39 protein-coding genes (1 of these 39 running past the window's edge) are annotated in these 51,556 nt (G+C 63.0%); 15 read left to right on the plus strand and 24 right to left on the minus strand.

The features are described from left to right. Positions 1-55 carry the final stretch of a citrate synthase gene (gene gltA / locus ACK59H_RS07160; protein WP_060478585.1) on the plus strand. 1,235 nt of this gene lie to the left of the window's left edge, so the window shows 55 of its 1,290 coding nt (coding positions 1,236-1,290); its start codon lies beyond the left edge, outside the window; its stop codon occupies positions 53-55. Between the two features lie 171 nt (positions 56-226). On the opposite strand, the gene ACK59H_RS07165 is transcribed toward gltA, so the two are convergent. The 9 genes from ACK59H_RS07165 to ACK59H_RS07205 form a co-directional block, all read right to left on the minus strand. Continuing rightward, on the minus strand, positions 227-832 hold the full coding sequence (locus ACK59H_RS07165; protein ID WP_060478586.1) for an START domain-containing protein: 606 nt from the start codon (positions 830-832) through the stop codon (positions 227-229). 33 nt (positions 833-865) lie between these two features. Then, positions 866-1,120 (minus strand): YkgJ family cysteine cluster protein, encoded by a 255-nt coding sequence (locus ACK59H_RS07170; protein ID WP_060478587.1) that lies wholly within the window; start codon positions 1,118-1,120, stop codon positions 866-868. Positions 1,121-1,244: 124 nt separating this feature from the next. Next, entirely contained in the window at positions 1,245-1,694 is a 450-nt protein-coding gene (locus ACK59H_RS07175; protein WP_060478588.1) for a hypothetical protein, read from the minus strand. Between the two features lie 67 nt (positions 1,695-1,761). Next, the gene (locus ACK59H_RS07180) at positions 1,762-3,204 is read right to left on the minus strand and encodes a PLP-dependent aminotransferase family protein (RefSeq protein WP_060478589.1); all 1,443 of its coding nucleotides are present in this window, start codon (positions 3,202-3,204) and stop codon (positions 1,762-1,764) included. A gap of 192 nt (positions 3,205-3,396) precedes the next feature. Then, the gene (locus ACK59H_RS07185) at positions 3,397-4,209 is read right to left on the minus strand and encodes an OmpA family protein (protein WP_060478590.1); all 813 of its coding nucleotides are present in this window, start codon (positions 4,207-4,209) and stop codon (positions 3,397-3,399) included. Then, positions 4,206-4,559, minus strand: coding sequence for a DUF4398 domain-containing protein (locus ACK59H_RS07190; RefSeq protein WP_060478591.1), 354 nt, complete (start codon positions 4,557-4,559; stop codon positions 4,206-4,208). Before ACK59H_RS07190 ends, ACK59H_RS07185 begins: the two co-directional genes overlap by 4 nt. A gap of 9 nt (positions 4,560-4,568) precedes the next feature. Further along, positions 4,569-5,390, minus strand: a complete 822-nt coding sequence (locus ACK59H_RS07195) for an ABC transporter substrate-binding protein (protein WP_060478592.1) — start codon at positions 5,388-5,390, stop codon at positions 4,569-4,571. 79 nt (positions 5,391-5,469) lie between these two features. After that, the gene (locus ACK59H_RS07200) at positions 5,470-6,399 is read right to left on the minus strand and encodes an electron transfer flavoprotein subunit alpha/FixB family protein (protein ID WP_060478593.1); all 930 of its coding nucleotides are present in this window, start codon (positions 6,397-6,399) and stop codon (positions 5,470-5,472) included. Beyond that, the gene (locus tag ACK59H_RS07205; protein ID WP_409264341.1) at positions 6,400-7,149 is read right to left on the minus strand and encodes an electron transfer flavoprotein subunit beta/FixA family protein; all 750 of its coding nucleotides are present in this window, start codon (positions 7,147-7,149) and stop codon (positions 6,400-6,402) included. 527 nt (positions 7,150-7,676) lie between these two features. Between ACK59H_RS07205 and ACK59H_RS07210 the strand changes: the two genes are divergently transcribed. Beyond that, positions 7,677-9,359, plus strand: a complete 1,683-nt coding sequence (locus ACK59H_RS07210; protein WP_081016653.1) for an electron transfer flavoprotein-ubiquinone oxidoreductase — start codon at positions 7,677-7,679, stop codon at positions 9,357-9,359. Between the two features lie 72 nt (positions 9,360-9,431). On the opposite strand, the gene ACK59H_RS07215 is transcribed toward ACK59H_RS07210, so the two are convergent. The 3 genes from ACK59H_RS07215 to ACK59H_RS07225 all read right to left on the minus strand — a co-directional run bounded on the left by ACK59H_RS07215 (position 9,432) and on the right by ACK59H_RS07225 (position 11,953). Beyond that, entirely contained in the window at positions 9,432-10,757 is a 1,326-nt protein-coding gene (locus tag ACK59H_RS07215) for an MFS transporter (RefSeq protein WP_409264342.1), read from the minus strand. A 69-nt stretch (positions 10,758-10,826) separates the two neighbouring features. Continuing rightward, positions 10,827-11,306 carry a response regulator gene (locus ACK59H_RS07220; protein ID WP_060478596.1) on the minus strand — a complete coding sequence of 160 codons (480 nt, stop codon included), beginning with the start codon at positions 11,304-11,306 and terminating at the stop codon, positions 10,827-10,829. A 170-nt stretch (positions 11,307-11,476) separates the two neighbouring features. Continuing rightward, positions 11,477-11,953: a sigma-70 family RNA polymerase sigma factor gene (locus tag ACK59H_RS07225; RefSeq protein ID WP_060478597.1), complete on the minus strand. Its 477-nt coding sequence runs from the start codon at positions 11,951-11,953 to the stop codon at positions 11,477-11,479. A gap of 204 nt (positions 11,954-12,157) precedes the next feature. Here ACK59H_RS07225 and ACK59H_RS07230 point away from each other — a divergent pair, with 204 nt between their 5' ends. Genes ACK59H_RS07230 through ACK59H_RS07240 form a run of 3 tightly spaced genes read left to right on the plus strand, consistent with a single transcriptional unit; the run spans position 12,158 to position 16,699 of the window. Then, entirely contained in the window at positions 12,158-13,315 is a 1,158-nt protein-coding gene (locus ACK59H_RS07230) for an efflux RND transporter periplasmic adaptor subunit (protein WP_060478598.1), read from the plus strand. Continuing rightward, complete coding sequence (locus tag ACK59H_RS07235) at positions 13,316-15,280, plus strand: MacB family efflux pump subunit (RefSeq protein WP_060478599.1); 1,965 nt, start codon at positions 13,316-13,318, stop codon at positions 15,278-15,280. Positions 15,281-15,283: 3 nt separating this feature from the next. Beyond that, on the plus strand, positions 15,284-16,699 hold the full coding sequence (locus ACK59H_RS07240; RefSeq protein ID WP_060478600.1) for an efflux transporter outer membrane subunit: 1,416 nt from the start codon (positions 15,284-15,286) through the stop codon (positions 16,697-16,699). Positions 16,700-16,746: 47 nt separating this feature from the next. On the opposite strand, the gene ACK59H_RS07245 is transcribed toward ACK59H_RS07240, so the two are convergent. From ACK59H_RS07245 to ACK59H_RS07280, 8 genes are all read right to left on the minus strand, one after another. After that, a complete protein-coding gene (locus ACK59H_RS07245) occupies positions 16,747-18,138 on the minus strand; it encodes an aspartate aminotransferase family protein (RefSeq protein ID WP_060478601.1) in 1,392 nt (463 codons plus the stop codon). Positions 18,139-18,330: 192 nt separating this feature from the next. Then, on the minus strand, positions 18,331-19,653 hold the full coding sequence (locus ACK59H_RS07250) for an ATP-binding protein (RefSeq protein ID WP_060478602.1): 1,323 nt from the start codon (positions 19,651-19,653) through the stop codon (positions 18,331-18,333). Continuing rightward, on the minus strand, positions 19,650-20,333 hold the full coding sequence (locus tag ACK59H_RS07255; RefSeq protein ID WP_060478603.1) for a response regulator transcription factor: 684 nt from the start codon (positions 20,331-20,333) through the stop codon (positions 19,650-19,652). Before ACK59H_RS07255 ends, ACK59H_RS07250 begins: the two co-directional genes overlap by 4 nt. A gap of 430 nt (positions 20,334-20,763) precedes the next feature. Next, positions 20,764-21,330: a nucleotidyltransferase family protein gene (locus tag ACK59H_RS07260; RefSeq protein WP_060480598.1), complete on the minus strand. Its 567-nt coding sequence runs from the start codon at positions 21,328-21,330 to the stop codon at positions 20,764-20,766. Next, positions 21,327-22,298 (minus strand): XdhC family protein, encoded by a 972-nt coding sequence (locus ACK59H_RS07265; protein WP_060480597.1) that lies wholly within the window; start codon positions 22,296-22,298, stop codon positions 21,327-21,329. The genes ACK59H_RS07260 and ACK59H_RS07265 overlap by 4 nt, the downstream gene beginning before the upstream one ends. Positions 22,299-22,300: 2 nt before the next feature. After that, a complete protein-coding gene (locus tag ACK59H_RS07270; protein ID WP_409264343.1) occupies positions 22,301-23,512 on the minus strand; it encodes a cytochrome c in 1,212 nt (403 codons plus the stop codon). Positions 23,513-23,514: 2 nt separating this feature from the next. Further along, entirely contained in the window at positions 23,515-24,051 is a 537-nt protein-coding gene (locus tag ACK59H_RS07275; RefSeq protein WP_060480595.1) for a (2Fe-2S)-binding protein, read from the minus strand. Then, positions 24,044-26,875: a xanthine dehydrogenase family protein molybdopterin-binding subunit gene (locus tag ACK59H_RS07280; protein ID WP_060480594.1), complete on the minus strand. Its 2,832-nt coding sequence runs from the start codon at positions 26,873-26,875 to the stop codon at positions 24,044-24,046. The genes ACK59H_RS07275 and ACK59H_RS07280 overlap by 8 nt, the downstream gene beginning before the upstream one ends. A 280-nt stretch (positions 26,876-27,155) precedes the next feature. On the opposite strand from ACK59H_RS07280, the gene dsbD reads away from it, so the two are divergent. Genes dsbD through dsbG form a run of 3 tightly spaced genes read left to right on the plus strand, consistent with a single transcriptional unit; the run spans position 27,156 to position 30,464 of the window. Beyond that, positions 27,156-28,868, plus strand: coding sequence for a protein-disulfide reductase DsbD (dsbD, locus tag ACK59H_RS07285; RefSeq protein ID WP_060480599.1), 1,713 nt, complete (start codon positions 27,156-27,158; stop codon positions 28,866-28,868). After that, positions 28,868-29,704 carry a TlpA disulfide reductase family protein gene (locus tag ACK59H_RS07290; protein WP_060480593.1) on the plus strand — a complete coding sequence of 279 codons (837 nt, stop codon included), beginning with the start codon at positions 28,868-28,870 and terminating at the stop codon, positions 29,702-29,704. Before dsbD ends, ACK59H_RS07290 begins: the two co-directional genes overlap by 1 nt. Position 29,705: 1 nt before the next feature. Next, positions 29,706-30,464, plus strand: a complete 759-nt coding sequence (gene dsbG / locus ACK59H_RS07295; protein ID WP_060480592.1) for a thiol:disulfide interchange protein DsbG — start codon at positions 29,706-29,708, stop codon at positions 30,462-30,464. Between the two features lie 291 nt (positions 30,465-30,755). Here the strand turns inward: dsbG and ACK59H_RS07300 are convergent, their stop codons facing one another. Further along, entirely contained in the window at positions 30,756-43,697 is a 12,942-nt protein-coding gene (locus ACK59H_RS07300) for a non-ribosomal peptide synthetase (RefSeq protein ID WP_409264344.1), read from the minus strand. A gap of 289 nt (positions 43,698-43,986) precedes the next feature. Between ACK59H_RS07300 and ACK59H_RS07305 the strand changes: the two genes are divergently transcribed. Continuing rightward, positions 43,987-44,517 (plus strand): RNA polymerase factor sigma-70, encoded by a 531-nt coding sequence (locus ACK59H_RS07305; protein ID WP_060479569.1) that lies wholly within the window; start codon positions 43,987-43,989, stop codon positions 44,515-44,517. Between the two features lie 113 nt (positions 44,518-44,630). On the opposite strand, the gene ACK59H_RS07310 is transcribed toward ACK59H_RS07305, so the two are convergent. Next, positions 44,631-45,644 carry a GNAT family N-acetyltransferase gene (locus tag ACK59H_RS07310; protein ID WP_060479571.1) on the minus strand — a complete coding sequence of 338 codons (1,014 nt, stop codon included), beginning with the start codon at positions 45,642-45,644 and terminating at the stop codon, positions 44,631-44,633. 65 nt (positions 45,645-45,709) lie between these two features. Continuing rightward, complete coding sequence (locus ACK59H_RS07315; RefSeq protein ID WP_060479568.1) at positions 45,710-46,510, minus strand: ABC transporter substrate-binding protein; 801 nt, start codon at positions 46,508-46,510, stop codon at positions 45,710-45,712. A gap of 163 nt (positions 46,511-46,673) precedes the next feature. Here ACK59H_RS07315 and ACK59H_RS07320 point away from each other — a divergent pair, with 163 nt between their 5' ends. After that, the gene (locus ACK59H_RS07320; RefSeq protein WP_060479567.1) at positions 46,674-47,225 is read left to right on the plus strand and encodes an exonuclease domain-containing protein; all 552 of its coding nucleotides are present in this window, start codon (positions 46,674-46,676) and stop codon (positions 47,223-47,225) included. 76 nt (positions 47,226-47,301) lie between these two features. After that, on the plus strand, positions 47,302-47,586 hold the full coding sequence (locus tag ACK59H_RS07325) for a pyrimidine/purine nucleoside phosphorylase (protein WP_060479566.1): 285 nt from the start codon (positions 47,302-47,304) through the stop codon (positions 47,584-47,586). 90 nt (positions 47,587-47,676) lie between these two features. On the opposite strand, the gene ACK59H_RS07330 is transcribed toward ACK59H_RS07325, so the two are convergent. After that, the gene (locus tag ACK59H_RS07330; protein ID WP_060479565.1) at positions 47,677-48,375 is read right to left on the minus strand and encodes an alpha/beta family hydrolase; all 699 of its coding nucleotides are present in this window, start codon (positions 48,373-48,375) and stop codon (positions 47,677-47,679) included. Positions 48,376-48,426: 51 nt separating this feature from the next. Between ACK59H_RS07330 and ccoN the strand changes: the two genes are divergently transcribed. The 4 genes from ccoN to ccoP all read left to right on the plus strand — a co-directional run. Next, positions 48,427-49,851, plus strand: a complete 1,425-nt coding sequence (gene ccoN / locus ACK59H_RS07335) for a cytochrome-c oxidase, cbb3-type subunit I (RefSeq protein ID WP_060479564.1) — start codon at positions 48,427-48,429, stop codon at positions 49,849-49,851. A 13-nt stretch (positions 49,852-49,864) separates the two neighbouring features. Continuing rightward, positions 49,865-50,473 (plus strand): cytochrome-c oxidase, cbb3-type subunit II, encoded by a 609-nt coding sequence (ccoO, locus tag ACK59H_RS07340; protein ID WP_060479563.1) that lies wholly within the window; start codon positions 49,865-49,867, stop codon positions 50,471-50,473. Positions 50,474-50,477: 4 nt separating this feature from the next. Next, positions 50,478-50,684 carry a cbb3-type cytochrome c oxidase subunit 3 gene (locus ACK59H_RS07345; RefSeq protein WP_060479562.1) on the plus strand — a complete coding sequence of 69 codons (207 nt, stop codon included), beginning with the start codon at positions 50,478-50,480 and terminating at the stop codon, positions 50,682-50,684. Beyond that, on the plus strand, positions 50,681-51,556 hold an 876-nt coding region (gene ccoP, locus ACK59H_RS07350), incomplete at its 3' end, for a cytochrome-c oxidase, cbb3-type subunit III (RefSeq protein ID WP_409264345.1). The genes ACK59H_RS07345 and ccoP, both read left to right, overlap by 4 nt.

A 51,556-nucleotide genomic window follows, 5' to 3' on the forward strand; every position in this document is an offset into this window, starting at 1 on the left:
GCTGTACACCGGCGAACTGCAACGCGACATCGTCGAGCTGCAAGACCGCAAGTAAGCCTGCTGGCCGAACGCAAAAAGGCTGCCACTGTTGGCAGCCTTTTTTATTGTCTTTTTGCTGCGCCCGGCCATCGCGAGTGGGCCGCCCCACCACAGACCTCGGCATTCGCATCGATCCGTGCGGGAGCGGGCTCACCCGCGAAGCGGCTCAGACAGGCTGCACAAAACCTCAGTTCTTCTCAGCCCGCTCACGCAGCCCTTTCAGCGTATTGAACGGCGCATCGACAACAAACTTGTTGGCTACCATCGCAGGCACGCTGCCGCCTGGCTCGGTATGCACCTGATAGATTACCTCGGTGCTGTCACCCTTGGGCACCAACTTCCAGAAACCCTCGACTTTCGCAACCCGCACAAAACCTTTTTCTTCCGGGATGTAAGTTGGCTCTTCGACCAACTCGCGGGTGATGCTGCCGTCAGCCCCTTTTTTGGTGGTCACTCGCAGTACCGAATCCCGCGGCGTCACAGGCCATGGCGTATTGAATTGGGTGTAGGTCCAAACCTCGCCGCCCTCCTGTTTCAGGAGCTTTTGCAACTTGCACTCGTGAATCCACTTGCAGGCACCGACCACATCCTCCTGCAACGCCTGGACCTTGGCCAGTGGCGCCTTGATCAGCGTCACCCCTTGATAAGCCTTGTACTTGGAGCCCGGCACCTCACTGAGTGAAACCTTGATGCCCTCCTCGTTCTTGGCCACCTGCCAGTTTTCAGCCCAGGCCGCCGGAGCCAGCAAGACACTCATGCCACACAGCAGTGCAATACGCTTGAACGATCTCATCATGTTTATCCTTGTTGTCGAAGACCCAGCCTCTCACGTCGCCGTTATCTGTTCCCACCAGCCAAGAATCCTGATCGCCTCATCGCGATCGTTGCCACACACCTCGATATCGGCCTTGAACCCTCCACACACCGCCGGCCGCTCGGGCTTGCCGAACAGGTCGCAGAGATTTTCCAAGGTCAGGTGCAGGCAGCGCTCACCGGCAGGCTTGCCATGGGGCATGCGCGGCATCGCTGAAGAAATGGATGGAGCGATGCAGCAGGCACCGCAGCCCTCGCGACAATTCATGGCTAAATCAGGACTCCCTGGAACAGAACGGGACGAACGCCCCTGGATAGTAACGGCTCAAACATGCGTTTGAAATTGCCAGGCCGATGAAATCTGCAGTGACTCGGCAGTCAGTTGCGGCCGCTCAATTACGAAACTCGAAATCCAGTGCCGCCCCTTCGACATCGCGGCGGCTTTCGTTACGCAACTGCAACTGCATTTCGTTGCTGATCAGCCGACCGTTGAGCTGGAACGGGCTATCGTCTTCGGGCTTGTCCGCGAACATGGCCGGCAGCAGAGGTTTACGGCGCGTCGTGGAAACACCCACTTGCGGCTCGAGTTTGTCGACCATCTCGGCTGGTAGGCTCAGGTCCAACTTGGGCTTTGGTAGAGGCTGAGCTACCGCCTTATTAACCGGCTTGGCCCGGGCTTTGGCCTTACGAGGCGCTGACTTGGCTTTGGCCACTGGCTTGGCTGGCGTCTTGGCTTGCGCGCTTTGTGCCTGGACGGCAGGCTGCGCCGCGTGAGCTGCGGAGCCTGGCAGCCAGAACGGAACAAGACAGATGACCAGCACAGCACTTGGCAACAAATTCATGGACTTCGGCAGGCAGGCGAGAATGGAAAGTGTCTATGCTCTCCGTTCCGCCCTTCGCTGGCAAGCCTTACAAAAGTAAGGCCTGTGATTCTCTGCACAATTGCTGGGCCAACAAACCGAGCGTCATAACCGCCCTCTCGGCTTCCTTGTTCCAGGGAATGCCGCAGTTGAGCCGTATGCAGTGGTTGAATTGCTCGGTGTTACTGAAGATCAGACCGGGCGCGATACTGATACCCTGCTCCAGCGCACGCACATGCAATTCTTGCGTATTCACTCGCCCTGGCAGGCTGACCCAGAGGATGAAGCCCCCAGTGGGCCTGGTCATCTGCGTACCCTCGGGAAAATGCTGCTGGACCGCCAACTGGTACGCACTGAGGTTCTTGCGATACTCCTGACGGATGTAGCGCAAGTGCCGGTCATAACCCCCATTCTCCAAGTACGCCGCCACCCCCATCTGCGTCACGCTACACGCTGAGTGAGTGGTGAATGTCTGAAGGCGCTGAATTTCATCCTGATAACGCCCCGCCACCATCCAGCCGACCCGCACACCTGGCGAAAGGGTCTTGGAAAAGCTCGAGCAATAAATGACTCGATCCAGCCGGTCGAAGGCCTTGAGCGCCTTGGTCTTGCCCTGCTCGAACATCAATTCGCCGTAGATATCGTCCTCGACGATCTGGATATCGAAGTCCGATGCCAGGCGCAGCAGCTGTTTCTGGCGCTCCTCCGGCACGGTGCCGCCGAGCGGGTTGCTCAGGCGCGCCGTCAGTACCAGCGCCTTGATGGACCACTGATTGGCAGCCAACTGCAGGGCTTCGAGACTGATGCCGGTAGAGGGGTCGCTGGGAATTTCGATAACCTTCAACCCCAGCAGGTCAGCCAACTGCAACAGCCCATAGTAGGTGGGCGACTCAGCGGCGATCAGATCACCAGGGCGGGTCAGCACGCGCAACGACATCTGCAAGGCATCGACACAACCGTGGGTGACGATGACCTCCCGCGGGTCGACCAGTACACCTGCATCGCGCATGCGGATCGCAATCTGCCGGCGCAGGGGTTCGAAGCCTGGGCTGAACATGTAGCTGAAGGCTCGCGGACTGTGGAAGCGGGTGACCTTGGCGATCTGCTGGTGCAGAGCGCGCACCGGCAGATAGTCGACATGAGGTACTGCAGCGCCGAACGGAAACACCCCGTCGCGGCGCGCTTCTGTCAGAACCTGTTGAATAATGCTGGCGCGGGTGACCAGCCCGGGGCGTTCGACGCGGGCTATATCGGGTGTCTGTGCGGTCAGCGCAGGCGTTTGGTGCACGTAATAGCCCGACTGTGGCCGGGCGCGAATCAGCCCCTGATCCTCGAGATTGGCGTAAGCCTGCAACACCGTGGCATGGCTGACGTTGAGCTGGGCACTCATCTTGCGCACGGACGGGACACGCTCGCCTGGCTGGTAGACACCGCGACGGATGTCATCGGCCAGTTGCTGGGCGATACGCTGGTACAACAGCAGGTTGGTCATGGGGTTGTCTCGGCTCGCAGACGGGCTCGTTGTTCTTGTACGACAAACTGACGGTAAAGCATACCGTAACAGTTGCAAAGTGTACTGGGACAGATGGCTGGTTCGTCAACGCTACAGTTGTGTGACAGCCATCATCCGAACTGCCCAGTCAGGACCTTGACCAGGAGGCCCCAAGCCACCTGGTCAGCCCACTCAGCGCGCGGGCGCCAGGCGGCCCTTGTCGTCAGAGAAAACGATTTCGACCCGGCGATTCTGCGCCCTGCCCCGCTCCGAGGCGTTGGCTTCGATCGGGTATTGGTCGCCGTAACCTTCGACCTGCAGGCGCCTCTCATCGATGCCCAGATCCACCAGCATGTCGGCCACTGACTGCGCACGATCACGTGACAATTTAAGGTTGTCTTCAGGGGTGCCTGTGCTGTCGGTGTAACCTTCGATCCGCACCACGCGGCGCGGATTGAGTTGAAGGAACTGGACCAGCTTGAGCACGGTGCGGCTGGCCGAATTCCTGAGGTCCGCGCTACCGGTGTCGAACAGCACGTCGCTCAGCGTCATCACCAGGCCACGATCTGCCTGTTCTGATGCCAGCGCGGCAATCTGGCTCTCAACCCACTTGCCCTGCTGCTGAACACTGGCGAGTTTCGCTTCACGCAGCGCAAGCTGCAGACGCTGGCGTTCCAGGTCGAGCTTGGCACGGCGCTCCTGGTTCAGTGCCAGCTTAGCGTGCTCGGTGGCGATCTCGCTGTAGCGCTGGCTCAGGTAGGCGTAATGGCGCACGTCACTGCCCGTGCCGATGTAACTGGACAGGCGCTCGGCACGCGACAGCGACTCACCGGCTCGGATCACGTCACGCGGCGCACTGCGCAACACGTCAGCATCGTCCTTGACCTTCTGGAAAGCCGCAGTGGCTTCATCCAGCGCTGCCGAGCTGCGCTGGCTGGCACAGCCTTGCAAGCCGGCCGCCAGTACCAGGAGTACCAGGGTGGCCTTCTTATGCACAGACATCATGGCTGCACCTCCAGCTGCTTGTGCAGGCGTTTGACCCGCGACTGCAGCAGCTGCAGCTGCTCTTCACTCTTCTGGTTCAGCACCTGCGCCTCGGCCAATCGCGCATCCAACTCAGCCTGTTCGGCACGCATGCGCGCGTCGCGAAAGTCCTGGGTGAGCATATTGGTCTTGGCCCGGGCGAATTTGTCTTCGGCCAGCTTCATCGCTTCCACCTGATCAGTGGCACCGACCGCTTTGGCCTGCTCCAGCGCCTGCTCGGAAATACGCATCTGTTCGTTGGGCGCCGGATCATTGGCGCAGCCAGCCAGGCCGAGCATGGCCACGGCTAGGATCAAGGATTGGGTTCTCACGCACTCTTCCTAATGTTTAGGGGCATCCGCCTGCACTTGCATCTGTGCCTTCCAGCGCTCGACATTACGTTGCAGCACGGCTTCGGACGCACCGGAGATCGGCAATTCTGTCAGCTTTTTTGCCAATTGCCCACGCAACCACGAGTCGTTGCAGGCCGAGTTGTGCGACACAGCCAGATATAAACCCGGGCGGTCCACTGGCAAACCGCGGGCGATCAGGTTGTTGCTCATGCCCAAACTCTGGGTCATGGCCATGCCCGAGTAACGCCCGGCCAAGACATAATCGACCTGGCCCAGTACCAGTTTCTGGAAGGCCTGAGTGAGGTTCTGCGCCGGCACCAGCTTGAGCTGGGCCTTGGCGAAGGCGGTGAAGGCTGGGGTCAGTCGTGCACGCTCCGACAGGCTCCCCTGATAGCTGGCAAGGTCAGCCGGGCCCTCGAACGCCAGCGTCGCGTCGTGGCGGGTCCAGACCAGGTATTCGTTTTGCTGCAGCGGCGGGTGGATATAGTCCAACGCGGTCAGCTGCTCCACTTGCATGGGTGTATCGAGCAGCAGGTCCATGCGCCCACTGCGCACTTCTTCCAGCGCCTGATCGCGCCGCCCTGCATTGAGCACTTCGACCTTGACTCCCAACTCCCCTAAAACCTGACGCAGCAGGTCGACATTGGCCCCCACCAGGTGCTTGGGATCGTCAGGGTCCTGCCAGGAATAGGGTGGCGCATCTGGGCTGCCGGTCGCCACGAGGCGCTCGCACTTGCCCGCCGCCATCACCACTGGCGACAACAGCGCCGCCATGCATGCCAGCACTTTGCTCGCGTTGCGCAACACCATCCCTCACTCCTTGTCCAGCAACAAAAAAAACCCGGCCCTCTGTCGAGGGCCGGGCTTCTTTATAAGTGAAGCAGGCGGATCAGACCAGCTTTTCCAGCTCCGGAACCGCTTCGAACAGGTCGGCGACCAGCCCGTAGTCCGCTACTTGGAAGATCGGCGCCTCTTCATCCTTGTTGATCGCAACGATCACTTTGGAATCTTTCATACCAGCCAGATGCTGGATCGCACCAGAGATACCAACGGCAATGTACAGCTGCGGTGCAACGATCTTGCCGGTCTGGCCGACCTGCATGTCGTTTGGCACGAAGCCTGCGTCGACTGCAGCGCGCGATGCCCCCACAGCAGCGCCGAGCTTGTCGGCCAGGCTGTACAGGTGCTTGAAGTTGTCGCCGTTGCCCATGCCACGGCCGCCGGAAACGACGATCTTGGCAGCGGTCAGCTCTGGGCGGTCGGACTTGGCCAGCTCTTCGCCAACGAAGGCCGAGATACCGGCGTTGTGCGCAGCAGCCACCGCTTCGACGGCAGCTGAGCCACCTTCGGCGGCCACGGCGTCGAAGCCGGTGGTACGCACGGTGATGACCTTGATGGCCGCGCTCGATTGCACGGTGGCAATGGCGTTACCGGCGTAGATCGGGCGCTTGAAGGTGTCGGCGGACTCGACCGAGATGATCTCGGAGATCTGGTCCACGTCCAGCAGCGCGGCAACGCGCGGCAGGATGTTCTTGCCATTGGTGGTGGCCGGAGCCAGCACGTGGCTGTAGCCGCTTGCCAGCTCGACGATCAGCGGCGCAACGTTCTCTGGCAGTACGTGGGCGTAGGCAGCGTTGTCGGCAACCAGCACCTTGGCGACACCAGCGATCTTGGCAGCAGACTCGGCAACGCCGCCGACGTTCTGGCCAGCGACCAGCACGTGCACATCGCCACCGATTTTGGCGGCAGCGGCGACAGTGTTCAGGGTGGCCGGGGCTACGGCACCATTTTCGTATTCAGCGACAACCAGGATAGTCATTTAGATTACCTTCGCTTCGTTCTTCAGCTTCTCGACCAGTTCGGCCACCGATTTGACCTTGATGCCAGCGCTGCGAGCAGCCGGGGCTTCAACTTTCAGGGTCTTGGTGGTGGAGGCCAGGGAAACGCCCAGCGCGTCTGGCGTGACGGTTTCCAGCGGCTTCTTCTTGGCCTTCATGATGTTGGGCAGCGACGCGTAGCGTGGCTCGTTCAGGCGCAGGTCAGTGGTGACGATGGCAGGCAGGTTCAGCGCAACGGTCTGCAAGCCGCCGTCGATTTCACGGGTGACGTTCAACTTGTCGCCAGCCGCTTCAACCTTGGAGGCGAATGTGCCCTGGGCGAAACCAGTGAGCGCGGCGAGCATCTGGCCGGTCTGGTTGTTGTCGCTGTCGATGGCCTGTTTGCCGAGGATGACCAGCTGTGGCTGCTCTTTGTCGACAACGGCTTTGAGCGCCTTGGCCACGGCCAGAGAGTTAAGTTCCTCAGCGGCTTCGACCAAAATGGCACGATCGGCACCCAGGGCCAGGGCGGTACGCAGTTGCTCCTGCGCGGTAGCCGGGCCGACGGAGACGACAACGATTTCGGTCGCCACGCCCTTTTCCTTCAGGCGTACGGCTTCTTCCACGGCGATTTCGCAGAAGGGGTTCATGGACATCTTGACGTTAGCAAGGTCGACGCCGGAGTTGTCCGCTTTGACGCGAACCTTGACGTTGTAGTCGACCACTCGTTTGACAGCTACAAGAACCTTCATGGATTCCTCGTTACTCTCCGGTGAATAGATAGTCGCCTGGGGCAGAGCCCGGCGATGCGCGTGGGTACAAGGGCACCTCTAAAAACGTACCGGGGCAAAGCTCATGGTGACCGAGCAGTCTTGTCGCGACCGTTGCGGCAAATACCCACGGGTCATTTCGTGTCGTGGCGTGTAGACTTCACTACAAGTTGCTTTGCGACCCGAAAACCCTGCTCCACACCTGGTCTTTAGAGGTGTACCTGCGCCCGGCTGCAAGCCTACGGCGAACGTAAAACCGCTCGTATCTTGACCGTAACACCCAATCCGGTCAATACGGCAAATCGGTCACCTTCCAGCCGCGTTCCTGTGATTTTACTGGGCTGCGGCAAATTCAAACAAACGTTTGTATTGGACCCACCAAGTGGTGTAGATATAATGCGCGCCAAGACAAAACGGTGTAGTCCGTCCAATGCGTAGCTACAGTTTCGCGCCCTTGAAGCGCCGCGGCACGCAAGCACCCATAAGACAAAGCAACAGCACGAGCCTTGATGAGTAGGAGAGAACCTGTGGAACGCGAATACATGGAATTCGACGTGGTCATCGTCGGGGCAGGCCCCGCGGGCCTGTCAGCCGCCTGCCGCCTGAAGCAGAAGGCCGCCGAAGCCGGTAGCGAGATCAGCGTCTGCGTGGTGGAAAAAGGCTCCGAAGTCGGTGCTCACATCCTCTCCGGGGCGGTCTTCGAGCCGCGCGCCCTGAACGAGCTATTCCCTGACTGGAAAGCGCTCGGTGCGCCGCTCAATACCGAGGTCAAGCGCGATGACATCTACGTGCTCAAGGATGGCGACAGCGCAACCAAAGTGCCAGATCTGTTCGTGCCAAAGACCATGCACAACCAGGGCAACTACATCATCTCTCTGGGCAATCTGTGCCGCTGGCTGGCCCAGCAGGCCGAAAACCTGGGCGTGGAAGTCTACCCAGGCTTCGCCGCACAGGAAGCCCTGTTCGATGAAAACGGCGTGGTGCGCGGCATCGTCACCGGTGACATGGGCGTGGACCGTGAGGGCAACCCAAAGGACGGCATGTACACCCCCGGCATGGAGCTGCGTGGCAAGTACACCCTGTTCGCCGAAGGCTGCCGTGGCCACATCGGCAAGCAACTGATCAAGCGTTTCAATCTCGATAGCGAGTCCGATGTGCAGCACTATGGCATTGGTCTGAAGGAAATCTGGGAGATCGACCCGGCCAAGCACGAGCAGGGCCTGGTGGTGCACACCGCCGGCTGGCCGCTGGACGTGGTGAGCGCCGACAACACAGGCGGCTCGTTCCTCTACCACCTGGAAAACAACCAGGTGGTTGTCGGCCTGATCGTCGACCTGTCCTACGCCAATCCTTACCTGTCGCCGTTCGACGAATTCCAGCGCCTTAAGCACCACCCGGTAATCAAGCAGTATCTCGAAGGCGGCAAGCGCATCAGCTATGGCGCCCGCGCCATCTGCAAGGGAGGCCTGAACTCGCTGCCGAAAATGGTATTCGAAGGTGGCGCACTGATTGGATGCGACCTGGGCACCCTGAACTTCTCCAAAATCAAGGGCAGCCACACCGCAATGAAATCCGGCATGCTCGCCGCCGACGCCGTGGCCGACGCACTGATCGCGGGCAGCGAGGGTGGCGACATCCTGAACACATACGTCGAGGCGTTCAAGGCCAGCTGGCTGCACGAAGAACTGTTCGCCAGCCGCAATTTTGGCCCGGCCCTGCACAAGTTCGGCCCATTGCTCGGTGGTGCATTCAACTATGTCGACCAGAACTGGTTTGGCGGCAAGCTGCCCTTCACCCTGCACGACACCAAGCCCGACTATGCCTGCCTCAAGCTCGCCGCCGAGTCGAAGAAGATCGACTACCCAAAACCGGACGGCAAGCTCAGCTTCGACAAGCTCAGCTCGGTATTCCTCTCCAGCACCAACCATGAAGAGGAACAACCCTGCCACCTCAAGCTGACTGACCCGAACGTGCCGATCGCCAGCAACCTGCCGCTGTACGACGAGCCGGCTCAGCGTTACTGCCCAGCGGGTGTGTACGAAGTAGTCACCCAGGAAGATGGCAGCAAGCGCTTCCAGATCAACGCGCAGAACTGCGTACATTGCAAAACCTGCGACATCAAGGACCCTGCCCAGAACATCACCTGGGTTACCCCTGAAGGCGCTGGCGGGCCGAACTACCCCAACATGTAAGGCTGCCGCCCTCGCGTAACGAAAAGCCCCCGGGTCATCAGAGCCGGGGGCTTTTTTTGCATCAGATGGCTGCTATTTATCAGCGCATGCAACCGGTGCAGCCTCCACAGCGAATGCCAGAGGCTCACGACGCCCGAAATACAGGGCCGTCAGCAGCCCCACCGTGCCCATGATCAAACAAAAGCCTACACACACCCAAGGGCTCCAGGGCATTAGCGCAATCAACGCCAGTGGCGTGGTACTGGCCCACAGTGCATAAGCCACGTTGTATGTGAACGAAATTCCCGAAACCCGGATCTGCGCCGGGAACAGCCCGACCATCACCGAGGGCACCACCCCCACTACGCCACATGCCAGCCCAGCCAAGGCATAGGCCAGCCACGTCACGCCCCACTGCCCTACCAGGCTTGCGTACAACGCACCGATACCCAGCGGCAGCAGCAGGCTGTAGATCATCAGGGCGCGCCAGGCACCGAGTCGGTCGACCAGCAACCCGGCCAGCACGCAGCCAATGTTGAGGAAGACGATGCCCACGCTGCTCAGGGCGAAGGTATGCCCTGCCGTCATGCCAAAACGCTGTTGCATCACTGTCGGCGTGATCACCACCAGCACCACCACGGCAGAGGTCAAAACACAGGTGAGCAGCGCTGCCGGAATCAACGCCGAGCGATGCTCGCTCAACACCTGCCTCAAGGGGAACTGCACCGGCTGCTCCTGACGCTCGCGCAATGCCAGAAATACCGGCGTTTCGCTAAGCCAGCGGCGCAGCCACACGCCGATCACACCGAATACCCCACCCAGCAGGAACGGGTAGCGCCAGGCGTAGTCGAGAATTTCCTGTGGGCTGAACACCTGTGCGAGCAATGTCGCGGTCAATGCTCCCAACAAGTAGCCGAAGGTCAGCCCCGCTTGTAGAAAACCAAGCGCATAACCACGACGCCCGTCGGGCGCATGTTCGGCGACGAAGGTCCAGGCGCTGGGCACTTCACCGCCCACCGCCGCGCCTTGCAGAATGCGCAGCGCCAACAGAATCAGGGGGGCCGCATAGCCGATGTCGGCATAGGTCGGCATCACCCCGATCAGCAGGCACGGCAAGGCCATCATGAGGATGCTCAGGCTGAACACCCGCTTGCGCCCCAGGTGGTCGGCAAAATGGGCCATCAGGATGCCGCCCAAAGGGCGTGCCAGGTAACCGGTCACAAAAATGCCGAAGCTTTGCAGAAGGCGCAGCCACTCCGGCATTTGCGGCGGGAAAAATAGCTGGCTGAGGGTCAGGGCGAAAAACACGAAGATGATGAAATCGTAGATTTCCAAGGCACCGCCCAGTGCCGCCAGGCCCAAGGTCCGGTGATCGCCGCGGCTGAACCGGGGCGGGCGAGCGGTATCGATGGCAGTCATGGCAGGTGTCCGCAGATCGGCAAAAGGCTGGAGGATAGCAAATCGCTCGCTACGGCCCCAGCGACTTGGCTAACGGCTGAAAACGGTGTGGCCGAAATTTCTAGGCCTGCGCTCAGGGACAGCGCCGGGGGCAAGGCTCGATGGCAGGGCGATCTTGCCCACCAGTACGGGGCTGTCGATGATCGCCATGAAAGACTGCAACGCTTCATTATCCGGCACTTGAGGCAGGCTGACGCTGACGGCCTGGCGCTCGGTCTGTGGCACGACGGGTACTTTCAAGTGGTGCGAGTGGTACAGCAAGGCATGCTGGATCTGCGCACTGACGCGGCAGAAGCGTGCCAGATCGACGCCCGCATGGCTGGCCAGCTCGATGTTGCCCAGCAACAGATTGAACGGTAGCAAGGCGCACTGCACCAAGCGCTGCAACTCCTCGAACGATTCAACCGGGGCGATACGGTAATAACCCAGGCCATTGAGCAGCTTCTCCAGCTGCAAGCGCTGCTGGGGATGCTCGTCGGCAATCAGAATGCGCAGGGTCTTGTTCGTCATTGTCGGACCTGGGCCGTCAGGTGATTATGGGACAGCTCCCTGACCAAACTGCGCCAAAAACAGGCAACCACCAGGCCAGCGCCCAGTGGGGTCAAACTAGATAGTTGTCGGGAAACCGGGGGAAATCAAGTGGCCATCACACAGAATTTTCACTTTCCAGCACACCGCGCTCAGGACTCCCACTGGCGCATACGTACCCGGCAGTGTCTCATGGCGTTGACGATGTGCTTTTCCACCAGGCTGCGGGAAATACCCAGATGCTCTGCAATTTGTTGATGCGACAGGCCATCGAGCTTGCGCAATAAAAAGCAATCCCGGCACACCTTGTTCAATTCATCCAGGGCCTTCTTCATCAGGGTCAGGCGCTGATCGAGCTGCATATCCTGCGGCGGCTCTGCGGCAAACAAATGCCCGTCGGCCTCGAGGGCGTCCAGGGACTCGGCCTGGCGTACCTGATGGCGCCTGTGTCGGTCGATCACCAGGTTGAGGGCGGTGCGATATAGAAACGCCCGCGGGTGGGTGATGTGCCCGCCCCCGCTGCGCTCCAGTACACGCAAATAGGCATCGTGGGCAACGTCCTCCGCAGCCTGTCGGTTGCCAAGGCGCGCGCTAAGAAAGCTCACCAGTTCGCGATAATAATGTTCCACAACAGCACCTGAAATCGTCCTTGCAACCCACGAGCGGGACTGAGTGATACTGGAGCGTGATAGTACAAATTATAACTATTCTCAGCAACACGCCTTCCCCTGCCGTGATCAACCTAAATATGCAGCGCCAACCTTCGTTTATCTGAAACTTCGGTGCGCACCGCAATTGGCTACGCGCGACCTCTCCCCTGGCTGGAAGCCCGCATGAGCCGCTCAACCTCCCCCCGTCGCCAGTTCACATTCGCAGCCATGGGCCTGCTTGGCCTGGGCTGCCTGCTCGCCTGGCAGGCGCTGCCAAGCGGCGCGCAGCGCCAGGGCACCGTACCGGTCACACGGGCCGATATCGAAAGCAGCGTCACCGCCCTGGGCACCTTGCAGCCGCGCCGCTACGTGGATGTCGGTGCCCAGGCCTCGGGGCAGATCCGCACCTTGCACGTGGAGGCAGGAGACTCGGTACGCAAGGGGCAGCTGCTGGTCGAAATCGACCCCTCCACCCAGCAGGCGCGGCTGGATGCAGGGCGCTTTTCGATCGACAACCTCAAGGCCCAGCTCGCCGAACAGCGCGCACAGTTCGAGCTGGCCAACCAGCAACTCAAGCGCCAGCGCGATCTGGCCGCCGCCGGCGCGACCCGTGATGAGGACGTGCAGGCCGCAGCAGCCCAGCTCAAGGTCACCCAGGCGCGCATCGACATGTTCCTGGCGCAGATCCGCCAAGCCCAGGCGAGCCTGCGCAGCGACGAGGCAGAATTGGGCTATACCCGCATCTACGCGCCAATGGACGGCACGGTTGTGGCCGTCGACGCCCGCGAAGGCCAGACCCTCAATGCGCAACAACAGACCCCACTGATCCTGCGCATCGCCAAATTGTCACCGATGACCGTATGGGCTCAAGTTTCCGAAGCCGATATCGGCAAGGTCAAACCGGGCATGACTGCCTACTTCACCACACTGTCCGGTGGCAAACGCCGCTGGAACAGCACGGTTCGACAAATCCTGCCGGTGCCGCCAAAACCCCTGGAGCAGAACCGCCAGGGCAGTGGCAGCCCGGTCAATGCCGCCAGCCAGGTGGTGCAATACACCGTACTGCTGGATGTCGACAACCCCGACGGCGCGCTGATGGCCGACATGACTACGCAAGTATTTTTCGTCTCCGGTCACGCCAGCCAGGTGTTGACCGTACCCCTGGCGGCACTGCACGGCGATGGCGAGCGTTACCTGGCTCAGGTCGTCGACCCCCACGGCAACGTGGTGCAGCGTCAGGTACGCACTGGCCTGAGCGACCGCCTGCGCATTGAGGTGCTAGAGGGGCTGAATGAGGGTGAACAGCTACTGATGGGCGCCACCGGCGCCAGCGGAGGCTGAATGAGCTCCCCTCTGATAGAGCTGGTCGATATCCGTAAATCCTACGGTGGCAAGGACTCGCCTAGCGTCGATGTTCTACGGGGCATCAGCCTGAGTATTCACCCTGGGGAGTTCGTTGCCATCGTGGGCGCATCCGGCTCGGGCAAATCGACCTTGATGAACATTCTCGGCTGCCTGGACCGACCGACATCGGGTCATTATCGCTTCGCCGGCAAGGACGTGGCCGAACTGAGCAACGACGAACTGGCTTGGCTGCGCCGGGAGGCGTTCGGCTTCGTGTTCCAAGGCTATCACCTGATTGCGTCTGGTTCGGCCCAGGAAAACGTCGAAATGCCGGCCATTTACGCGGGTACGCCCGCCCCTGAGCGCCATGCTCGCGCCAGAGCCCTGCTCGCTCGCCTAGGCCTGGCCAACCGCAGCGGCAACCGCCCGCATCAGCTTTCGGGCGGGCAGCAACAACGGGTATCGATTGCCCGAGCCTTGATGAACGGCGGCCACATCATCCTTGCCGACGAACCCACCGGTGCCCTTGACAGCCATAGCGGCGCCGAGGTCATGGCGCTGCTCGACGAACTGGCCAGCCAAGGCCACGTGATCATCCTGATCACCCACGATCACAAAGTCGCAGCGCGGGCTCAACGAGTGATCGAGATACGCGACGGCCAGATGATCAGCGATAGCGCAGCCAGGCAGCCAGCCATCGCTACCCCACAAGTGCTGCAGGCCGATGACCTGCGCCAGCGCCTGGCCCGAGGAGCCACTTTGCCCGGAGCCTGGAAGGGCGAGTTGCTCGAAGCTCTGCAGGCGGCCTGGCGGGTGATGTGGGTCAACCGCTTTCGCACCGCTCTGACCTTGCTCGGCATCATCATTGGAGTCGCTTCGGTGGTGGTCATGCTGGCCGTCGGTGAAGGCAGCAAACGTCAGGTCATGGCGCAGATGGCCGCTTTCGGCTCGAACATCCTTTACCTCAACGGCAAGCCCGCCGCACTGGGCGAGCCTGCCGGGGCCATTACCCTGGATGACGTTGCAGCCATCGGCCAACTGCCGCAAGTCAGGCAGATCATGCCAGTGTTAGGCGAGAAGGTGATGGTGCGCCACGGCAACCGCAGCCAGCGTTTCTACGTGGGAGGCAACAACAACCAATTCCCGCTGATCTTCAACTGGCCGGCCGTCGAGGGGGCGTTTTTCACCGAGGCTGATGAAGCCAGTGGAGCGGCAGTGGCGGTAATCGGCCAAAAGGTCCGGGACAAGATGCTCGACCCCGACCGGGACCCGCTCGGTCAATACATCCTGATCGGCAATGTACCCTTCCAGGTCATCGGTGTTCTGGCCGGCAAAGGCGCAAGCTCCGGGGACCAAGACGCCGACGGTCGGATCGTGGTGCCCTACGCGGCAGCGGCTATCCGCTTGTTTGGCCAGCGCGACCCCGATTACATCACCGTCGCCGCCACCGATGCCGCCCGGGTGGATGAAACCGAAGCAGCGGTCGACCGCCTGCTGCGCCAGCGACATCAGGGCCGCCACGACTTCGAACTGACCAACTCGGCGGCACTGATCCAGGCCCAGGCGCGCACCCAGAACAGCCTGGCGCTGATGCTCGGGGCCATTGCCGCCATCTCACTGCTGGTCGGCGGCATAGGTGTGATGAACATCATGCTCATGACCGTGCGCGAGCGCACCCGGGAAATCGGCATCCGGATGGCAACCGGTGCACGGCAGTACGACATCCTGCGCCAGTTCCTCAGCGAGGCGGTGATGCTGTCGATGGTCGGCGGCGTGGCCGGCATTGGCCTGGCGCTGCTGATTGGCGGCGCATTGATGCTGGGCAAGGTTGCCGTAGCCTTCACCCTGCCAGCCATGTTCGGTGCATTTTCCTGTGCCGTGCTCACCGGCATCCTGTTCGGCTTCATGCCGGCACGCAACGCCGCCCGACTCGACCCGGTCAAAGCCCTCACCAGCGAATAAACCATGACCCTGCCAAGCCGCATCAGCCTACTGTCCCTGTGCCTGGGCCTCGCCGCCTGTAGCCTGCCGCCCGCACCCTCCAGCGGCATCGTTGCGCCCGCTGCCTGGCAAGGCCCCAATGCTCGGGCCTCTGCACCTCTGCCCAGCGCCCAATGGTGGCACGCATTCGACAGCGCCGAGCTCAATCGCCTGGTCGAGCGCGCGCGCAACAACGCCCACGACCTTGCAGCCGCTACCGCACGCGTGCGCCAGGCCCAGGCACGGGCAATGATCGCCGGTGCACCGCTACTGCCGCAGCTGCAGCTGGAATTGGACGCCAGCCGTCAGCGCCTGCTGCACGGCGAGGGCTATGACCAGCTCGATGTCAGCCGCTACCAGCCCACCAGCACAGCATTCGACATGCAGTTGGTCGCCAGTTACGAGCTCGATTTCTGGGGTGGGCTGCGCGCTGCCCGCCAAAGCGCGCTGTACAGCCTCGATGCCAGCCGCTTCGATCGCCAGACGGTGGAGTTGACCTTGATCAGCAGTGTCGCCAGCACCTACCTGCAGGGCCTGGCCTTGCAGGAACAACTGCGCATTGCCCGCCTCAACCTGGAAAATGCCCGTGATGTGCTGGGCTTGGTACAGACACGCCAGGGTGCCGGCGCCGCGACGCGCATGGAGCTTGCCCAGCAGCGCAGCCTGGTGGCTGCCCAGGCGCGGCAAGTGCCCAAGCTCGAGCAGCAGTGGCAGGACAACCGCGTGACCCTCGCCACGCTACTGGGCGAACCGGTGCAGGCCCTGCCCACTACCAGCCAAGCGCTTGGCGCGGTGAACTGGCCGCAGCTCGGTAGCGGCGTCCCCAGTTCACTGCTCACCCGCCGGCCAGACATTGCGGCCGCCGAAGCGCGCCTGGCCGCTGCCAACGCCAACGTGCAGGTCGCCAGGGCTGCCTTGCTGCCCAAAGTGACCTTGGGCGCCAACCTGGGAACCGGCGCGCGTACCCTCGCCGATGTTTTCGGCAGTTCCTACTACACCCTGACCTCCGGCCTGGTGGCGCCCATTTTCAACAATGGCCGACTACGGGCGGCACGGCAGTTGGCCGAAGCCGAACAGGACGAGCTGCTGGCAAACTACCGAAGCAGCATCCTGGCGGGTTTCGCCGATGTCGAGAAAGCCTTGAATGCTATTGAGGGAATAGAGCGCCAGCGCCACTGGCAGGATCAGGAGCTGGAGCAGGCGCGTCTGGCCTTTGAGCTGGCGCAACGGCGCTACGCGGCGGGTGCCGAAACCCTGCTGAGCGTACTCGATACACAGCGCGCGCTTTACCTGGCTCAAGACCAGCAGGCAACCTTGCGCCTGGCTCGGCTGCAAGGCAGCGTGGCGTTGTACAAGGCGTTGGGTGGCGGATGGCAGCTGGAGGCCGGGGGTAAGGGTTGACACGGCAAGGCTAGGTAAAAGCAAGGGCCGAAGCGGCCCTTGTTGGGTCACACGGCCGCGGCCAGGGCCTGGGCAAAGCGCTGCACCACCTCGTCCACCTGCTGAGCGCTGATGATCAGCGGTGGCAAAAAGCGCACAACGGCGCCATGTCGCCCGCCCAATTCGAGGATCAAGCCACGCTTGAGGCATTCTCGCTGAAGCTTGGGCGCCAACAGCCGATTGGCAGGCCGATGGCCCTGGGCATCAGGCTGACCCAACGGCTCGACCAGCTCTACACCCACCATCAAGCCTCGGCCGCGAACATCGCCTAGCTGTGGGTAGCGGCTTTGCAGGCCCTGCAACTGTTCACGCAAGCGCTGGCCCATGGCTTGGGCATGTTCGGCCAGGCGATGCTCGACCAGGTAATCGATCACTGCAGAACCCGCGGCCATGGCCATCTGGTTGCCGCGGAAAGTGCCGGCGTGGGCACCCGGCTTCCAGGTGTCAAGCCAGTCACGGTACACCACCACTGCCAGCGGCAGGCTGCCACCAATGGCCTTGGACAGGGTGACCACATCCGGCACGATGCCGGCGTGCTCGAAAGCGAACATCCGCCCAGTCCGGGCAAAACCGCTTTGGATCTCGTCGACGATCAGCGCCACGCCCGCCTGCTCAGTGATACGTCGCACGCCTTGGAGCCACTCGATATCGGCAGGGATCACTCCGCCCTCCCCCTGCACCACTTCGAGAATGACCGCGGCCGGTAGCGGCACGCCGCTTTCCGGGTCCGACAGCAGGTTTTCCAAGTAATGCAGGTTAGCTTTGACCCCGGCTTCACCCCCCAGCCCAAAGGGGCAGCGGAAATCGTAGGGGTATGGCATGAACTGCACGCCATTGCCCAGCAGCGCGCCTAGCGGTTGCTTGGGGCCGTGGCTGCCCATCAGGCTGAGTGCGCCTTGACTCATGCCGTGGTAAGCGCCCTGGAACGCCAGCACGGTGCTGCGCCCGGTGGCACTGCGCACCAGTTTCAGTGCCGCTTCCACCGCGTCGGTGCCGGTCGGCCCGCAGAACTGCACCTTGGCCTCGCGGCGCAAGGCCTCAGGCAGTATGCCGAAAAGGTCCTGAACGAAGCGGTCCTTGACCGGCGTGGTCAGGTCCAGGGTGTGCAATGGCAACTCGTCTGCCAGCACTCGCTGAATCGCTTCGACCACTACTGGATGGTTGTGGCCTAGGGCCAAGGTGCCAGCCCCCGCCAGGCAATCGATGAATTGACGGCCTTCAACGTCCTCGACGTAAATGCCGCGCGCGCGCTTGAGCGCCAGCGGGATGCGCCGTGGATAACTACGGGCATTGGACTCCTGCTGCTGCTGGCGTTGCAGCAGCGGCGAGTCGCTGAATTCATACAGAGGGTTAGGTGCGCCTGCCGGCAGGACCTGGGCAAGGCTGGTAGCGGTGGACATGGGTGAATCCTCGCAAGCAAGCGAAAGGGCAGTTATCGCTAGAAAAACGCTTGAGTGCGGGGAGGATTTAGCGGTTGTTGCGGGATTTTCGCAGGGTCGAACCGGCGCTTTGCCAGCGAACCGGCTTGCAATCGGGAGCGTCGCTCGCCGCACAAGCCGGTTTGCCAACAACCGGGGCGATAATGGGTGGGTTCAACCCGCTGTCCGCGCCGGCACCTGCAGCAGAACCCGCAGCCCATCGCCACGGCTATCGAACTTCAGGTCCCCGGCGCAGCGCTGCACGATCGCCTGGACAATCGCCAGCCCCAGGCCACAACCGCCACTCTGGCCGTTTCGCCAGAAACGCTCGGTAAGATGTGCAAGGTCGGCGTCGGCAATCCCAGGGCCGTGGTCACGCACCATGAACCCCACCTGCCCGTCGGCCATCTGCACTTCCAGCTCCACCTCGGTTTCGCCACCGTGGCGCAACGCGTTGTCCAGCAAGTTGCGCAGGGCTGCAACGGCCAGCGGCGCGGGCATTCCCAGGTAGATCCGCGTGGCCTCTTCCGGTAGGCGTAGAGCGATCCGCCGGTTGTCGCCACCGCCGGCATCCTGCATGGCCTGGCGGGCGACCTGTTCGGCGCTGCACAGCACGCCATCTTCGAACGACAAGCTGCCCTCCACCCGTGCCAGCATCAAGAGCTGCTCCAGGGTGCGGTGCATGCGGTCAGCGCCCTGTTCGGCGTGCTCCAAAGCCTGCTCGCGCACCGCACCATCGGTCATCCGTGCCACTTGCAGGTGGGTCTTGATCGCTGTCAGTGGGCTGCGCAGCTCGTGTGCAGCATCGTCGGTCAGGCGGCGTTCCCGTTCGATGGTCTGGGCAATACGCAGGAACAGCTGGTTCTGGGTCTCGAGCAAGGGTTGCAACTCGCTGGGCAAACCGCCCACCTGCAGCGGCTCGACACTGTCGGCGCGCCGACGGCGCAGGGCATCGCGCATGCGATTGAGCGGCTCCAGGCCTTTGCCCAGGCCAATCCACAGCAGCCCGAGGCTACCGAGCAAGGCCATCAGTACTGGCGCGGAGGCCGCCAACAGAATCGACTGGTTGAGCGCTTCGCGCTCCATGTGTCGGTCTGCGGTGGTAATGCGTACGTCACCATGGTTGTAGGTGAAGGTACGCCAGGAAGCGCCGTCGATGGTCTGATCGCGAAAACCGCTGTGCTGGTCGTCCATGGCGCCGTCATGCTTGTGGTTGCTGGCGAGGATTTCACCGCGCAACGAACTGACTTGGCAGGCCATGCCGTCGGGTACGCTCAACTGGTCGGCGGAAAAGTGTGCATCTTCACCCTTGCCGGCCAGCGGTTGCGGTAACTGCTCGATCAGCCCGGCGACCATGCGCGCCGAGGCCACCAGGCGCTGGTCGAGGGAGAACATCATCTGCTGACGCAGGTCACGCAGCATCCAGGCGGCCGCCAGCGCCCAAATGATGATGAAGGCGCTACCGAGGATCAGGCTCAGGCGTACCCGCAGGCTCATGACGCCGCCTCGTGTGGTGCCTGCGCCGGCCCCAGGCGATAGCCCAGCCCGCGTACGGTTTCGACGATACGGTTGCCGAGCTTGCGCCGCAGGTGGTGGATGTGCACGTTCAGCGCGTTGCTCTCGACCTCGTCGCTGAAGCCGTACACGCAGTCCTTGAGCTGTTCGCTGGACAGCACCCTGCCGGGATTTTGCAGCAGGGCCTGCAGCAGCGCCTGCTCGCGCCGGGACAGGTCCACCGGCTGCCCGGCCAGGGTCGCTTCGCAGCTGCTGGGGTCGTAACGCAACGGGCCATGCTCGATCACATTGACCGCCCGCCCCGCCACCCGGCGCAACAGGGTATGCAGGCGTGCAGCCAGCTCACGCAGGTCGAAGGGCTTGAGCAGGTAGTCGTCGGCACCGGCCTGCAGGCCATCGACCCGGTCGGTGACCGCATCTCGGGCGGTAAGCACCAGCACGGGCAGGTCTACACCTTGCTGGCGCAGGCGGCGAAGCAATTTGAGGCCATCCTCGTCCGGCAGGCCGAGGTCGAGGATCATCACATCGAACTGCGCCGCCTGCAGCAAAGCCCGAGCGCTGGCGGCATTGGCCACGCGATCGACGGTCAGGCCCTGGGCAGTGAGGCCGGCGCAAATGCCGCTGGCGATCAGGTCGTCGTCCTCACAGAGCAGTACGTGCATGGTGGAGCTCCCGCAGTGGTGTGGCTGGCATTGCACTATGGAGGGATTAAGTGGGGATTATGGACGTTTTTGTGTTCGCCGAAAGCCTTGCAGCGCCTGTGAGATCGAGCGCCGCCCGCGCGGCGCATCGCGAGCTGCGCTCGCTCCTACGTTCGTTTCGGGCCAGTTGATCCTGTGGGATTTGCGCGCGGACGCTTTGGGGCCTGACGCGATATTGCGTTGCACCAACCAGGCGGTCGCGCGCGCCTGCCACAGGCGTTACTGGCCCGAAACAAACGTAGGAGCGAGCGCAGCTCGCGATGCGCCGCGCGGGCGGCGCTCGATCTCACAGGCGCCCAATCCCTACAGCCGTACCCTTCGCAGCACCACCCCAATCCCTAAAAACCCCGCCACCAGCACCGCACCGATGAGTAAAGCCGTGACAGAAAATTCACTGGCGCAGTGCCTCAGGCGTATCGATATCCCGCAGCACGCCGGCATCCTCGACGTCCAGCCTGACGCAACTGTGTGGATTAGCCCTGACGACCGAACGCGCCCCCTCATCCCCCGACAGCCGCACCAGCGCTGGCCAGAAATCGCGACCGAACAACACCGGGTGCCCCTGCTGCCCGCCATGACAAGGCAGAACTATCGTTGACTCACCGGCCTTACTTGCAAGCAGGCCAAGGGTCGCTGGCTCCACCCAGGGCATGTCCCCCAGCAGAATCGCCACCGCCTGCGCCTGACTGTCGACCAACGAAGCAGCGCCTGCCGCCAGACTGTGGCCCATGCCAAGCGTGTAATCTGCGCTGGAGATGACCCGGCATGCCGATGGCAACCCCAACGCCTCGCCCCGCTCACCGTCACGCAGCACCACCCTTACGTCATCGAACACCGCGCAGGCAAGTTCGACGCTGTGCACCAGCACGCTTCGCCCATCTGCCATCAATGCCCGGCGCTTGTCATCACCAAAACGCACGCTGCTGCCAGCCGCCAGCACCAGCGCCACCACGCTCACAGCGCATCTCGCGCGATGCCATTGCGCAGGCGCAGAATATCGGCAAGCACCGCCAGGGCGATCTCGGCCGGCGTCTTGCTGCCCAGATTGAGGCCGATGGGCGCGTGGATCCGCGACATTTGCTCGTCACTCAAGCCGCCAATGCGGTGCAGGCGTTCACGACGCTTCTCGGAAGTCGCCATGGAGCCCATCACGCCGATATAGAACGCTTCAGTACGCACCGCTTCAAGCATGGCGAGGTCGTCTATTTTCGGGTCGTGAGTCAATGCAACCACGGCCGTGTCGGCATGGCAACCGCCATTGACGATGAACTCCGAGGGCAGCTCCCGGCGCACCTCGATGCCCTCCAGCAGCACGCCCTCAAGCACTTCTTCACGGGGCTCGCAAAGGATGACCTCAAAGCCCAGGCTTTTGCCGAACTCGGCGCAAAAGTGCGCGACACTGGAGTAGCCTGCCAACAGCAAGCGCTGAGCCGCACCGACACGCAAACGCACTTGGTCGCTCTGGCGCTCCACCCGCGGCCCCTGATCGCGGTCATCGAACAGCTGACGCTGGCCTTGCGGCAGGCGCACCTCGCGCAGCAGCCGGCGCTGGCCGCGCAATGCGCCTTGCAGCTCACGCAGGTGAGCCTGCACGTCACAATCGGCGGCCAGGTTTTCCACCAACACCTCGAGTACACCGCCACAAGGCAAGCGAATGCTCGATCGCCGGTCGCTGCCATCGCCATAGCGCACGATGGCTACCGGCTCGGGAAATTCACCCTGCCCCACACGCTCCAGGAAATCTTCTTCCACGCAGCCGCCAGACAGCGACCCCAGCCACTGGCCGTTCTGGTTGACCGCCAGCAGTGAGCCCGGCGCCCGAGGCGCCGAGCCGTAAGTGGCCAGCACCGTGCACAACCAAACCCGCTGACCGCTTAAGGACCACTGCAAGGCCTGACTGATGACTTGAAGATCCAGATGCTGCACGTTTACTCCGTTTTTAGCTCCGCGAGCTGTTGCAGGCTCAGGTCGCCGGGCAATCCACCCCAGGCCTGGCGCAGGTAGTTGACCATATCCGTCACTTGCTGGTCGTCGAGTTTGTCGGCAAAGCCCGGCATCGGCTGCATGCGCTCGAAGCCGGTGAACTGCTGCTCAGCAATGCCATCGAGAATCGCCTTGACCAAGTTCCGCGAGTCGCTCTGGCGCAGCACCGTGTTGCCTTGCATGGCCACGGCGATGTGCGGCTTGCCCTCACCCTCCACCCCGTGACAACCGGCGCACACGTTCAGGTACTGCTGACGCCCACGCTTGGCGCTATCGTTGAGCTGTGCCAGCGGCACCGGCTCCACCAGCCGGGCCTTGGGCGGCTGATCACCCAGCAGGTAGGTGGCCATGGCCGACAGGTCAGCGTCTTGCAAATGCTGCGTGCTGTGGTGCACCACCGGGTACATCTCGTTGAACATGCTGCCTTGGGCACTGATACCGTGCTTGAGGAACGTGGTCAGGTCCGGCTGGGTCCAGCCACGCTCGGCCAGGTCCTGGGCCAGTAAGCTCGGCGCCAGGTAGCCCATGAGCAGGCCTCCAGTAAAGCGCTTGTCCTGTTGCAGCGCGCCGATGGGGTTGCGCGGGGTGTGGCACTCGCCGCAGTGGCCCAGCACTTCGACCATGTACTGCCCACGCTGCCAGGCTGGGCTCTTACCTTCGCCCGGCTGCAATTGCACGCTCTTGCCGTACAGCATGTTCCAACCGGTCAGGCCCAGGCGCACATTGAACGGGAAGCTCAGCTTGGTTTCTGGCGCCGGACGGTTGATCGGCGCGCTGGTCATCAGGTAGGCCAGAATGGCGTCGGAGTCTTCACGCTTGATCAGGTGGTACGAGGTGTAGGGCATCGCCGGATAGAGGTTGGCGCCATCCTTGCGCTTACCCTCGGTCACTGCTGCGAAAAACTCGTCTGGCGTATAGCTACCGATGCCGTACTGCTTGTCCGAGGTGATGTTGGTGCCATAGATGGTGCCGAATGGCGAGTGAATCGGCAGCCCTCCGGCAAACGGCGCGCCGCCTTCGGCCGTGTGGCAGGCCATGCAATCGGCGGCACGGGCCAGGTATTCACCGCGCTTGACCTGAGCATCGTCGGCGGCCTGGGCGAGCGGAACCCCAGCGAGCACCAGTGTCATTACCAGCGTGTTGCGAACCAAGCCCATGCTCAACCCTCCTTGACCAGGCCGAGATCATTGAGCACGGCGCGGGTGGCGTCGTAATAGCGCACATAACCGGTGCAACGGCAGATGTGATGGCCGAGGCTCGCCTCGATGCGGTCTTGCACCTCACTCTTTTTCAATGGCTGGCGCTGGGCGGTTTCCACCAGCACGGTGGCGGCATTGACGAAGCCTGGGGCGCAGTAGCTGCACTGGAAGGCGAACAGGTCGACGAACTTCTGCTGAATCGGGTTCAGGGTCAGGTTACCAGCCTCGTCCTGCTTAGCATGGCTCTCGATGGTGCGCACTTGCTTGCCTTCGAAATAATGTGCGCCGGTGATGCAGGTACGCACCTCCTCGCAGGTGCCGTCGGGGTTGTCGACGATCACCACACAGGCATGACAGATGCCCTGCCCGCAGCCCAGGCGGGAACCGGTAAGGTTCTGGTGTTCGTGCAGGTAGTCGATCATCGCCAGGTCATCAGGGACCTCGACCGGGCCGACCGGTTGACCGTTGAGGGTCAGTTGCAGTGGACGGTTAGCCATTGAGGGCCTCCTTGATGCGGGCTGGGGTGATGGGTAGATCGCGTACGCGCTTACCAATGGCATGCGCCACGGCGTTGCCGATGGCACCGACGACCGGGATCATCACCACTTCGGCGATACCTTTGGACGGGTCGGTCGGTGACAGCGGCGGGAGGATTTCGCTGGTCTGCTCCCACACCGCCACATCCCGTGCATGGGGCAGCCGGTAGCGGTTGAAGTTCCAGTCACCTTCACCGGGCCCACCTTCGTGAAGCGGCATTTCTTCGGTCAACGCATGGCCAATGCCCATGGCGATGCCGCCTTCGAGCTGGCCTTTGACCAACTCAGGCACCAGCACGCGGCCACACTCGACCCAGCTGTGGTGGTTGAGCACCTGGACTTCATGGGTGCCCTTGTTGACCTTGATCTCGACGATGGTCGCCACGGGGCTGTAGTAAGTGACCATGGCATTGTTCAGTTGGGTGACTGGGTAAGCGGCGTTCTGCCGGTCGAGCAAGTGATACCCATGGCTGCTCATCTGCGCCTTCTTGGCATTGACCGCACCGTCACCGTACTTCACCGCAAGGGCATCGAGAGGGAAGCGCTCGCGCACGCCATCGATAACAAAGTCGGCCTCGGCCCAGCTCCAGCGGTTGAAACCATGCACGCTGACGCCGGTCACCAGGCCCATTTCGTGGGCCTTGCTTGCCAACTGGGCAAACGGGATCGGCGCCAGGCCGTTGCCGGTCAATTCGCCGTTGACCCATACCGCATTCTCGCGGCGCACCACCAGCGGGTTGGCCTGGCCGCCGTGGGGGCCCTGGCTCCAGATGGCCATGGCCGCCGGCCACAGGCCGTGATTGAACAGCACGCGGGCGGCTTCACGGGTGGCATGGCTGAAATAGAACGCCGAGTTGGTTGCCGAGGACGGCGAGGCCAGCTTGCCGACCCAGCGCGGGTTGCGCAGCGCGGCGTCCTGATCGGCCTGGCTGATCAGGTACGGGTTGCCACTGGTGGTCAACTGCAACTCCGGCCATTCGGTGACCGCGGTCTTGACCTCATCGGCCGAACGGCCAAGGAAGTCACTGACCACCAGCGCCTGGGAGGTGGACATGCCCGTGCCCAGTTCGGTGCCGATATGACGCAGGCTGATGCGCCCGTCGGCGCTGAACTCGACACTGGCCATCGGCGCCTCCGACCCGGTGCCGAAGTCTTTCTGGCAGATGGCGAAGCCGACGCCGTACCAATGGTCGGGGTCTTTGGCGTCCATCTGTTGCTTGCGCGCATCACGGTTGCGCCACCACTCGTGCACGGCAGCCTTGTCGAGAATCTCATAAAGGCGAAGCGCACCGGCAGGGACCGCCCCCTGGGTGTTTTTCATGCCCGACTTGAGCGCATTGGCGCGGCGCAGGTCGATGGCATCGACGCCCAAGCGACCGGCGACTTCGTCCACCATCATTTCGGTAGCGGCCATGCTCTGCAAAGTGCCGTAGCCGCGCATGGAGCCTGCCTCGACCCCCCGGGAGAAGTAAGCGGTCACCGACAGGTCATTCTGCGGCATGTAGTAAATCGATTGCGCTGCGGTGGCGCCCACCGCAGCCACCGATGGGCTGTAATTGATGCGCCCACCCCCGTCGCAGCTCATGTCGGCACGGAATATCTTGAAACTGTTGTCCTTCTTGTCCACCGCCAGTTGGTAACGGATATCGAAAGCATGGCGCTTGATGCCGCTCTGGAACTGCTCGTAGCGGTCGTTGGCCAGTCGGATAGGCACCCCGGCGCCATACAGGGCAGCGACAGCCGCGTAAAAGACAAAAATATTGTTGTCTTTGGAGCCGTAGCCCACGGTGTAGCCCGGGTGCATGTTCAGATTGTTCAAGGCAAACCGAGACGGCTTGATCATGTGCACGCATTCCTGCGCCACCTCGAACGGGCACTGGGTCGCGACTACGAAGTGCAGCGTGCCGCTGGCTGGGTCGTACCAGCCATTGCCATTGTCAGGTTCGAGCGCAGCAGGCTCGATCGACGGCGTTTTATAGCGCTCGTCGAACACCAGCCAGTCCTCAGGCGGGTTGTCCAGCTGCTCGCCCATGCGCTTGGCATAGAACAGCCCCTGCTCGGTGAGGTCGCCGTGCTGATTGGGCGATTTGGACCACACCGGTTTGCGGTTGAGGATGGTGGGGAACAGCATGGAGTTCTTCAGGCTCGAGAACTCGTCTTCGTCAAACGGCGTGGCGCCGCCAACGCGCACGAAGCGGAAGCTGCCGTACGGGTCGCGCTGGTAGAGCGGTGCCTGAGGGCCGTACTGAATGGCCTTATCGTTGAACTGCAACTTGCGCTTGGCCTGGCGGAACCGCTCGAAGTCGTGCCAGATCAGGATCGCCACCGGGTGGCCGATGAACATCGGCACCTGCCCAGGCGGCAGCAGTGGGTCGGGCGAATGCGCCTCTGGCCAGACGATGCCGTCTTTGGCCAGATCAGCTGCGGTGACTACACGATCCGGCTGCAGGTCGTTGCCCAGCAGGCTCAAATCATGGCCGGCATAGATACGGTCGACCTTGGTCGCCTTGAGCAGCAAAGCATGGCCTTGCTGGGTGGGCCAGCCGGGCATGTCCTTGGCGCGTATGTCGCGTGCGAAGACCTTGTTGCCACAGACCTTGGACAGCGCGTCATTACGAAAACGCGCCTTGCCATCGTGGCTCATCCATTTTTGCGGCGAGGTGGTGACGCGCTCCTCCATCAGTGCGGCGAATGCCTGGCTGCCAAGTGGCGCCATGGTCACGCCGACACCAGCGATCAGGCCGCCTTGCAAGAAGGCGCGCCGGGAAATATCACGGTTGGACATGCTTGATCCTCTGGGCAGAAGAGTTTCTGCCCATCTTTTTTGATTCTTGTGCGGGGAACTTGGCAGGGATAACGCCTTGTTGCCTAAGCCATAGAAATTGACTCTCGCGTCAACTTTACAACAAGAGAGCGAGCATAAGCAAAGTCAAGCCGACAATATGTCGCGGTATGTCAAAGCCCGACGCACCCTACGTCAGCAATGGCTTAGGCAGTAACGGTTAACCTTGAGTTAATCGAACAGAGCCAGCATGGCCACCACTGCGAAACACCAAGGCGAATACATGCGCACCCTCCTACTGTTGCTGACGTTCATGCTGGCCGGCCCTTTGCAGGCCAACCCATTCGACGTCAAACCTGATTTCCTGCCAGTCAACCAGGCGTTCGTGCTGACCCACGACCGTCAGGCCGATGGCCAGATGCGCCTGTATTTCCAGATCAAACAGGGTTACTACCTGTACCAGAAGCGCCTGAAGTTCGACGGCCTGGCCATCGATCAGCAACCGCAGTTACCAGCCGGGCTGAATCATCACGACGAGTTTTTCGGTGACAGCACGGTCTACCGTGACCAGCTCGAACTGCTGATCCCGGCCAGCGCCCAAGGCCAGCTGCAGCTCGGCTGGCAGGGGTGTGCCGATGCCGGGCTGTGCTATCCACCGCAGACCACCACCATCGACTTGGGCGGCGGCGACGCCCCAGCCTCCGAGCAAGCCAGCGACCAAGCACTGGCCAGCGGCTTGCAGAGCGCCAGCCTGGCCTGGAGCCTGCTGGCATTTTTTGGCCTTGGCTTGCTGCTGGCGTTCACGCCCTGCTCGCTGCCGATGCTGCCGATACTCGCAGGTTTGGTCCTAGGCAATGGCGCTAGCGCAAGACGTGGCTGGCTTTTGGCCGGTGTCTACGTCTTGAGTATGGCGCTGGTCTATGCGGCTTTAGGTGTGGTCGCAGCGCTGCTAGGCGCCAGCCTGCAGGCGTGGTTGCAGCAACCCTGGCTGCTGGGAAGCCTGGCTGGCCTGTTCATCCTGCTCGCCCTGCCGATGTTCGGCGCTTTCGAACTGCAACTGCCGGCCGCCCTGCGCGATCGTCTCGACCGCGCCGGGCAAGGCACGCGCGGCGGCAACCTGTATGGTGCAGCGTTGCTCGGTGCGTTGTCCGGCTTGCTGCTCGGCCCATGCATGACCGCACCATTGGCAGGTGCGCTGCTGTACATCGCGCAAAGCGGCGATGTGGCGCAAGGCGCCTTGGTGCTGTTCAGTCTTGGGTTGGGCATGGGTGTGCCGCTGTTGCTGCTCGTGACACTGGGCAACCGTTATCTGCCACGCCCTGGGGCATGGATGGAGCGGGTCAAAGGCGTATTCGGCTTCGTGTTCCTGGCCATGGCCCTGTACACGGTGCGCAGCCTGCTTGCAGCACCTGTGGTGTTGGCCCTGAGCGGCGCCTGGCTGATTGCCTTGGGCTGGGCGGCCTGGCCAGCGCTGGAACGCTTGCCGGCGCTGCGCGCGTTACCACTGCTTGGGGCATTGTGGGGAGTGTTGCTGCTGGTCGGTGCGGCCGCTGGCGGGGACAACCTTTGGCAACCGCTGCGGCCTTTGGCCGGCAGTGCAGTCAGCACACGGCTGGCAGAACAAGGCGAGCCTTTCGTCACGGTCAGCAGCCCCGAGGCTTTGCAACGTGAACTTGATACGGCCAAGGCCCGCGGGCAGTGGGTCATGATCGACTATTACGCCGATTGGTGCGTGTCGTGCAAGGTCATGGAAAAGCAAGTGTTCAGCCGCCCAGACGTTCAGGCAAGCCTGGCGGGCGTGCATTTGTTACGCCTTGACGTAACGGCCGACTCCGCCGCCAGCCGTGCCCTGCTGCAACGCTATCAAGTCCCTGGTCCACCGAGCATTGTCTGGCTCGGACCAGAGGGTGACGAACGCCGAGCAAGGCGTATCACTGGCGAAGTGGACGCGGCTTCATTTGTGCAACACTGGACCCAAACCCGGAGCCAAGGCTGATGCTGACGGTAACCCTCGGGCCGCTGACCATGGCCCTCAATCACCTACTGATGCTCACCGCCCTGGGCGTCGCGTGCCTGGTTGGCTGGTGGGCCGCTCGGCGTGGCGGCCAGAGCCCGGAGTCGGCGTTGTTCAATCTGTTCCTGGTCGGCCTGCTATGCGCACGTGTGGGTTTCGTGCTGGCCTACTGGCCGATGTACCGCGGCGACTGGGTACAGGTCATCGATATCCGTGATGGGGGTTTTCTGCTCTGGTCAGGCTTGGTCGGCATCGTGCTGGCCACCCTGTGGCAGGGCTGGCGCCAGCCCGGCCTGCGTCGCCCGCTGGGCTGGGCGCTGCTGAGCGGGGCACTGTTCTGGGGCCTGGCGAGCCTAGGCAGCCACCTGTACAGCAAAGGCACTGCCTTGCCCGAGCTCACCTTGCGCAATGCCGCAGGCCAATCCGTAGCCCTGCGCAGTTACCGTGGCAAGCCGTTGGTGATCAACATCTGGGCCACCTGGTGCCCCCCTTGCCGGCGGGAAATGCCCGTGCTGCAACGGGCCCAAGGCGAATACCCGGATGTGACCTTCCTCTTCGTCAACCAAGGCGAGACGCCGGAAATCGTCACCACCTTCCTTGCCACCACCGGGCTTAGCCTGACCCATGTGCTGTTCGACGGCACGGGCGCACTGGCTCAGCGAGTAGGCTCCATGGCCCTGCCCACCACCCTGTTCTACGACGCCGATGGCCGCCTGATCGGCAGCCACCTGGGCGAACTGTCGCGGGCCAGCCTGCGCCATGCCCTGGAACCCTTCCAGCGGGCCAAAGCGCCCGCCACTGCCGCACAAGGAAACTGACATGCGATTGACTGCCCTGATTCCCCTGTCCCTGGCCCTGCTTGCCGCTCCGCTGGTGCAGGCCGAAAATCTGCCCAAGGCGATCCAGCAAATGCAAGCCAAGGGTGCCGAGATCAAGGGCAGCTTCGATGCGCCCAACGGTCTGCGCGGCTATGCCGCCCAGTACCAGAACAATGCCCTAGCGCTCTACCTGACCCCGGATGGCAAGCACGTGCTGGTCGGCAGCCTGTTCGACGAGCAGGGCAAAGACCTGAGCGCCGAGCCTTTGCAGAAGCTGGTGTACGCCCCCATGAGCAAAGCACTGTGGGCGAAGATGGAGAGCGCTGCCTGGATTGCCGACGGCAAGGACAGTGCACCGCGCAAGGTCTACCTGTTCAGCGACCCGAACTGCCCGTACTGCAACATGTTCTGGGAGCAGGCTCGCCCTTGGGTGGAATCAGGCAAAGTGCAGCTGCGCCATATCATGGTTGGCATCATCCGCGAAGACAGCCCAGGCAAGTCAGCGGCGCTCCTGGCAGCCAAAGATCCGGCCAAGGCGCTGCATGATCATGAGAAAGCTGGCAAGGCGAGCACTTTGAAGGCGATGGACAAGGTGCCGGAAGCCGTGCAGCAGAAGTTGGCGGCTAACATGGCGTTGATGGAAGAGATGGGGCTGCAGGCGACGCCGGCGATCTTTTACCAAGACGAGCAGGGTAATTTGCAGAGCCAGCAAGGCGCGCCGCGGCCGGAGTTGCTGGGGAAGATTCTTGGTAAGCGGTAGTGCATGCCTCATGATTTGCGTTGGCGCGCAGATCGAGCGCCGCCCGCGCGGCGCATCGCGAGCTGCGCTCGCTCCTACGTTTGTTTCGGGCCAGTAACGCCTGTGGCAGGCGCGCGCGACCGCCTGGTTTATACGACGCGCTACCGCGCCATGCCCCAAAGCGTCCGCGCGCATATCCCACAGGATCAATTGGCCCGAAACAAACGTAGGAGCGAGCGCAGCTCGCGATGCGCCGCGCGGGCGGCGCTCGATCTGCGCAACCCCGCAAACCTCAAGACGTACCTTACCCCCTTACCGCCCTTCCAACTCGGCCATCAGATCACTCAGCCGATCAATCTTCGCCTCATCCACCTCACGCCCCTGCAACCCACGCACATACTCGGCCAACTCCTCCACCGTGCTGCACTCGAACATCGCTCGTAGCGGCACGTTCAACTGCAACTGCTTCTGCACCCGCGAGGCAATCTGCGTGGCCAGCAGCGAATGGCCGCCCAGTTCGAAGAAGTTGTCTCGCACACCTACCCGCTCGGCTTTGAGCACATCGGCCCAAATAGCGGCTAGTACCCCTTCCAGTTCATCGCGCGGCGCCAGGTACGCCTGGCTGTGCTGGGCACCTATCTCGATGGCAGGCAATGCCTTGCGGTCGAGCTTGCCGTTGGCGTTGTGGGGCAGGCTGGCGAACCAGGCCCAGTGCAGTGGCACCATGTAGTCCGGGAGCTGTGCACGCAGACGCTGTTTGACCTGTTCCAGCAGCGCCCCATCGGCCTCGACGTCCTGATGGGCTACCAAGTAGCCAACCAAATGCTTGCCGTTGGGGCCTTCTTGTACCCCCACTGCTGCATCGCGAACCTCGGCCTGCTCGTGCAGGCGCGCCTCGATCTCACCCAGTTCGATGCGGTAGCCGCGAATCTTCACTTGGTGGTCGATACGCCCGACATACTCGAACACTCCGTTCGGGCGCTGCCGGGCCAGGTCCCCGGTACGGTACAGGCGCTCGCCGGGCGCTCCGTGCGGATGCGGGATAAAGGCCAGTGCCGTGCGCGCCGGATCGCCAACATAGCCGCGGCCCACGCCGGTGCCGGCAACGCACAACTCGCCCACTGCCCCCAGGGGCACCAGGGCCTGATCATCGCCGTACAGGTAAAGGCGGTTGTTGTCAGTCGGTGTGCCGATGGGCAGGTAGCTGCCACGGGTCGATTCGCTGTCGACCCGGAAGAAGGCCACGTCGTCGGAGCACTCAGCCGGCCCGTAGGCGTTCACCAGGCCTATCTGCGGGTAACGTCGCAGCCATTGCGCCGCCAGCTCCGGCGGCATCGCCTCGCCGGTGGGCAACATCCAGCGCAGGCCATCGAGCGCCTGGTGGTCGTTGGCCAGCATGCCTTGGATCAGCGAAGGCACGCTTTCCAGGACGGTGATGCCAGTGGCCTGCACGTGGGCCAGCAATGCGTGTGGGTCATGGGCGATGGCGTTGGGCACGATCTGCACCCTGGCTCCGAACAACGGCGCGGCCAGGAACTGCCAAACCGAGATGTCGAAGCTTTGCGATGCGGTCTGGGCGATCACGTCGTGCGCGCTCAACGCCAGGTACGGCACCTTGCTCAACTGGTTGTTGAGCATGCCGCGCTGCTCGACCATCACACCCTTGGGCAGCCCGGTGGACCCGGAGGTGTAGATCACGTAGGCCAGGTTGTCCGGCCCACTGTGAATGCCTGGGTTGTGGCTGGCGATGCTGCTGCCCTGCACCTCTTCCCACACCAGCAACTGCGGCCGTGGCACATCGACCAGCTCATCCAGTAACTGGCGAGCCTGCGCGGCGCAGCCCGCGCTACACACCAATACCGGCGTGCGGCTGAGCTCGACGATGCGCTGCAGGCGCGCCGACGGCAGGCTTGGATCCAGAGGCAGGTAGCCGGCGCCGGCCTTGAAGCTGCCGACGATCATGCCCCGCCACCGCAAGCCCCGCTCGGCCAGCAAGGCAACCGGCTGGTCGACGGCCACACCCGCCGCGACCAAGGCGTGGCCGAGGCGGTTGGCCGCCTGGTTCAGCCCGGCATAGTCATAGGAGGCGTCCAGGCAACGGGCTACGATGCGCTCAGGATGGGCAGCGACCTGCGCTTCGAACAGGGCCACATAGCTTTGCGCCAAGGGGTAGTCACGCTGGGTGCGGTTGCAGCTTTCCAGCAGCAAGCGCTGTTCCTCCTCGCCCAGCAACGGCAACTCGCTCATCTGCCCCTCGAAGCCCTGCACCAGGGCCAGCAGCAGGCGCTTGAACTCGGCCAGCAAGCGCTCGACGGTGGCGTAGTCGAAGTAGCGCTGGTCGAACGACAGGTGCAGCCCCAGGTCATCGCCTGGATAGCACACCGCCGTCAGCGGGAAGTTGGTGTGTGTACGGCCCGAATCGGAGCTGGCATTGAGGTGCTGGGCATGGTCGAGCACCGCATTTTCAACCGGCGCATTCTCGAACACGAACAGGCTGTTGAACAGCGGTTGCCCCTTGGGCAGCTCGCTGCACTCCTGAATCGCCACCAACGGCAGGTACTCGTACTCGCGCAGTTCCATGTTGCGCTCGAGTACGCCGTGCAACCACTGGCGCACTGTGCAGCGCTGGCCAGGCTCGGGCAGTTGCACACGCAAGGCGATACTGTTGATGAACAGGCCAACGGTACGCTGCATTTGCGGCATGCTCACCGGGCGCCCGGCTACGGTCACGCCGAAGGCGACGTCACGATCGCCACTGTAGCGCGACAGCACCAGCGCCCAGGCCGCCTGGGCGAACGTATTGATGGTCAGTTGGTGAGCCTGTGCCAGTTCACGCAGGCGCACTCCGTCGCTGATCTGCAGGCGCGTGTAGCAGTCGCCTACCACCATGCCGTCACCGGCGTGGTCGTTGCGCAGCGGACGGTCGCTGGGCAGCGCCGTGGCGCGCTCGAAGCCGGCCAGGTTGGCCTGCCACCAGGCGCGTGCCTGGTCCATGTCCTGACGTTGCAGCCAACCGATATAGTCGCGATAGCGCGGCGGCACCGGCAACTGCGCCTGGCGGCCTTCGCCCAGCGCCTGGTACAACACGAAGAAATCGTTCATCAACAGTGAACGGCACCAGGCATCGATGAGGATGTGGTGGTTGCTCATCATGAACCAGTAGCGCTCGTCAGCGACCCGCACCAGGCGCAGGTGGAACGGCGCCTCCTGCAGCAGGGCAAAGCCCGCCTCCCGCTCCTGCTTGTGCAAGGCTTGCAGGCGCGCCTCCTGGGCCGCCTCATCGAGGCCGCGCCAGTCCTGATAGTCCACCGGGGTGTTGCCCGGCTTGTGGATGATCTGCAGCATCGTCTGGCCGGCGTTCCAGCTGAACGATGCGCGCAACGCTTCATGCCGTGCCACCACGGCTTGCCAGGCCTTGGCGAAACGCTCAGGGTCCAGGGCGCTGTTGATGCGGTAGCGGTCCTGCATGTAATACAAACCAGTGCCCGGTTCCAGCAGGGTATGCAGCAGCATGCCCTCCTGCATCGGCGTCAGCGGATAGACATCTTCAATTTGGCCAGCAGGCACGGGCAGTGCATCGATCTGCGCCTGGGTCAGATGGGCCAGAGGGAAGTCCGATGGCGTGAAGCTGCCATTGCCATCGACCAGGCAGTGGTCGATGAGTGCCAGCAGTTCCTGGCGGTAGGTCTCGGCCAACTGCGCGATGGTTCGCGCGTCGTAGCGTTCACGGCTGTAGGTCCAACGCAGTTGCAGGGCGCCGCCGTAGACCTGGCCATCGACACTGAGCCAGTTGGGCAACGGCGCATCCAGATCATGAGCCAACCCGGCGGGGGCATCCAACGGCAGGAACAAGGCTGACTCGTCGAACTGCTGGTCGAACTGGCCCAGGTAATTGAAGGTGATGCGCGCCTGGGGCAGCGCCGCCAGGCGCTCGCGGCTCGCCGCATCGCCCAGGTAGCGCAGCACGCCGTAGCCCAGCCCCTTGTGTGGCACCTCACGCAATTGCTCTTTGATGCGTTTGAGCGAAGTGGCTCGCGCAGCATCGTCGTCACCGGCCTGTGGGTGCAGGCGCAGCGGGTAGGCATTGGTGAACCAGCCGACGCTGCGGGTCAGGTCCATGTCTTCGAACAGGCCATCACGGCCGTGACCTTCCAGCTGTATCAGTACTTGCTGATCACCGCTCCAGCGGCACAGCGTGCGGGCCAGCGCAGTCAGCAGCAGATCGTTGACCTGGGTGTGGTAAGCCGCCGGCGCCTGCTGCAGCAATTGCCGGGTCTGCTCAACGTCCAGGCCAATGGCCAGGGTGTCGGCATGCCGATTCAGGTTGCCACCCTGTGGGTGATCGCAGGGCAGCTCCTGGCGCACGCCGCCAAGCTGGCCTTGCCACCACCCCAGTTCGTCGCGTAGCGAATCACTGCCGGCGTAGCTGGCAAGTCGCGCGGCCCAGTCAGCCACGGCGTGGGTCTTGGCCGGTAGCGGCTGACCACGGTAAAGCGCCTGCAGATCTTCGAGCAACACACGCCAGGACACACCATCGACCACCAAGTGGTGGATCACCAGCAGCAGGCGCTGCGCGCCATGCCCGTCGGTGGCCAGCAAGGCGCGCAGCAGCGGGCCTTGTTCCAGGTTCAGGCTGCGTTGCACGTCGGTGTACAGCGCCTGGCAGTCAGCGAAATCGGCCACTGTAGCCGTCCACAGCAGCTGCTCGGCAGACGGCACGGCAAAAACAGCCTGGCGTTGACTGAAGCGCAGACGCAGGCTGTCATGGTGAGCCACCAGGCCGGCCAATGCTTGCTCGAATCTGGCGTGATCCAGCGGCTCGCGTACCTGAAGCAGCACTGCCTGGTTCCAGTGCTGGGGGTGCGGCAGGTCGCCGTCGAAGAACCAGTGCTGGATCGGCGTAAGGCCGCTGCGCCCAGTGCGTGGCCCTTGCTCGATGCTGCTCGGCGTTTCGCTGCGGCTGACTACGCTGGCCAGGGTCTGGATGGTCTGGTGTTGGAACAGGTCGCGAGGGGTGAATTGCAGGCCCAATTGACGCGCGCGGCTGACCACCTGAATCGACAGGATCGAGTCGCCGCCCAGCTCGAAGAAGTTGTCCTGCACACCGACCTGCGAAGCGTTGAGCACCTCGCGCCAGATTTGCGCCAATTGCTGCTCCAGCTCATTGGCCGGGGCCTGGTAATGCTGGCGGGCCTGCTCCAGGTCCGGTGCTGGCAATGCGCGGCGGTCGAGCTTGCCATTGCCCATCAGCGGCAGGCTTTCGAGCAGTACCCAATGCGCGGGCACCATGTAGTCCGGCAGATGCTGACGCGCATCGGCCTTGACCGCTTCACGCAGCCTGGCCTGCGCTTGGCTGTCGGCAGCGGCCTGTTTGCACACCAGGTAACCGACCAGTTGCTTGCCGCCCGTCAGGTCCAGGGCCAGAACCACTGCCTCGTCGACATCGGCATGCGCTTGCAGGCGGCTTTCGATTTCGCCCAGTTCGATGCGGAAGCCACGAATCTTCACCTGCTGGTCGGCGCGACCTACGTACTCCACCAAGCCATCGGCACGCAGGCGTACCAGGTCGCCCGTGCGGTACAGGCGCCCGCCGTCCCGGCTGAACGGGTCGGCGACAAAGCGCTCGGCACTCAGGCCAGGGCGGTCGTGGTAGCCCTGGGCCAGGCCGGCACCACCGATATAGAGCTCGCCGATGCCCCCTTGCGGCAGCAAGGCCAGGTCTTGGTCGAGAATGTACGCCGTACGGGCACCGATCACTTGGCCGATCGGCACACTGCCTGCATCCTCAGGCATGCTCTGAGGCGCCAGGCACGCCAGCGGCATGACCACGGTTTCGGTGGGGCCATAGGCGTTGAAGAACTGCTGCGGGGCGAAGGCTTGGCGAATACGCTGCAGATGCTCGCCAGTCAATGCCTCGCCGCCCGTGATCACCAGCCGCACCGGCAGTTGCTCGCCCTGCCCGGCCAGGTACTGGGACAACTGGCTGCCATAGCTGGGGGTGAAGCCGAGCACGCTCACCTGCTGCTCGCGCACCAGTTGGCAGATATCTTCAGCACCCCACTGGCCTTGGGCACGCAGCACCACACGGGCGCCACACAGCAACGGCACCAGCAGACGCTCACTGGCGGCATCGAAGTTGATCGAATAGAAGTGCAGCTCGCAGTCATCACTGCGCATGCCGAAGGCTTCGATGACTGCCTGGCAGTGCATGGCGATTTCCCCGTGGCTGACCACCACCCCCTTGGGCTTGCCGGTGGAACCAGAGGTGTAGATCAGGTAGGCCTGATGTTGCGGCAGGTTGAGGTTGTCCAGGGGCGTATCGCTGAAGGCCGACAGCTTCGCCGCATCGGCTTCCAGGCTCCAGCGGGCCACACCGCCAGGCAGCTCGCCGAGAGTTTCGAGCAACGCTTGCTGGCTCAGCAGCAGGCCGATGCGGCTGTCTTCGATCATGTAACGCAAACGGTCGAGCGGGTATTCAGGGTCCAGCGGCACATAGGCGCCACCGGCCTTGAGGATGGCCAGAAGGCCGACCACCATTTCCAGCGAGCGCTCCAGTGCCAGGCCTACGCGCACTTGTGGGCCGACTCCCCGCTCGCGCAGCGCCCGGGCTAGGCGGTTGGCCTGCCGGTCGAGTTCGGCATAGGTCAGGTGCTGGCCAGCGAAGGTCAGCGCCCCGGCGTGCGGGGTACGCGCAGCTTGGGCGGCGAACAGGCCGTGAATTGTCTGGTCGAGGGGCATGTCCTGCTCACCCTGCAACTGGCCGATCAGTACCTGCTGTTCGGCAGCCGCCAACATCGGCAGCTCGCACAGCCTCTGCTGCGGATTGTCGAGCAGCCCCGCCAGCAGCTGTTGCCAATGCTCGGCCATACGGGCAATGCGCGGCTCGTCGAACAAGTCGCAGCTATAGGTCAGGCAGCAGCCCAGGCGACCATCCAGGTCAGTGACCTCCAGGTACAGGTCGAACTTGGTGGCGCTGGCGTCGTTGACCAGGTAATCCACCTGCAGGCCGGCCAGTGTCCGGCTCTGCTGGAAGGCCCAGCGCTGCACATTGCACATCACCTGGAACAGCGGATTGTAAGCGCTGCTGCGCGGGGGCTGCAGGGCCTCCACCAACTGGTCGAACGGCAGGTCCTGGTGCGACTGGCCCTCGATGGCGGCCTGGCGTACCTGCTCCAGCAACGCGCCAGCCGTCATTTGCCCGTCCACTTCGCAGCGCAATACCTGGGTGTTGAGGAAGGCGCCGATCAGGCCTTCGCTTTCCGGGCGGATGCGGTTGGCCACCGGGGCGCCGATGCGCAGGTCACGTTGGCCACTGTAACGGTGCAGCAGTGCAGCCAGCGTGGCGGTCATGGTCATGAACAGGGTCAGCCCACGCTCGTTGTTGAAAGCGTGCACGCGGGCGACCAGCGCTGGGTCCAGGTCGAAACGGTACAGCGCGCCACGATGGCTTTGCACCGCCGGGCGCGGGCGGTCGGTGGGCAGTGCCAATACCGGGTGTTCATCACCCAAGCGGTTCTTCCAGTAGGCCAGCTGGCGCGCGCCCTCACCGCTTTCCAGCCATTGTCGTTGCCACACGCTGTAGTCCAGGTATTGCACCGGCAGCGGCGCCAAGGGCGAATCGCGGTCATCGACGAAGGCTTCATAGAGCTCGCCCAGTTCGCGGGCGAAGATGTCCATGGCCCAGCCTTCGGTGACGATGTGGTGCAAGGTCAGCACGAAGAAGTGCTCACGGTCCTGGGTCTTGACCAGGCAGGCGCGCAGCAGCGGGCCTTGCTCCAGATCGAATGGCTGGTGGGCCTGGTCATCGGCCAGTTGTTGCAAGCGCTGTTGACGGGTATCGGGTGGCAAGGCACTGAAGTCCTGCCAGTCCAGCTGCAGGCCACTGTCGTCGAACACGCATTGGTAGGGCACGCCATCGATGCTTGGGAAGGTGGTGCGCAGGGTTTCGTGGCGCACGATCAGCGCCTGCAATGCACGCTCGAAGGCGTCTACATGTAGGGTACCGCGCAGGCGCGCCATGCCGCCGACGTTGTAGGCCGGGCTGTCCGGCTCCATTTGCCAGAGGAACCACATGCGCTGCTGCGAATACGACAACGGCACGGCCTGACGGCGGTCGACACGCTCGATTTTGCCTTGCAGGTTGCGCTCGCCGGCGGCGCGGATGCGTGCGATCTGGGCACAGAACGCGCCCAGCTCGCTGGCTTCAAATAAGGCCTTGAGCGGCAGCTCGACGTCACAAGCCTGGCGGCTTCGGGAGACGATCTGGGTGGCCAGCAGCGAGTGCCCGCCCAGGGCGAAAAAGTCGTCCTGCAGGCCGACACGCGGCAGGTTCAGCACCTCACGCCAAATGGCAGCGACCTGCTGTTGCAGTTCGGTTTTTGGCTCGACGTGTTCGCATTGTTGCCACACCGGGGCCGGCAGCGCCTTGCGGTCGACTTTGCCGCTGGGGCCCAGTGGCATCTGTGCCAGCGCAATGAGTTGCGCCGGCACCATGTAGGCGGGCAGTTGTTCAGCCAGCACCGCCAGCAACTCGGCGGGCTGAGCATTGCCGCTGTAGTAGCCGACCAGTTGCGCGCCGACGGCATCCTTGTGAACCAGTACCAGTGCCTGCTCGACACCGGCCTGGGCCAACAGGCAGGCCTGTACTTCTTCAGGCTCGACACGGAAGCCGCGCACCTTCACCTGCTGGTCGAGGCGACCAAGGTACTCCAGGGCCTCAAGCTGAACCTGCCAGCGGGCGCGGTCGCCGCTGCGGTAGAGGCGTTCGCCATTACCGTCGGCCTGGGGCACGAAGCGTTCGGCAGTAAGGCCTGGGCGGCCCAGATAGCCACGGGCCAGGCCTGCGCCACCGAGGTACAGCTCGCCCGGTACGCCGGGGGCCGTCAGTTCCAGCTCATCGTCCAGCACGCGGCACAGCACATTGCCCAACGGGCGGCCGATGGGCGAGCGCTCGCCATCGGCCACCTGGCAGTGCCAGTGGGTGACGTTGATGGCGGTTTCGGTCGGGCCATAGCGGTTGTGCAGTTGCACCTGCGGTAGCACTTGCAACACGCGGTCGCGCAAGGCGGCAGACAGTGCTTCGCCGCCCGAGAACACGCGGCGCAGGCTGTTACAGGCGAGCACCTGGGGCTCCTGGACGAACACTTGCAGTAGCGGCGGCACGAAGTGCAGCGTGGTCACGCCATGGGCCTGTACCAGCGCAGCGATGCGCTGCGGGTCGCGGTGCTCGCCGGGGCCGGCCAGTACCAGCTTGCAACCAGCGACCAGCGGCCAGAAGCATTCCCATACCGATACGTCGAAGCTGATCGGCGCCTTCTGCATCAGTACGTCGCTGTCATCGAGCGCATAGGTAGCCTGCATCCACTGCAAGCGTTCTGCCAGTGCCGCATGGGTGTTGCCCACGCCTTTGGGCTGGCCAGTGGAGCCGGAGGTGTAGATCACGTAGGCCAGGTTGTCGCCGTGCAAATGCAGGCCCGGTGCCTGGCTTGGCCAGCTGTCCAGGTGCAGTTGGTCGAGGGCGATGGCACTAACGCCATCGAGCTGCGGCAATGTGCCGAGCAGGCTGCTGTGGCTGAGCAATAGGCTGGCCTGGCAATCGCCAAGCATATACGCCAGGCGCTCAGCCGGGTAATCGACATCCAGCGGCACATAGGCACCGCCAGCCTTGAGGATGGCCAGCAGGCCGACCAGTAATTGTGGCGACCGCTCAACGGCGATGGCCACGCAAGTGTCGGGGCCGACGCCTTTATCGCGCAGATAATGCGCCAGGCGGTTGGCCTGCTGATGCAACTCGGCGTAGCTAAGGCTGCCGCCCTCCCAGACCAATGCGGTGCGCTCCGGGGTCAACCGGGCCTGTTCGTTGAGCTGCTCGACCAGCAGGCGCTGCGGGGTCGGCGCAGGTGCTTCACCCCAGGCCAGCAGTTGCTGGCGAGCCTGCTCATCCAGCAGTTGAACGTCGCCCAACGGCAGGTGCGGCTGGGCACAGACTTGCTCGAGCAGTGCCAGCAGATGCTGGGCCAGACGCTCGACGGTGCTGGCTTCGAACAACTCGGCGGCATAGTCGAAAGCCAGGCTCAGGCGGCCCTGGTGGTCCTCTTCACTGTGCAATTGCAGGTCGAACTTGGCTTCGCGACTGTGCCACGGCAGCTCCTCGGCCAACAGGCCCGGCAGGCGGCGCAAGGCCGACAGGTCGCGCTGCTGGTGGTTGAACATGACCTGGAACAGGCCCTGTTCCCGCGCCTGAGGCAAGGCTTCGAGCAACTGCTCGAACGGCAGGTCCTGGTTGGCCTGGGCGTCGAGGGTCGCACCGCGCACCTGGGCCAGCAACTGCGTGAACGGCAGGCGGCCATTGAGCTGCGCACGCAGTACCTGAGTGTTGATGAAGAAACCGACCATGCCTTGGGTTTGCTGGCGCGGGCGGTTGGCGTTGGGCACGCCAACGCGGATGTCACCCTGGCCGGTATAGCGGTGCAACAGGCCTTGCCAGGCAGCCAGCATGACCATGAACAGGCTGGCCTGCTGTTCGCGCGCCAGGCCCTTGAGGGCATCGCCCAGCTTGGCCGGCACTTTCACGCTCAGGCGCTCGGCACGGTGCTCACGCAGGCTGGAGCGCGGCAGGTCCGGGTGCAGGTCGAGCACTGGCGAGGTTTCGCCCAGGGCGGCTTTCCAGTGCGCCAGCTGGCGCTCACCCTCGCCCGCGGCCAGCCATTGACGCTGCCAGGTGCCATAGTCGGCATAGCCCAGGGTCAGCGGCGCCAGCTTGGCGTCCAGGCCCTGGCAACGGGCGGCATACAGTTTGGCGAACTCGTCGAGCAGAATGTTCAGCGACCAGCCATCGGCAACGATGTGATGCAAGGTCACCCAAAGCTGGTGGTCTTCGTCATCCAAATGCACCAAGGTCACCCGCAACAATGGCCCTTGGGTCAGATCGAAGGGTTGCATGGCCTCCTGCTCCCGGCGCGTGGCAACCCGCTCAGCTTCCACGCCTTGCAAGTCCAGGCGCTGCAAAGTGAACGGCTGAGTTGGCAAAACGCGCTGCAAGGCCTGGCCATCTTGCTCGCTGAATACCGTGCGCAGCGCTTCGTGACGGTCCACCAGCGCCTGGAAAGCGCCCTCAAGTGCAGCTTCATCCAGTTCACCGCGCAGGCGCAGCCCAGCGGGAATGTTGTAGGCCGCAGACTGCGGTTGAAGTTGCCAGGTCAGCCACAAACGGTTCTGTGCCAACGACTGTGGCAACGCCTGTGCCCGGCTCAGTGCAGCGATGGCGCCGGGGGCACCAGCACCTCTGCCGAGCATGGCCGCTACGCGTGCGCTGTACTCGGCTAGCGTCGGAGCTTCGAACAAGGTCCGTAGGCTCAGCTCGATCGCCAGCTCTTCGGCCAGGCGTGCAGTGACTTGGGTGGCGGCGATGGAATTGCCGCCCAGCAGCAGGAAGTGATCGTCAGCGGCAACGGCTTGGACCTTGAGCACTTCGCGCCAGATGCCGGCGACACGCTCCTGCACGTCGTCGCTCGGCGCCGCGCAAGCAGATGGCTCGGCAGCCATCGGGAAGCGTGCATAGCAGTCAAGGGTGCCATCAAGCATACGCAGCCGGCAGGCCGAGCGCTGCAGCTTGCCACTGGAGGTCTTTGGCAGAGCGCCTGGGTTGAGCAGCAGAACCACGGCCGGCGCCTGGCGACAGGCATCGGCGATGACGTGGCGCAATGATTTGATCAATGCCTGGGGTTCGACAGCCCGCTGCACGTTGCGGCTGACCTCCACCGCTACGCCGATACCCTCCTCGCCCTGATCAGTCACGGCAAATACCGCCACGCGCCCCTTGCGCAGGCCTTCTACCTCGCGCTCAAGGGTCTTCTCCAAGTCTTGCGGGTACAGGTTCTGGCCGCGAACGATCAGCATGTCCTTCAGGCGCCCGGTGACGAACACCTCACCTTCGCGCATGAAGCCGAGGTCACCGGTACGCAGCCAGGTCTGGCCATCCATCTGCACGAAGGTGCGCGCCGTGGCTTCTGGGTTGCGCCAGTAGCCCAGGGCGATGCTCGGCCCACTTGCCCAGATCTCGCCCACATGGTTGTCGGCCAGCACCTTAAGGTGCTGTGGCTCGACGATGCGCACCACATGGCCCGGCTGGGGGTAGCCGCAGCTCATCAGCACGCTGCCATTGCCGGGTTCGGCGCGGTTGGCGGCGAGCGCCTCGGCGTCCAGCGCCAAGGCACCGATACCTTGGCCGCGTCGGCTGCCACTGACGAACAAGGTGGCTTCGGCCAAGCCATAGCTGGCAAAGAAGCTGCTCGGCTGAAAACCGCACGCGGCGAAGCGCTCGGCAAAGCTAGCCAGGCTGTCCTGACGGATAGGCTCGGAACCGGAATACGCCACCCGCCAGCGGCTCAGATCCAGCCCGGCCAGGGCAGCCTCGCTGACCCGTTCGCTGCACAGCCGGTAGGCAAAATCCGGCCCGCCGCTGATGGTGCCGCCGTACTCGCTGATCGCCTGCAACCAGCGCAGCGGCCGAGCCAGGAAGTAGCTCGGCGACATCAGCACACAGGGCACGCCACTGAAAATCGGTTGCAGCAGCCCGCCGATAAGACCCATGTCGTGGTAAAGCGGCAGCCAGCTGACGATCACATCGTCAGGGTTGAGGTCAATGCCAAAGCCCGCGCGGATCAACTGCTCGTTGGCCACCAGATTGCCGTGGCTGACCTGCACGCCCTTGGGCAGCGCGGTCGAGCCGGAGGTGTATTGCAGGAAAGCGATGTCATCGGCCTGCAACACAGGTGCCTGCCAGCCATCGGCCAAGGCCGGGTCCAGCTGATCCACCGCCAGTAGCTCGGGGGCCTCGTCGCCGCTCAAGGCCTCAAGCCCTAGCAGACTGTCGTGCAACGCCGAGACAGTCAGCAACAGGCGCGGCTCGGCATCATCGATGATCGACACCAGGCGCTCTTGGTGATGGGTGCGTGAGGACTCTGGCGGATAGGCAGGCACGGCAATGATGCCGGCGTACAGGCAACCGAAGAACGCCGCGACGTAATCCGGGCCGCTGGGGAACAGCAGCACCGCCCGCTCGGCAAACCCGGCACGGGCCTGCAACGCCGTAGCGATGGTGCGCGCACGGGTATCCAGGTCGCGATAGCTGAGCACGGCCTGCTCGCCTGGGGTGTCGGCCAGAAAACGCAGGGCGATGCGATCCGGGGTCAGCGCGGCGCGTTGCGCCAGGGCCTGGACCAGCGAGAGCGGGAGTTCGAAGGCGTCCGTCATGGGGGTTCCTGCCAGTGTCTGGTGAGTCGGGCTGGCTGCCACACATTGGGTAGGCGGGCAGCTGCAGCGGCCGGATGTACACAGGTGAACGGATGGGCGCGCCAGGAAATTAGCGCCTTAAGTGGCGGCAGAGAGTGAACTGCATCACGCGGATCGGCTTAGAACTGAAACTAATAGAAACTCATTAACTTTCGTATTTGACAATCATTATCATTATGAATAGCTTGTCGCACGTCGTAGGCAGCCCCCCCTGGGTGGGCTCCTTCCCCTCCGAGACAAGGTGATTTCCATGGCGGAACAACTATCCACAAGTAAGTGCGATTCACCCCTGCTCCAGGCATTCGTCGACAACCGCAGCATTCTGGTCAAGATCGCAGCCCGCATCACCGGCTGTCGCTCGCGCGCCGAAGATGTGGTGCAAGATGCCTTTTTCCGGCTTAGCGCCGCCCCACAGATCACCTCCTCGTTCAAGGCGCAGCTCAGCTATCTGTTCCAGATCGTGCGCAATCTGGCCATCGACCATTACCGCAAGCAGGCCATGGAGCTGAAGTATTCGGGTAGCGAAGAAGAAGGCCTGAACGTGGTCATTCCCAATGCCTCTCCTGAAGCTACGCATATCAACCTGGCGGCGCTGGAGCACATCGCCGAGGCGCTCAGCGAGCTACCTCAGCGCACCCGTTACGCTTTCGAGATGTACCGCCTGCATGGCGTGCCGCAGAAAGACATTGCCAAGGAGCTGGGGGTATCGCCCACTTTGGTCAACTTCATGATTCGCGATGCTTTGGTGCATTGCCGCAAGACCAGCAACAGGCATGCCTGAAGCAGCGGCGCTGGCGTGCTCGCGGGCGCATCCGCTCCATCAGGCCTGCGCGGGTTTTGCCCTAGGCGCCAACCTGTAGGAGCGGCTTCAGCCGCCAAGCAGGCGGCGCGAAATCAAGCCAGCTTGCAGTGATCGAAGAACCGCTCTCGCCCCAGGATCATCAGCGCCGCGCGCTTGTGGGGAAAATCGAACTCTTTTTCGCAATGAAAGCACTGGTCATGCATGTAGCCGATCATCCTGCCGTTGTCGGCACGCGGCTCTGCCACCACCCGCTGGGTACGAGGATCATCCAGGAACAGATAGTGCACCAGCGCCGATAACCAGCTGGCGACTTTGTGCGGCCCGCGGTGCGCTTCTTCTCCCACCAGCATGTGAATGCCCCTGTCGTAATCACCCGCTGCGTAGAACGGCGCGATGCGGTCTTCCTTGGCCCAGTACGCTTCGAAGTAGGCGAACGGTTGGTCATCGAAACAACCGATCAGGGTTAGGGCGTGGGGGTCGGCCTCAAGCTTGGCCAAGTACTGCCGGTGCTGCTCCAACGAGCCTGCCTCCTGCCAGAACTTCTCCACCCGCGGGTTGTTCTGCCAGCGATTGAACCGTTCCACGTCCTGGTCGATTTCCAAGGTGCGCAGCGATACCCATGCGCCCAGGCGTGCATCGAACCTGCGATACACCTCGCCACGCGGCTTGGGTGGCCGGCGCGGGTGGCGCTTGCCATCGCTGAGCTGCATGAGTTGCGGGTAGGCGTCACCTGTCGCAGTGCCCAGCCACGGCTGCGGCAACTGCCAGAACGATGCACGCTCGCACAACAATACGCCTGGCTGCTCGGTGGCCAGCAACAGGCCGCTGGCCAATGCTTCAGGCACACAGGCCACAGTGTGCAAAGCCAGGCGCTGGCGCGTGGGGTTACGCGACAGCAGCCAATAGCAGGCAGCCCACAGCGCCTGCATAGCTCGCTCCTGGCACAGCGAACGCACATGGGCGTGCAGGGTGTCGCCTGGCTCCAGGTGCAGCTGGATCAGAGGCCTGCCATCGAGCTTCAGGCTCAGCCAACCATCGCCCTCCTCGGCCTTAAGGTTGTGCCAACGGGGTAAGGACAAAGGCTGCGAAGCGGCATCGAAGGGCATGGTCATGGCTCACGGCAAGATGAAAGAAAGGCTCACTGCTCAGGACGTGCCGGTGCCAGGGGAATTTAGTCGCTCGGGGTGGTGACGATGATCCGGTAGGGCCGGAAAATCCGCGCCAGTTCACCCGAGTCACGCAAGTCGCGCATCAGTTTGGCGAACTGGCGATCGCCGATGGGGGCATCAGGGCGAAGCAATGCGTAGTGGTGATAGACCTGGTCGACGCGCTGCGAGGCGACTAGCTGACTGACGCTTTCAGGGTTACGGGCAAGGAAGTCACTCAGGTACGAGCGCGTCACCAAGGCGATGTCGGAGCGCCCGGCCTGGACCATGAGCAGGTTGCTGTCGTGTGAGTAGGTCAGCGTCGCGTTGTAAGCCTTGCGCAGGTAATTGGGGTCAGGGTTAAAGTTGGCGAAGGCGTAGTGGTAACCGTTGAACAGCGCCAGCCGCTTGCCTGCGAGGCTATCGAAGTAGTGCTGATCACCGGCGTTGGCTTGGCTGGCGACGAACACTTCGGCATCCTCAAGGCCCATGTCCACCGTCTGATGGGGAATTTGCTGCCAGCCCCATTCGGGGTTCTCGAAAATCGCCATGTCGGTGCGTGCCTGCTGGAAGTCCCCAAAGCGCCGCTGAATGGACGTGGGCACCAGCACAAAGCGGTAGTCTTGCTGCAGGCGATTCAAGGCCTCGACCAGCTGCGGCAGCAGACCGGTATCGGCGCCTTGTTCCGGGCGGACGGTATAGGGCGGGAAATGTGCGGCGCCAATCTTCACATCGATAGCGTCGCCAGCCCATGCTGGCTCTGCCAGCCAAGTTGCAGCCAGCATCAACAGTGTTGCAATTGCCTTCAGGCTGGGCGCGGGAGTCAAAGCGGACACTCTTAACGGTTCTTACCTGGATGCGCTTAAGCTAGGCGTTTTCCCGATACGGCACAACTGCTGGTTGCGCCAAAGTGAGGGCATTTTGCCAGTGGATGCTATGTAGCCAGACATTGGCTACGCTGCTTTGGCATGTATGGCGAGGGAGCCTGGTATGGGCCATTGGTTGGTGATCGACCTGGAAGCCACCACCGATGATGGTGGCTGGCCGGTCACGGAGATGGAAATCATTGAAATCGGCGCCAGCCTGGTGACTCGCGAAGGCCGCGAAGTGGACCACTTCCAGCGCTTCGTGCGGCCCCGGCGGCGGCCGCAGCTGACCTCGTTCTGCCGGGAGCTGACGCACATCAGCCAGGCCGAGATCGACAGTGCCGCAGCCTTCCCCGAGGTGTGGGGGCGTTTCGAGCGCTGGCTGGAGCACCATCGTGGGCAACTGCAGGCCTGGGTCAGCTGGGGTGATTACGACCGCCAGCAACTGCTGCAGGAGTGGCGCCAGCATGCGCTCGACAGCCTGTTGCGCGAACTGCCGCACATCAACCTCAAGCAGCGCTTCGCCAAGGCCCGCCATCTGCAGCGCCCGACCGGGCTCAATGGCGCGCTGCAACTGGCGGGCATGCACTTCTGTGGGCAGCAGCACCGCGCCCTGGAAGACGCGCGCAATACCGCCCGCCTGCTGCCCTTGAGCCTGCCGGCCAATGGCCCCTGAAAGCAGATGACGGGGGCAAAGGGCTTGGGCATACTGGCCAGCCCTTTTTCACCCCTATTCTTTCAGGAGTCGCCCCATGTTCCAGGTCAATGAGTACTTCAACGGCAGCGTCAAGTCGGTCGCCTTCACTGGCGAAGAAGGCCCTGCCACCGTGGGTGTGATGGCCCCGGGCGAATACGAGTTCGGCACCGCCAAGCGCGAAATCATGCATGTGGTTTCCGGCGCCCTGACCGTGAAGCTGCCAGGTAGCGACAACTGGGAAACCTTCAAGGCTGGCGACAAATTCAACGTGCCGGCCGACAGCAAGTTCCAGCTGCAGGTGAAAGTCGATACCGCCTACCTGTGCGAATACCGCGACTAAGCGCCGGCCTGCACTGGCCTTTTCGCGGGTGAACCGGCTTCTACAGGCGATCGCAGCAATCCTGTAGCAGCCGGTTCACTTGCGAAGCCTTCAGCCCCGCCCCTTCAGGAAATCCGCCACTTTTTCGGCCGCTGCCTGCATGTGCTGCGCATGGCTGAACCCGGAAGCCTTCAGCGGCTTCAAGTCATGATCCCCCGCCACCAGCCAGCTCACCTGTATCGATGGTGACAGCGCATACCCCCCAACAGCTTCACGATTACCCAGCGCATCCCGCTCGCCCTGCATGATCAGCGTGCGCGTCTTGAGCGCGGCCAGGTGCTCGACCCTGGGCTTGAGGGGTTTGCCCACGGCATAGAATGGATACCCCAGGCACACCAGTGCATCGGCTCCCAACTCGTCGGCCAGCAAGCTCGCCATGCGCCCGCCCATCGACTTGCCGCCAATGGCCAGCCTGCCCGTGACCAATGGTCGCACCTGCTGATAAACGTGGCGCCAGCAGTCCAGCAAAACCGCCTGCGGGTTGGGCGGCCGCTTGCCACCGCCGCTACGCCTCTGGGCCATATAGGGGAACTCGAAGCGCACGACCCCGACCCCAAGCGCCGCCAGCCTTTGCGCCATGTCGTTCATGAAGTCGCTGTCCATCGGTGCGCCGGCACCATGAGCCAGAATCAGGCACACCGATTCATCACTGCGCCCGCCATCGAGTGGTGCGTCGCAGTGCAAGCCTGGGACATTTCCAACCTGCCCCCATTGATCCCCGTCAATACAGGCACTACGCCCATTACTCATGCTTGCCTCGCTGTAAAGCCTGCCAAAATAACCGTGGATGGGAACCCATACATGAACACAACCAGCAGTACCGCCTATAACTACAAGGTGGTCCGCCAATTCGCCATCATGACGGTGGTGTGGGGAATCGTCGGGATGGGGCTCGGCGTATTCATCGCCGCCCAGCTCGCCTGGCCTTCCCTGAACTTCGACCTCCCCTGGACCAGCTTCGGCCGCCTGCGTCCCCTGCATACCAATGCAGTGATCTTTGCCTTCGGCGGCTGTGCGCTGTTCGCGACCTCCTATTATTCGGTGCAACGCACCTGCCAGACCACCCTCTTCGCGCCGGGCCTGGCGGCGTTCACCTTCTGGGGGTGGCAATTGGTGATCCTGCTGGCAGCCATTACCCTGCCGCTGGGCTACACCAGCTCCAAAGAATATGCCGAGCTGGAATGGCCGATCGACATTCTGATCACCATCGTCTGGGTGAGCTACGCCATCGTGTTCTTCGGCACGCTGATCAAGCGCAACACCAAGCACATCTATGTGGGCAACTGGTTCTTCGGGGCGTTCATCCTCACCGTAGCGATGCTGCACATCGTCAACAACCTGGAATTGCCGGTCAGCCTGACCAAGTCTTACTCGATCTACGCCGGGGCCACCGACGCCATGGTGCAATGGTGGTACGGCCACAATGCCGTGGGCTTTTTCCTCACGGCAGGCTTTCTGGGCATGATGTACTACTACGTGCCCAAACAGGCCGAGCGCCCGGTGTATTCCTATCGCCTGTCCATCGTCCACTTCTGGGCGCTGATCACGCTCTACATCTGGGCCGGCCCGCACCACCTGCACTACACCGCCCTGCCAGACTGGGCTCAGTCGCTGGGCATGGTGATGTCGCTGATCCTGCTGGCGCCAAGCTGGGGCGGCATGATCAACGGCATGATGACCCTCTCGGGCGCCTGGCACAAACTGCGCAGTGACCCGATCCTGCGTTTTCTGGTGGTGTCGCTGGCGTTCTACGGCATGTCCACGTTCGAAGGCCCGATGATGGCCATCAAGACGGTCAACGCCCTGTCCCACTACACCGACTGGACCATTGGCCACGTACATGCCGGCGCCTTGGGCTGGGTGGCGATGATTTCCATTGGCGCGCTGTATCACACCCTCCCGAAAGTATTCGGCAAACAGCAGATGCACAGCATTGGCCTGATCAACGCGCACTTCTGGTTGGCGACCATCGGAACCGTGCTGTACATCGCCTCGATGTGGGTCAACGGCATCGCCCAAGGGCTGATGTGGCGTGCGGTCAACAGCGACGGCACGCTGACCTACTCGTTCGTGGAAACCCTGGTGGCCAGCCACCCAGGGTTCATCGTGCGCTTCGTCGGCGGCGCCATTTTCCTCAGCGGCATGTTCCTGATGGCCTGGAACACCTGGCGTACCGTGCGTTCGCCAGCGCTTGCCGCCGCCCCTGCGAATACCCAGCTGGCTTGAGGAGACCTGCCTGATGAAACATGAAGTCATCGAGAAAAACGTAGGCCTCTTGGCCCTGCTGATGGTGTTCGCCGTGAGCATCGGCGGCCTGACCCAGATCGTCCCGTTGTTCTTCCAGGACGTTACCAACAAGCCGGTCGAGGGCATGAAACCTTACACCGCGCTGCAACTGGAAGGCCGCGATATCTACATCCGCGAAGGCTGCGTTGGCTGCCATTCGCAGATGATCCGACCGTTCCGCGCCGAAACCGAACGCTATGGCCATTATTCGGTGGCCGGTGAGAGTGTCTGGGACCACCCATTCCTGTGGGGCTCCAAGCGTACCGGGCCGGACCTGGCCCGCGTCGGCGGCCGCTACTCTGACGACTGGCACCGTGCGCACCTGTACAACCCGCGCAACGTGGTACCGGAGTCGAAGATGCCGGCCTACCCCTGGCTGGTGGCTGCAAAGGTCGACAACAGCCACACCGACACCAAGATGCGCACCCTGCGCACATTGGGCGTGCCCTACACCGACCAGGACATTGCCGGGGCCCGTGACGCGGTCAAAGGCAAGACCGAGATGGACGCCCTGGTCGCCTACTTGCAGGTGCTGGGCACCGCTATCAAGAACAAGAGGTAACCCCATGGAAATCGATATCGGCATGATCCGTGGCCTGGGCACCTTGGTGGTGATGGTCGCCTTCATTGGCCTGTCGCTGTGGGTATTCAACCGTCGCCGCGACCATGATTTCGCCGAAGCGCGCCTGCTGCCCTTCGTCGACGACCGCCTGCCCCCTGCCGGGCAGGAACCTGCTGCCAAGACTGCGGCTGTGAGGAGCAAAGCGCAATGAGCACCTTTTGGAGTACCTATATCAGCGTACTGACCCTCGGCAGCCTGATCGGCCTGGCGTGGCTGCTGTTGTCGACCCGCAAGGGCCAGAGCAACAGCACCACTGACCAGACCATGGGGCACAGTTTCGATGGCATCGAGGAATACGACAATCCGCTGCCCAAATGGTGGTTCTGGCTGTTCGTTGGCACGTTGGTGTTCGGCGCCGGCTACTTGGTACTGTATCCGGGCCTGGGCAACTGGAAAGGCATCCTGCCTGGCTATGAAAATGGCTGGACCGGCGCCAATGAATGGCAAAAGGAAATGGAAAAGGCCGATGCAAAGTTCGGCCCAATCTTCGCCAAGTACGCCGCCATGCCGGTCGAGGAGGTCGCCAAGGACCCACAAGCCCTGAAAATGGGCAGCCGCCTGTTCGCTTCCAACTGCTCGGTGTGCCACGGCTCGGATGCCAAAGGGGCGTATGGCTTCCCCAACCTGACCGACCAGGACTGGCGCTGGGGCGGTGACCCTGAAACCATCAAGGCCTCGATCATGAACGGCCGCCACGGCGTCATGCCTGCATGGGTAGAGGTAATCGGTGATCAGGGCGTGGCCGATGTTGCCGCCTTCGTGCTGACCAACCTGGACGGCCGCAGCCTGCCCGAAGGGGTCAAGGCCGACCCGGTCAAGGGCAAGGAAATCTTCGCCGGCAATTGCGTGGCCTGCCATGGGCCAGAGGGCAAAGGCACACCTGCCATGGGAGCGCCGAACCTTACCCACCCGCAGGCGTTCATCTATGGTTCGAGCTTTGCCCAGTTGCAGCAGACCATTCGCTACGGCCGCCAAGGGCAGATGCCGGCCCAGGCGGACATTCAAGGCAATGACAAGGTGCAC

The organism is Pseudomonas sp. KCJK9000 (assembly GCF_046230725.1).
Taxonomy (GTDB): Bacteria; Pseudomonadota; Gammaproteobacteria; order Pseudomonadales; family Pseudomonadaceae; genus Aquipseudomonas; species Aquipseudomonas promysalinigenes.

Excerpts from the sequence above, each read along its gene's own strand:
- ACK59H_RS07165 (WP_060478586.1), bottom strand. The coding sequence starts at position 832 with ATGAGATCGTTCAAGCGTATTGCACTGCTGTGTGGCATGAGTGTCTTG.
- ACK59H_RS07170 (WP_060478587.1), bottom strand. The coding sequence starts at position 1,120 with ATGAATTGTCGCGAGGGCTGCGGTGCCTGCTGCATCGCTCCATCCATT.
- ACK59H_RS07175 (WP_060478588.1), bottom strand. The coding sequence starts at position 1,694 with ATGAATTTGTTGCCAAGTGCTGTGCTGGTCATCTGTCTTGTTCCGTTC.
- ACK59H_RS07180 (WP_060478589.1), bottom strand. The coding sequence starts at position 3,204 with ATGACCAACCTGCTGTTGTACCAGCGTATCGCCCAGCAACTGGCCGAT.
- ACK59H_RS07185 (WP_060478590.1), bottom strand. The coding sequence starts at position 4,209 with ATGATGTCTGTGCATAAGAAGGCCACCCTGGTACTCCTGGTACTGGCG.
- ACK59H_RS07195 (WP_060478592.1), bottom strand. The coding sequence starts at position 5,390 with ATGGTGTTGCGCAACGCGAGCAAAGTGCTGGCATGCATGGCGGCGCTG.
- ACK59H_RS07200 (WP_060478593.1), bottom strand. The coding sequence starts at position 6,399 with ATGACTATCCTGGTTGTCGCTGAATACGAAAATGGTGCCGTAGCCCCG.
- ACK59H_RS07205 (WP_409264341.1), bottom strand. The coding sequence starts at position 7,149 with ATGAAGGTTCTTGTAGCTGTCAAACGAGTGGTCGACTACAACGTCAAG.
- ACK59H_RS07210 (WP_081016653.1), top strand. The coding sequence starts at position 7,677 with ATGAGTAGGAGAGAACCTGTGGAACGCGAATACATGGAATTCGACGTG.
- ACK59H_RS07215 (WP_409264342.1), bottom strand. The coding sequence starts at position 10,757 with ATGACTGCCATCGATACCGCTCGCCCGCCCCGGTTCAGCCGCGGCGAT.
- ACK59H_RS07220 (WP_060478596.1), bottom strand. The coding sequence starts at position 11,306 with ATGACGAACAAGACCCTGCGCATTCTGATTGCCGACGAGCATCCCCAG.
- ACK59H_RS07230 (WP_060478598.1), top strand. The coding sequence starts at position 12,158 with ATGAGCCGCTCAACCTCCCCCCGTCGCCAGTTCACATTCGCAGCCATG.
- ACK59H_RS07235 (WP_060478599.1), top strand. The coding sequence starts at position 13,316 with ATGAGCTCCCCTCTGATAGAGCTGGTCGATATCCGTAAATCCTACGGT.
- ACK59H_RS07240 (WP_060478600.1), top strand. The coding sequence starts at position 15,284 with ATGACCCTGCCAAGCCGCATCAGCCTACTGTCCCTGTGCCTGGGCCTC.
- ACK59H_RS07245 (WP_060478601.1), bottom strand. The coding sequence starts at position 18,138 with ATGTCCACCGCTACCAGCCTTGCCCAGGTCCTGCCGGCAGGCGCACCT.
- ACK59H_RS07250 (WP_060478602.1), bottom strand. The coding sequence starts at position 19,653 with ATGAGCCTGCGGGTACGCCTGAGCCTGATCCTCGGTAGCGCCTTCATC.
- ACK59H_RS07255 (WP_060478603.1), bottom strand. The coding sequence starts at position 20,333 with ATGCACGTACTGCTCTGTGAGGACGACGACCTGATCGCCAGCGGCATT.
- ACK59H_RS07270 (WP_409264343.1), bottom strand. The coding sequence starts at position 23,512 with ATGGGCTTGGTTCGCAACACGCTGGTAATGACACTGGTGCTCGCTGGG.
- ACK59H_RS07275 (WP_060480595.1), bottom strand. The coding sequence starts at position 24,051 with ATGGCTAACCGTCCACTGCAACTGACCCTCAACGGTCAACCGGTCGGC.
- ACK59H_RS07280 (WP_060480594.1), bottom strand. The coding sequence starts at position 26,875 with ATGTCCAACCGTGATATTTCCCGGCGCGCCTTCTTGCAAGGCGGCCTG.
- dsbD (WP_060480599.1), top strand. The coding sequence starts at position 27,156 with ATGCGCACCCTCCTACTGTTGCTGACGTTCATGCTGGCCGGCCCTTTG.
- ACK59H_RS07290 (WP_060480593.1), top strand. The coding sequence starts at position 28,868 with ATGCTGACGGTAACCCTCGGGCCGCTGACCATGGCCCTCAATCACCTA.
- dsbG (WP_060480592.1), top strand. The coding sequence starts at position 29,706 with ATGCGATTGACTGCCCTGATTCCCCTGTCCCTGGCCCTGCTTGCCGCT.
- ACK59H_RS07300 (WP_409264344.1), bottom strand. The coding sequence starts at position 43,697 with ATGACGGACGCCTTCGAACTCCCGCTCTCGCTGGTCCAGGCCCTGGCG.
- ACK59H_RS07305 (WP_060479569.1), top strand. The coding sequence starts at position 43,987 with ATGGCGGAACAACTATCCACAAGTAAGTGCGATTCACCCCTGCTCCAG.
- ACK59H_RS07310 (WP_060479571.1), bottom strand. The coding sequence starts at position 45,644 with ATGCCCTTCGATGCCGCTTCGCAGCCTTTGTCCTTACCCCGTTGGCAC.
- ACK59H_RS07320 (WP_060479567.1), top strand. The coding sequence starts at position 46,674 with ATGGGCCATTGGTTGGTGATCGACCTGGAAGCCACCACCGATGATGGT.
- ACK59H_RS07325 (WP_060479566.1), top strand. The coding sequence starts at position 47,302 with ATGTTCCAGGTCAATGAGTACTTCAACGGCAGCGTCAAGTCGGTCGCC.
- ACK59H_RS07330 (WP_060479565.1), bottom strand. The coding sequence starts at position 48,375 with ATGAGTAATGGGCGTAGTGCCTGTATTGACGGGGATCAATGGGGGCAG.
- ccoN (WP_060479564.1), top strand. The coding sequence starts at position 48,427 with ATGAACACAACCAGCAGTACCGCCTATAACTACAAGGTGGTCCGCCAA.
- ccoO (WP_060479563.1), top strand. The coding sequence starts at position 49,865 with ATGAAACATGAAGTCATCGAGAAAAACGTAGGCCTCTTGGCCCTGCTG.
- ACK59H_RS07345 (WP_060479562.1), top strand. The coding sequence starts at position 50,478 with ATGGAAATCGATATCGGCATGATCCGTGGCCTGGGCACCTTGGTGGTG.